48 protein-coding genes (1 of these 48 running past the window's edge) are annotated in these 57,671 nt (G+C 64.5%); 21 read left to right on the forward strand and 27 right to left on the reverse strand.

Annotated elements, in window-relative coordinates:
- The 3 genes from E4Q08_RS24025 to E4Q08_RS25620 form a co-directional block, all read left to right on the forward strand.
- Positions 1-226, forward strand: a 226-nt coding sequence (locus E4Q08_RS24025; protein ID WP_211203311.1) for a hypothetical protein, incomplete at its 5' end; no start/stop codon positions are given.
- Positions 227-275: 49 nt separating this feature from the next.
- Entirely contained in the window at positions 276-3,254 is a 2,979-nt protein-coding gene (locus E4Q08_RS25615; RefSeq protein WP_211203312.1) for a pilus assembly protein, read from the forward strand.
- Positions 3,255-3,361: 107 nt separating this feature from the next.
- On the forward strand, positions 3,362-4,099 hold the full coding sequence (locus E4Q08_RS25620) for an energy transducer TonB (protein WP_169069522.1): 738 nt from the start codon (positions 3,362-3,364) through the stop codon (positions 4,097-4,099).
- A gap of 24 nt (positions 4,100-4,123) precedes the next feature.
- On the opposite strand, the gene E4Q08_RS04605 is transcribed toward E4Q08_RS25620, so the two are convergent.
- From E4Q08_RS04605 to E4Q08_RS04610, 3 genes are all read right to left on the reverse strand, one after another.
- Complete coding sequence (locus E4Q08_RS04605) at positions 4,124-4,537, reverse strand: FxLYD domain-containing protein (protein ID WP_034910952.1); 414 nt, start codon at positions 4,535-4,537, stop codon at positions 4,124-4,126.
- Between the two features lie 148 nt (positions 4,538-4,685).
- Positions 4,686-4,991 carry a cation transporting ATPase C-terminal domain-containing protein gene (locus E4Q08_RS25625; RefSeq protein WP_308240065.1) on the reverse strand — a complete coding sequence of 102 codons (306 nt, stop codon included), beginning with the start codon at positions 4,989-4,991 and terminating at the stop codon, positions 4,686-4,688.
- On the reverse strand, positions 4,895-6,790 hold the full coding sequence (locus tag E4Q08_RS04610) for a cation-translocating P-type ATPase (protein WP_308240059.1): 1,896 nt from the start codon (positions 6,788-6,790) through the stop codon (positions 4,895-4,897). Before E4Q08_RS04610 ends, E4Q08_RS25625 begins: the two co-directional genes overlap by 97 nt.
- A gap of 590 nt (positions 6,791-7,380) precedes the next feature.
- Here E4Q08_RS04610 and E4Q08_RS04615 point away from each other — a divergent pair.
- Together E4Q08_RS04615 and E4Q08_RS04620 are read left to right on the forward strand one after the other, a co-directional pair.
- A complete protein-coding gene (locus E4Q08_RS04615) occupies positions 7,381-8,019 on the forward strand; it encodes a class I SAM-dependent methyltransferase (RefSeq protein ID WP_169069523.1) in 639 nt (212 codons plus the stop codon).
- Positions 8,016-8,777, forward strand: coding sequence for a class I SAM-dependent methyltransferase (locus E4Q08_RS04620; RefSeq protein WP_169069524.1), 762 nt, complete (start codon positions 8,016-8,018; stop codon positions 8,775-8,777). The genes E4Q08_RS04615 and E4Q08_RS04620 overlap by 4 nt, the downstream gene beginning before the upstream one ends.
- A gap of 254 nt (positions 8,778-9,031) precedes the next feature.
- Here the strand turns inward: E4Q08_RS04620 and E4Q08_RS04625 are convergent, their stop codons facing one another.
- Positions 9,032-9,949, reverse strand: coding sequence for a DMT family transporter (locus E4Q08_RS04625; RefSeq protein WP_169069525.1), 918 nt, complete (start codon positions 9,947-9,949; stop codon positions 9,032-9,034).
- A gap of 125 nt (positions 9,950-10,074) precedes the next feature.
- Here E4Q08_RS04625 and E4Q08_RS04630 point away from each other — a divergent pair, with 125 nt between their 5' ends.
- The 4 genes from E4Q08_RS04630 to E4Q08_RS04645 all read left to right on the forward strand — a co-directional run bounded on the left by E4Q08_RS04630 (position 10,075) and on the right by E4Q08_RS04645 (position 15,189).
- Positions 10,075-11,088 carry a Rieske 2Fe-2S domain-containing protein gene (locus E4Q08_RS04630; RefSeq protein ID WP_169069526.1) on the forward strand — a complete coding sequence of 338 codons (1,014 nt, stop codon included), beginning with the start codon at positions 10,075-10,077 and terminating at the stop codon, positions 11,086-11,088.
- Positions 11,085-11,702: an acyltransferase gene (locus E4Q08_RS04635; RefSeq protein WP_169069527.1), complete on the forward strand. Its 618-nt coding sequence runs from the start codon at positions 11,085-11,087 to the stop codon at positions 11,700-11,702. Before E4Q08_RS04630 ends, E4Q08_RS04635 begins: the two co-directional genes overlap by 4 nt.
- Complete coding sequence (locus tag E4Q08_RS04640; RefSeq protein ID WP_169069528.1) at positions 11,699-13,213, forward strand: GH3 family acyl-acid amido synthetase; 1,515 nt, start codon at positions 11,699-11,701, stop codon at positions 13,211-13,213. Before E4Q08_RS04635 ends, E4Q08_RS04640 begins: the two co-directional genes overlap by 4 nt.
- A 125-nt stretch (positions 13,214-13,338) precedes the next feature.
- Positions 13,339-15,189 (forward strand): hypothetical protein, encoded by a 1,851-nt coding sequence (locus E4Q08_RS04645; protein ID WP_169069529.1) that lies wholly within the window; start codon positions 13,339-13,341, stop codon positions 15,187-15,189.
- Positions 15,190-15,374: 185 nt separating this feature from the next.
- On the opposite strand, the gene E4Q08_RS04650 is transcribed toward E4Q08_RS04645, so the two are convergent.
- Positions 15,375-15,584: a hypothetical protein gene (locus E4Q08_RS04650; RefSeq protein ID WP_169069530.1), complete on the reverse strand. Its 210-nt coding sequence runs from the start codon at positions 15,582-15,584 to the stop codon at positions 15,375-15,377.
- 290 nt (positions 15,585-15,874) lie between these two features.
- Here E4Q08_RS04650 and E4Q08_RS04655 point away from each other — a divergent pair, with 290 nt between their 5' ends.
- From E4Q08_RS04655 to E4Q08_RS04710, 12 genes are all read left to right on the forward strand, one after another.
- Positions 15,875-17,503, forward strand: coding sequence for a DUF2138 family protein (locus E4Q08_RS04655; protein ID WP_169069531.1), 1,629 nt, complete (start codon positions 15,875-15,877; stop codon positions 17,501-17,503).
- Positions 17,503-18,222, forward strand: coding sequence for a DUF1175 family protein (locus E4Q08_RS04660; protein WP_169069598.1), 720 nt, complete (start codon positions 17,503-17,505; stop codon positions 18,220-18,222). Before E4Q08_RS04655 ends, E4Q08_RS04660 begins: the two co-directional genes overlap by 1 nt.
- Entirely contained in the window at positions 18,156-22,808 is a 4,653-nt protein-coding gene (locus E4Q08_RS04665) for an alpha-2-macroglobulin family protein (RefSeq protein WP_308240060.1), read from the forward strand. Before E4Q08_RS04660 ends, E4Q08_RS04665 begins: the two co-directional genes overlap by 67 nt.
- Positions 22,808-24,499: a DUF2300 domain-containing protein gene (locus E4Q08_RS04670; RefSeq protein WP_248594704.1), complete on the forward strand. Its 1,692-nt coding sequence runs from the start codon at positions 22,808-22,810 to the stop codon at positions 24,497-24,499. Before E4Q08_RS04665 ends, E4Q08_RS04670 begins: the two co-directional genes overlap by 1 nt.
- On the forward strand, positions 24,496-25,314 hold the full coding sequence (locus E4Q08_RS04675) for a YfaP family protein (RefSeq protein ID WP_169069533.1): 819 nt from the start codon (positions 24,496-24,498) through the stop codon (positions 25,312-25,314). Before E4Q08_RS04670 ends, E4Q08_RS04675 begins: the two co-directional genes overlap by 4 nt.
- Positions 25,311-26,129, forward strand: a complete 819-nt coding sequence (locus tag E4Q08_RS04680; protein WP_169069534.1) for a YfaP family protein — start codon at positions 25,311-25,313, stop codon at positions 26,127-26,129. The genes E4Q08_RS04675 and E4Q08_RS04680 overlap by 4 nt, the downstream gene beginning before the upstream one ends.
- Positions 26,126-27,331, forward strand: a complete 1,206-nt coding sequence (locus E4Q08_RS04685) for a DUF3142 domain-containing protein (protein ID WP_169069535.1) — start codon at positions 26,126-26,128, stop codon at positions 27,329-27,331. Before E4Q08_RS04680 ends, E4Q08_RS04685 begins: the two co-directional genes overlap by 4 nt.
- A gap of 256 nt (positions 27,332-27,587) precedes the next feature.
- Positions 27,588-28,928 carry an SWIM zinc finger family protein gene (locus E4Q08_RS04690; protein ID WP_248594697.1) on the forward strand — a complete coding sequence of 447 codons (1,341 nt, stop codon included), beginning with the start codon at positions 27,588-27,590 and terminating at the stop codon, positions 28,926-28,928.
- Positions 28,925-30,451 (forward strand): DUF5691 domain-containing protein, encoded by a 1,527-nt coding sequence (locus E4Q08_RS04695; protein WP_034914898.1) that lies wholly within the window; start codon positions 28,925-28,927, stop codon positions 30,449-30,451. Before E4Q08_RS04690 ends, E4Q08_RS04695 begins: the two co-directional genes overlap by 4 nt.
- Before the next feature lie 25 nt (positions 30,452-30,476).
- Positions 30,477-31,565: an ATP-binding protein gene (locus tag E4Q08_RS04700; RefSeq protein WP_034914910.1), complete on the forward strand. Its 1,089-nt coding sequence runs from the start codon at positions 30,477-30,479 to the stop codon at positions 31,563-31,565.
- 11 nt (positions 31,566-31,576) lie between these two features.
- Positions 31,577-33,898 carry a DUF5682 family protein gene (locus E4Q08_RS04705; protein WP_169069536.1) on the forward strand — a complete coding sequence of 774 codons (2,322 nt, stop codon included), beginning with the start codon at positions 31,577-31,579 and terminating at the stop codon, positions 33,896-33,898.
- Positions 33,895-35,094: a VWA domain-containing protein gene (locus E4Q08_RS04710; RefSeq protein WP_169069537.1), complete on the forward strand. Its 1,200-nt coding sequence runs from the start codon at positions 33,895-33,897 to the stop codon at positions 35,092-35,094. The genes E4Q08_RS04705 and E4Q08_RS04710 overlap by 4 nt, the downstream gene beginning before the upstream one ends.
- Before the next feature lie 84 nt (positions 35,095-35,178).
- Here the strand turns inward: E4Q08_RS04710 and E4Q08_RS04715 are convergent, their stop codons facing one another.
- The 22 genes from E4Q08_RS04715 to E4Q08_RS04810 all read right to left on the reverse strand — a co-directional run.
- Complete coding sequence (locus E4Q08_RS04715) at positions 35,179-36,204, reverse strand: RNA-dependent RNA polymerase family protein (RefSeq protein ID WP_169069538.1); 1,026 nt, start codon at positions 36,202-36,204, stop codon at positions 35,179-35,181.
- Positions 36,205-36,233: 29 nt separating this feature from the next.
- Entirely contained in the window at positions 36,234-38,897 is a 2,664-nt protein-coding gene (locus tag E4Q08_RS04720) for a calcium-translocating P-type ATPase, PMCA-type (protein ID WP_169069539.1), read from the reverse strand.
- Between the two features lie 11 nt (positions 38,898-38,908).
- Positions 38,909-39,832, reverse strand: coding sequence for a sodium:calcium antiporter (locus E4Q08_RS04725; RefSeq protein WP_169069540.1), 924 nt, complete (start codon positions 39,830-39,832; stop codon positions 38,909-38,911).
- On the reverse strand, positions 39,829-40,092 hold the full coding sequence (locus E4Q08_RS24030; RefSeq protein WP_211203313.1) for a hypothetical protein: 264 nt from the start codon (positions 40,090-40,092) through the stop codon (positions 39,829-39,831). Before E4Q08_RS24030 ends, E4Q08_RS04725 begins: the two co-directional genes overlap by 4 nt.
- Before the next feature lie 206 nt (positions 40,093-40,298).
- A complete protein-coding gene (locus E4Q08_RS24435) occupies positions 40,299-40,661 on the reverse strand; it encodes a hypothetical protein (RefSeq protein ID WP_248594698.1) in 363 nt (120 codons plus the stop codon).
- Entirely contained in the window at positions 40,631-40,774 is a 144-nt protein-coding gene (locus E4Q08_RS24035) for a hypothetical protein (RefSeq protein ID WP_211203314.1), read from the reverse strand. Before E4Q08_RS24035 ends, E4Q08_RS24435 begins: the two co-directional genes overlap by 31 nt.
- 327 nt (positions 40,775-41,101) lie before the next feature.
- The gene (locus E4Q08_RS04740) at positions 41,102-45,139 is read right to left on the reverse strand and encodes a hypothetical protein (protein WP_169069541.1); all 4,038 of its coding nucleotides are present in this window, start codon (positions 45,137-45,139) and stop codon (positions 41,102-41,104) included.
- A 20-nt stretch (positions 45,140-45,159) separates the two neighbouring features.
- The gene (locus tag E4Q08_RS04745) at positions 45,160-45,816 is read right to left on the reverse strand and encodes a phage tail protein (protein ID WP_169069542.1); all 657 of its coding nucleotides are present in this window, start codon (positions 45,814-45,816) and stop codon (positions 45,160-45,162) included.
- A gap of 11 nt (positions 45,817-45,827) precedes the next feature.
- A complete protein-coding gene (locus E4Q08_RS04750; RefSeq protein ID WP_169069543.1) occupies positions 45,828-46,721 on the reverse strand; it encodes a baseplate J/gp47 family protein in 894 nt (297 codons plus the stop codon).
- Positions 46,722-46,726: 5 nt separating this feature from the next.
- On the reverse strand, positions 46,727-49,780 hold the full coding sequence (locus E4Q08_RS04755; RefSeq protein WP_169069544.1) for a putative baseplate assembly protein: 3,054 nt from the start codon (positions 49,778-49,780) through the stop codon (positions 46,727-46,729).
- Positions 49,780-50,175, reverse strand: a complete 396-nt coding sequence (locus E4Q08_RS04760; protein ID WP_169069545.1) for a GPW/gp25 family protein — start codon at positions 50,173-50,175, stop codon at positions 49,780-49,782. The genes E4Q08_RS04755 and E4Q08_RS04760 overlap by 1 nt, the downstream gene beginning before the upstream one ends.
- A gap of 8 nt (positions 50,176-50,183) precedes the next feature.
- Complete coding sequence (locus E4Q08_RS04765) at positions 50,184-50,579, reverse strand: PAAR domain-containing protein (protein WP_034914372.1); 396 nt, start codon at positions 50,577-50,579, stop codon at positions 50,184-50,186.
- 3 nt (positions 50,580-50,582) lie between these two features.
- Positions 50,583-51,218 carry a phage baseplate assembly protein V gene (locus E4Q08_RS04770; protein ID WP_169069546.1) on the reverse strand — a complete coding sequence of 212 codons (636 nt, stop codon included), beginning with the start codon at positions 51,216-51,218 and terminating at the stop codon, positions 50,583-50,585.
- A complete protein-coding gene (locus E4Q08_RS04775; protein WP_169069547.1) occupies positions 51,215-52,288 on the reverse strand; it encodes a phage late control D family protein in 1,074 nt (357 codons plus the stop codon). The genes E4Q08_RS04770 and E4Q08_RS04775 overlap by 4 nt, the downstream gene beginning before the upstream one ends.
- 12 nt (positions 52,289-52,300) lie before the next feature.
- Positions 52,301-52,990 (reverse strand): CIS tube protein, encoded by a 690-nt coding sequence (locus E4Q08_RS04780; RefSeq protein WP_034915962.1) that lies wholly within the window; start codon positions 52,988-52,990, stop codon positions 52,301-52,303.
- Positions 52,981-54,027, reverse strand: coding sequence for a hypothetical protein (locus E4Q08_RS04785; RefSeq protein ID WP_169069548.1), 1,047 nt, complete (start codon positions 54,025-54,027; stop codon positions 52,981-52,983). The genes E4Q08_RS04780 and E4Q08_RS04785 overlap by 10 nt, the downstream gene beginning before the upstream one ends.
- Before the next feature lie 617 nt (positions 54,028-54,644).
- Positions 54,645-55,268, reverse strand: a complete 624-nt coding sequence (locus E4Q08_RS04790) for a hypothetical protein (protein ID WP_169069549.1) — start codon at positions 55,266-55,268, stop codon at positions 54,645-54,647.
- Positions 55,268-55,822, reverse strand: coding sequence for a phage tail protein (locus E4Q08_RS04795; protein WP_034915954.1), 555 nt, complete (start codon positions 55,820-55,822; stop codon positions 55,268-55,270). The genes E4Q08_RS04790 and E4Q08_RS04795 overlap by 1 nt, the downstream gene beginning before the upstream one ends.
- 15 nt (positions 55,823-55,837) lie before the next feature.
- A complete protein-coding gene (locus E4Q08_RS25630; RefSeq protein ID WP_308240066.1) occupies positions 55,838-55,963 on the reverse strand; it encodes a DUF6760 family protein in 126 nt (41 codons plus the stop codon).
- Between the two features lie 26 nt (positions 55,964-55,989).
- Positions 55,990-56,367: a hypothetical protein gene (locus E4Q08_RS04800; protein ID WP_034915952.1), complete on the reverse strand. Its 378-nt coding sequence runs from the start codon at positions 56,365-56,367 to the stop codon at positions 55,990-55,992.
- Between the two features lie 58 nt (positions 56,368-56,425).
- A complete protein-coding gene (locus tag E4Q08_RS04805; RefSeq protein WP_034915949.1) occupies positions 56,426-56,860 on the reverse strand; it encodes a phage tail protein in 435 nt (144 codons plus the stop codon).
- A gap of 174 nt (positions 56,861-57,034) precedes the next feature.
- On the reverse strand, positions 57,035-57,671 hold the 3' portion of the coding sequence (locus tag E4Q08_RS04810; RefSeq protein WP_169069550.1) for a phage tail sheath family protein. 503 nt of this gene lie beyond the right edge of the window; the window shows 637 of its 1,140 coding nt (coding positions 504-1,140); the start codon falls outside the window, past its right edge; it ends in the stop codon at positions 57,035-57,037.

Below are 57,671 nucleotides of genomic sequence, written 5' to 3' on the forward strand. Positions count from 1 at the left end.
CCGGGCCAAGCCCTGTCGCTTCGTGTACGCCTGCGGCGGCTGCCGCCGGCAACAGCTATACGGCAACGACCTGCAACACCGTGGCTACCGGACCAAGCCCTGTGGCCACTTGTACGCCGGCTGCGGCGGCTGCCGGCAACAACTATACGGCAACGACCTGCAATACCGTGACCACCGGGCCAAGCGGGGTAGCCACCTGTACACCGATCTCGCCCTCCGCAGGTAATGGGTATACCACCACCACCTGTACTACCTCGACCACCGGGCCAAGCGCCGTGTCCACCTGTACGCCGGTGACCGCCAGTGCCGGCAACAGTTATATGACGACGACCTGCTCGACCGCGACCACCGGACCAACCCCGGTGGCCTCGTGTACGCCTGCGACGGCAAGTCTGGACAACAACTGGGTGGAGCAAACCTGTTCGCTGATCGAAACCGGTCCGACCGAAGTGGCGTCCTGTACCCCGGCCTTGCCCATTGCACCGGCTTACGAAACCATCAATTGCGCATATCTACCTGGCCACAAGCTGCAAAAGCGCATTCAGACGGAGGTGACCACGACCCTCTTTAACGGAGGAGTCACCGGCTTCGAAATCGGCCGATCGACGACCAGCGATGATCCGGCTTACGTCGATGTCGACGGCGTCTGCCACCCCGATGCCTCGACACTGACGGCCCCCCTCGGTCCCGTGCCGGACTCCGGACGTTCGAGCATCAGCGACGCCCCACCGCCGAGTCCCTGCAGCGAATGGCCATGCGTCGTCGATTCGAGCATTACCGGAGGCAGCAGCAATTCGCTGGCTGACGTCGCGCAGTACTACTACGTCACCGACCTGCGACCGGAGCTGACCAACGATGTACGCGTCAAGGAAAGTACCGGAGCCGAGGGGGATCGTGCCACTCACCAGCACATGACGACCTTCACTCTGGCACTCGGCGTCTCCGGCACCCTGAATTACAGCCCGACCTACAAGAGTGATCCGGTGGGGGACTTCGCACGCATCCGCTGCAATCCCTTGAGCGGAGGTTGCAACAACACCTGTACGGCGACCGATCCGAGCTTCCCGAACTGCACACCGAAGTCCTGGCCGGTGTGGCCCGATCCGACCCTTGATTACTCCGATGCCACCCGTTACAGCGACCCGAGGTCGATCGACGATTTCTGGCATACCGCGGTCAACGGCCGCGGGCTGTATTTCAGCGCCGACGACCCGAACTCGGTGGTCAGCGGCCTCCAACAGGCGTTGGCAGGCATCCAGTCGATGCTTGGCGCCGGCTCGGCGGCAGCCACCTCGACCATGTCGCCGGTGGCCGGCGACAACGCCGCTTACCGCGCCAGCTACATCTCGCAGGAGTGGGTGGGCGATCTGGCAGCCTATCAGATCAACCCGGCTACCGGGGTCATGAGCACGAGCACTGAGTGGCGATCGCAGCCCTTGCTGGATGCCAAGGTCGGCTCGGCTTGCGACAGGCGGGCCATCTATCTGTTCCGCTCCGGAGCGAGCAACAATCTTGCCAACTTCACCTGGAATACGCAGACCTGTGATGCCTCCAGCCAGCCGACCGGCGATCCCATGACCGGACTGCTTGCCGAAGAGCAGGCCTACTTCGGATCGGCAAACGTGGCGCAATTGAGCCAGTATCCGAGCATGTCGGACGGCAGCGGCGCCACGGTCGACCAGCGGACAGCCGCTGCCGGCGCGAATCTGGTGAATTATCTGCGTGGTCAGCACACCCTCGAGGGGACTGCACTATTCACGACCAATGATCTGACGAAACTCTACCGCGCCCGCACCCATGTTCTGGGTGACTTCGTGAACTCCCAGCCGGCTTTCGTCAAGGGGCCATTCGCCTCCTACGCGGATAGCGGCTATGCAACATTCAAGAGCGACCATGCCGGGCGTACGCCGATGCTCTATGTCGGCGCCAACGATGGCATGCTGCATGCCTTCATCGCGGCGACCGGAGAGGAGGCCTGGGCATTCATTCCGAGACTGGTTCTGCCCAATCTCTTCAAGCTGGCGGACAACAACTACGCCAATACTCACCAGTTCTACGTCGATGGTTCGCCAACGGTGGGGGACATCTATGCAAGTTCCGCCTGGAAAACGATTCTGGTCGGCGGACTCAACAAGGGCGGCAAGGGTTATTACGCCCTGGACGTGACCGATCCGGCAGTTCCGAAAGCCTTGTGGGAGTTCGGCTGGAGCGATGCCTGCTGGGATGGCGTGACTGCCGGGGTAGGGTCCGACTGCCATCTCGGCTACACCTTCGGCCGCCCGATCATCTCGAAGCTCCAGAATGGCACCTGGGTGGTCTTCGTGACCTCCGGCCTGAACAATGTCAACAGCCCCGCCAAGGCCGGCGATGGCGACGGTTATCTGTACGTGCTCAATGCCGCCACCGGCAAGTTGATCTCCAAGATCGCCACCGGTGTCGGCGATGCCACGACGCCAAGCGGACTCAACCAGATCAATAATTTTGTGGATAACACGCTGCTCAACAACACTTCGCTGCGGGTGTACGGGGTGGATATGCTGGGCAATGTCTGGCGTTTCGACGTCAATGACAATCTCGATCCCGATGGTCTGGAGGCTACGCTGCTGGGGACCGCGAAGGACTCGGGGGGGAATCCGCAGCCGATCACGACGCGTCCCGAACTGGCTGAACTCGAAGGAAAGCCGTGGGTCTTCATCGGTACCGGGCGTTTGCTGGGACTCGGCGACCTGCCTGACCTTCATACCCAGTCGGCGTATGGCTTCAAGGACCCGCTGGCAGGAACCCCGGCCTATGCCGACTTGCGCGCTGCCTTGAATCCGCTGCAAATGACGCAATCCGGCCTGTACCGGACCATGGCCTGCAGTGTCGCAAGTTGCACGGGCACCAATGGCTGGGTGTTCGATTTGCCCGACTCCGGCGAGCGGGTCAATATCGATCCGAAGCTGCAACTGGGTACCCTCACCTTCGCCAGCAACGTACCGAGCAATTCCGCGTGCAGCATCGGCGGCTACAGTTGGCTGAACTTCGTGGATTTCCGTACCGGTCTGGCGGTGGCCACCTCACCGGATGCGGCGGTCTCCAGACGTTTGAACGAAACCCTGGCCGTGGGTCTCAACTTCGTGCGTCTGACGGATGGGCGGATCGTGGTGAATGTGATCGGATCCGGTGACAAACCGCCGCAGGTCGTGGAGCTTCCGGTGCTGGTGCCGCCTCCGGCAGGCAAACGGGTGAGTTGGCGTGAGGTGATGAATTAGGGCACTTGGGCACTCGGTTGATTGGCAGGCGTTCTATGGATTCATTATGGAGCGGGTGCTGGCGTTCGGGAAACCGGGCGCCAGAGAACCGTCATCTGAGGGTGGCGGTGGCTTGTTCGTTCGTTCTGCACGCCATGCTGATGCTGTTTACCGGCGGCGGCGCCGAGCACTCGAACGGGGCTGGCCCGCTCCTCTCCTCTGCCGCTCGTTCGGCACCGGCTTTTCTGATGGTGAGTTTGGCGGAGAACCGTCGAGCAAGCGTTTCCGCGCCAGCGGGTCGGGGTGAAGCCGATCGTTTTGAATCTGCACCGCAGATTCAGGAATCGCCTGCCGGTGTGGCGACGAGTCGACCGCAGGATGCGCAAAAGGAGACGCATGCTCCTGATCGCCAGGTTGCAGCGAGATCATCCGGTTCACCGGAATCTCCCGCACCGGGGGAAGCGGTTTCGCCTGCGGCGCTTCCGGCTGCAACTGCCGGGCCTACGTCCTCCGCCGAGGAAAGCGCTCGTCTCGCCCGGCATGCAAGCTATGCGCTGGCCGGCCTGCTCGATGTACCACCGATGCCCTTGTCGGACATTCAGCCCGACTATCCGGAGTCCGCCGGGAATCAACAGGGAACGGTCGTATTGCGGCTGTTCATCAGCGCCAGCGGCGAAGTGGATGAACTTTTCGTCGTGCGTGCGCTGCCGAGCGGATTTTTTGAAGAAGCGGCTCTGACGGCATTCGCGCCGGCCCGCTTTTCGCCGGGCATGCACCATGGCCGCGCGGTCAAGAGCCAGATGGTGGTGGAGGTGCAGTTCGTTCCCTTCAACCGGGGCGCAGGCGTTTCCGGCAGAGGGTATTAGAGGATTGTGCGCCTTGTTCAGAGGCTAACTGCCGGTAAATCCGACCAGCGTCGCGCTGACCGCGTCCTTCTGCTCGATCGCGGTTTCAAAGTTCCAGGAAAAACCTGCCTGCAGCGTATCGACTGCCGGAGTGACCGAGCCGATTGCGACGCCGTTCTTGTCGAAGAGCTTGAATTCGGCTTCGGCGTGGCCAATGGTCTTGCTCGACGTATTATTGACCTGGCCCTGGATTACCAGTTTTCCCTCGCTGTTCCGGGTAATTTTTGCCTCGACGAGCGAAAGCCCGGCGACAGCGGCCTTCCTGCCATCGGGCGCGGCTGCCTGTGGCGGCTGCGCCGAAGTCGCTTGTTCAGGCGCGGTCTTGTTGCAGGCGGCGGTCAGGGTGACGATGACGGCAGTGATCAGTAATCGGTAGTGCGAAGTCGTTGCCAGTTTCATTTGCTTCCTCATTGATTCGGAATGCTTCGGCGAACATGCCCTGGACGCGGCAGATTCACAATCTGCAATTCTACTTGTTCTGAGTGCAATCTTGAGCGGGAGACACACACTTTGCCTGGTCAGCGCTTCAGAATGTGGCGGAGGCGGGTCATCTCGTCTTTTCCGGTCCGGCCCGAGCCAGCCGGCGGCGGGCGCAGTATTTCCGCATTTCCTCGAGCAGGATCATGCCCGCCGCCCAGGGCAGCAGGAAGAGCCACACTTCCAGCGGAATCGGAGCGGTGCCGAGCAGTTCGTTGCCGAGCGGCGTGTAGTCGATCAACAGGATGAGCGCCACCTCGAGTGCCACGCCCCACAGGATCAGGCGGTTGCCGGTAATGCCGGTAGCGCAGACCGAGCGCAGCGCGCTGCGGCACAGGAATACATTGACGATCTGCAGCAGGACGATCGCCGACAGGCAGGCGGTGGTCGCCTGCCGGTACAGGAGATCGTTGGCGGCCAGATCAAGACCATCAGCTCGGCGACGTTGTGCACCAGCACATAGGTGAGGAATTTGCGGATGTTCTGGAACACCGCGCGGCCCTCCTCGATGGCGCTGACGATGCTGGCGAAATGGTCGTCGAGCAGCACCATGTCGGCAGCTTCCTTGGCCACATCGGTGCCGGTGATTCCCATGGCGATGCCGATGTGCGCGGTGCGCAGGGCAGGGGCATCGTTCACCCCGTCGCCGGTTACCGCAACGATATGGCCCTTGGCCTTGAGGGCGTCGACGATGCGCATTTTCTGGTCGGCGGCGACCCGGGCAAAGAGGATTTCCGATGCATCGAGCGCGAGCTGGAGCTGAGCGGGGGCGAGCTTGCGCAACTGGTCGCCGGTGATTACCTGCACTTCCTTGCCGCGCACGAGTCCGATCTGCCGGGCGATGGCGATCGCCGTACCGGGGTGGTCGCCGGTGACCATGATGACCTGGATGCCTGCGCCGTGGCAGGTGGCGATCGCGGCTTCCACGTCGGCGCGGGGTGGGTCTTCAATGCCGGCCAGGCCACAGAAGGACAGTGCCTGTTCCTCTGCGTCGCGCGGGCAGTCGGGCGGCAGGTGGCGGCTGGCCAGGGCGATGACCCGCAGTCCTCCGGCGGCCATTTCTTCCTGGGCACGCAGGATGGTGCTGCGCGTCTCGGCGTCGAGCGGCTGCACGCCGCCCGCCAGTACGATGGATTCGCACAACGGCAGAACGCTTATGCGGTTCTCGGTGAGGGTGCCGGTCTTGTCGGTACAAATCACCGTTACCGAGCCAAGGGTTTCCACCGACGGCAGGTGGCGGATCAGTACGTTGCGGTGGGCCATGCGCTGGGCGGCGAGGACCAGCGAAAGAGTGAGGGTCGGCAACAGGCCTTCGGGCACCAGGGCGACAATGATGCCGAGGGTCAGGATCAGGTCGCGCCAGAAAGGCACCCCGACCACGCTGCCGAGAACGAAGAAGAAGGTGCCGATGCCCAGAGCCAGATAGGCGATGCGCCGGCTCAGGTGGGCGATTTCCCGGCGCAGCGGCGAGTCCTCGCTGCCGCCAGACTGGGTGAGGTGGGCAATGCGCCCGAATTCGGTATGCGCGCCGGTGGCAAAGACCACCGCTCGTCCCTGTCCCGCCACCACCGAGGTCCCGGCGAGGAGGATATTGCGTGCGTCGAAAGCCTGCTCTTCGCTGCAGGGAGCCGCGTCGCAGCTACGCGGAAGGGATTCACCGGTCACCGTGGCGCGGTTGATGCGCAGCCCGAAGGCTTCGATCAACCGGCAATCCGCCGGCACATTGTCACCCTGGGCGAGGAGGATCACGTCGCCTGGCACCAGTGCTTCGGCGGCTACCGTCAGCACGGCTCCGTCGCGGAGCAGTTCGATCTGGCTGGGCAACAGGCCCTGCAAGGCGGCGAGGGTACGCTCGACGCGCGCTTCCTGCCAGAACGAGAACAGGCCGGAGAGCAGGATCACGACGATCACCGCCACCCCGACCCGGGCCATTCCCTGGCCCGGGTCGTACCAGTCGGCCAGAAAGGCAAGCGCCGCGGCTACCCACAGGATCACCGAAAAGAGGTGGGTGAACTCCTTCAGCAGGCGTAGCGCCCAGTGTTCCCGTGCCAGCGGCTCGACCCGGTTGGTGCCGTATTCCAGCAGCCGCGCCGCCGCGTCGGCCGACGCCAGTCCCTGCGGCGTACTGCGCACACTGGCGAGGGCTTCATTGATCGGGAGTTGATGAATTTTCATGGCTGGCCGGAAGTCGACCGCCCACTCCGGGCAGCAAGGGTCCGGAGCAAGGAAAGGAACAGGAGAGGCAATTCGACGCTACCGGCGGGAGTATAGGTTTCCCATCAGGCGTGATCAAACGTGAATTTTGGCCTGAAGCATAAGGAGGATGTGGACGATGTCCGTTGGCTGGCGCACTTGTTGCGTTTGGGCATCCTGCCGGTAGGGTACATTTGTTCGAAGGAAGCGCGTGGTGTGCGAGATCTGATGCGCAAGCGCAGCCAGTTGGTGGGGTAAAGATCACGGCAAATTTTGAGCATCGAGAACCTGCTGAGCCACGACATAGATGGTCGCCCCGGTATGCCAAGCAGTCGGTCGATGATGGGAAAAAGGAAGAGATTGCAGCCATAGTTTGCCCGTCGCGAATAGGCCCATTTGAGGGGAGAGCGGCGGAAATCCTCCGGCTCTGCCGGTGGATCATTAATATAAACAAGATGTTAGGTTTTTTTAACGCGCTTTAAGGCTTCCTTAAGGCACCATTGCTATCATGATATGTTTACTCGGTTCTCTGCCGGGGCGGTGACAAGGCATTACACGCCGGAGGCAGCCAGATGAGCCAAGTGGATCCAGAGCAACAGCCGGAACGTTATCGGCTACTCGATAATGCCGAGAAATACAACGCCAAAATCATTAAGCCCAAAGGCGTCCGCCGCTTTTCCCATTGGCTGGAGGCCTGTGCCGTCGAGCATGCATTGAACCATGCCAGCGGCAATCGTGTGCTCGACTGTCCGTGCGGAACTGGTCGTATCGACGGACTGTTGCGCGCCAAGTTCAGCCAGGTGGTCGGACTGGACAGTTCAGAAGCGATGCTGGCGGTCTATCGCCAAGGACATCCGGAGCGTATCGGCCATCAAGGAGATGCCTTTGATCTACCGTTTGCCGATGGCGAGTTTGATTGGGTCGTGTGCCATCGACTATTGCACCATTTTTCTGTGGACGAGGATCGCGTTCGTCTGCTGAAGAGCTTGGCGCGAGTCGCCAGAATCGGTGTGCTTGTGTATGCCTGGCTGGACACGCCGTTCAACCGCCGCCGCAGTTCGCGCCGGCAAACGCTGCCGCGTGATCATCTCTTGCCCCTGCTGGATGCCGCCGGCCTGATGCTGGATAAAGTCTATTTTGCGTTCTGGCCGTTCCAGCCGAAAGCGGAGCTGGTTTGCCGCAAGAAATCGGTCAAGGAGGAGACGCCGTGACGCCCGTTGAACACGGACCCCTTTCCGGATCCAGCAGCCCGGCGGCGAAACCCGCCATCAAGGAATGCGAACCCGGCGAACACGTCCAGGAACAGGCGTATTACCTGGATACCTGCGCGCGCTTCGACCGCGCCGAGGTGGCCAGCGAGTACCGGGCGCGCAAGAACGTCTCCACTGCCCGCAACCGGCGCGAGTGGCAGTGCATCGAAAAGGCCCTGGCCACCATCCCCTCCGGCGCCGCGGTGCTGGACCTTCCCTGCGGCAGCGGGCGGCTGGAACCCCTGCTGGAAAAGCGCGGCTACCGGGTGACCGCTGCGGACTACTCCAGTCACATGGTGGACACTGCCAGGGCCGCCTACCTGGAGGCCAGCAATCAGCCGGATCTGCTGGAGCACATGCGTTTCATGCAGCAAGACGTGATGCAGATGAACTTCGCCGACGGCGAGTTCGATGCGGTGATCTGCAACCGCCTGCTCCACCATTACCCGACCCCCGGCCTGCGCCAGCAGGCGCTGCGTGAGTGCAAGCGGGTCTCACGCGGCATCGTCGTGATCTCCTACTTCTCCAACCTTGCGCTCTCGGCCCTGCGTTTCCACCTGAAGAACCGGTTCAAGTCCCGCACCCCTACCGATCGTGTGCCGATCTGGTTCCGGGTGTTGGAACAGGACCTGGACGCCGTGGGGCTGCGCTGCACTGGCACCTACCCGGTGCGCTACGGGCTTTCCCCCCAGACCTACCTGCGCCTGGAAGGATGTTGAGCTGATTGTGGCCGGAAGAACGGCTTCCGTCGACTGAGCCGCCGGCCTGACCGTGTTCACGCCGGGCTGCGGGCGGATCGGATCGGAGGGACCGCGCAGCGAAATTTGCGGCATGCTGCTTGCTGTCGGGCCAGCAGATTGAGGTAGTGAACTCCTGTCACTCTGCCGACGAAATCCCTGGTGGATAAATGACTTCCGATAGCGCTGAATGGCAACAATGCGGCAGTACTGCCCGCGTTGCGGCCAGATCGTGCTCATGCCGAATCTTTCTTGCGTGCTGCCTGCCGCCGGGCCGGCAGATTGACCAGCACGATGCCGGCGCTGACACAAGCCGCTGCGGCGGCGAAGCTCGTCGTCAGGCGGTCGCCGAGCAGGAGAACGCCGAAAGAGACGCCAAACAGCGGGGTCAGGAAGGAGAACACCGACAGTCTTGTGGTGAGGTAGCGGGTCAGCAGCCAGAACCAGACGAGATAACTGGCGAAAGCGACGATCACGCCCTGGTAGGCCAGAGCCAGGAGAACCGGCGCGCTCAGGTGGGTGATACCGGTCTCGCCGATCAACAGGGAGAGCGGCAGCAAACAGGCGGCCGACACCGCGAGCTGATAGAAAAGCACCTTGGTGGCGCTGATCCTCGCCAGTCCGCTGGCGCGAATCAGTACCGTCGTCGTCGCCCAGCCAAGCGCCGCCAGCAGACCCAGGAGATCGCCGATCCAGGCGTCCGGCCTGGAGCCGCTCGCATCGGCGAAGCCAAGAACGATGCCGGCGAAAGCAAGGACGACACCCAGGAGGTGTCGCCGACGCATCTCTTCTCCCGGAACGAAGCAATGCAGGCCGAGCACCGTGAAGCAGGGTGCGGTGTAGAGAGCGACGATCATCCGCGACGCAGTGGTATACGAGAGCCCGAGGTAGATGAAGGCGAATTCGAGGGCAAACAGGGAACCGGCGAGCAAGCCGGCGCGCAGGGTGCCGTCGGCCTGGGAGAGCGCCAGGCCGCGCCAGCGTGCCCAGAGGATCAGCAGCAGCAAGGCGATCGCCGAGCGCAGGCCGGACTGCAGAAGCGGGCTGACGCCCTGGCCGGCAATCTTGATGGTCACCTGCTGAAAACCCCAGGTGGCGCAGAGCAGGATCATCAGAGCGAAAGCGGTGGCTCCCGGTGGCGTACGTTGGTTCATGGAATGGCTGTCTTGCCGTCGATTTTCAGTCCACCAAGCGTACTGGCGAAATGGCTATTCCCGCAAGCTTACCGGTATCGGTCTTGCCGCGCATCGTATTGCGATCTCTCTGGTAGACTGTTGCGATGCCCTTTGACGACTACTGGTACATCGTAGCGGAGTCGCGTGAATTGACTCCGGTTCGAGCGCTTGCACGGCGCGTGCTCGACGAGTGGCTGGTGTGTTTCCGTGGGATGGACGGCGCACCGACGGTGCTGCGCGACCGCTGTCTGCATCGCCATGCGCCGCTGTCGGCGGGGGTGCTGCACAATGGTTTGCTGTCTTGCCCGTACCACGGCTGGCGCTACGATGGCGCGGGGAGGGTGGTGGACATTCCTTCGCTGGCCGGCAGCGATCGGCCGGCGCACTGTTCGCCGCCTTATCCGGTGATCGAGCAGGACGGTTTCGTTTACGTGCGAGTCAAGCGCGACGCCGCCGCCGGGATCGTCCCGTTCCCGATACCGCACTACGGTGAGGCCGGCTGGCTGACCCTGCGCTTGCAGAACCGGTTTGCCAATAGTGTCGCCAACTGCGTCGAGAACTTCATCGATGTGCCGCACACGGCTTTCGTGCATCAGGGCATCTTCCGCTCGACGCGCGGCCAACGGCTGGCAGCGACGGTCAGACGATCGAACGCTGCGGTGCATGTCGACTATCGCAACGAAAGCGACAACCTGGGCAGTTATCGCTGGTTCCTGAATCCGCGCGGGCACGCGATTCGCCACACCGACAGTTTCCATGCGCCGAACGTGACCAGCGTGGTCTATGAAATCGGCGCCCGCGTCTTCATCATCACCTCGCAGGCGGTGCCGGTCGATGATCGCGAGACGCTGGTGTACACCGACCTGACCTATCGTTTTGGCGCCTGGAACAGGCTGGTAGCGCCGTTCGTGCGTCGCCACGGCCAGCGTATCATTGACCAGGACATCGAGATTCTCGCCCGGCAGGGGGAGAACATCGGTCGCTACGGCGCCCAGTTTCGCGATACTCCGGCAGACCTGATCCATCGGCTCGTGGATTCGCTGCGCGACGCCATCGCTCGCGGCGACGACCCGCGCGCTCTGCCTGCCGTGGAACACGAGATTGAATTCTGCATATGACGCTGCGGGCCCGCCTCTTTGCCTGCTTTCCCTTGCTCTGGCTCGCCGGGTCGGGCGCGTGTGTGCTCTACCTGGCGAGCACGCCGGGTCTGTGCAGCGTGCTCCTGCTGCTCGGCGTACTGTACCTGCTGCCGGTTGCCGCTTATCGACTGCACGAGGCCCTGTGGCCACTGGTCGAGGGACCCTCGCGCATCGACACGCCGGACTACGCACCGTGGTGGGGTGGGCATCAGTGTCAGGTGATGTACAGCGCCTTGCCGGCGCTTGAAGCCGCACTGCGTCTGGTTCCGGGTCTCTACAGCGCGTGGTTGCGGCTGTGGGGCAGCCGCGTCGGCTGCGGTGTCTACTGGACTCCGCTCGTCGAGATCAGCGACCGCGGCCTGCTGGAGGTCGGGAATGGCGTCGTCTTCGGGCACCATGTCGCCTGCTACGCGCACCTGATCAAGCGCCGAGAGGCGGGGCTCGTGCTTTATGTGCGGCGAATCCGTATCGGCGACGGCGTGTTCCTGGGCGCCGGTGCGCGGCTCGGGCCGGGAGTGTTCATCGAAAGCGGCGTGGTGCTGCCGATCCGGACCGACGTGGGCGTCGGCCGTCGTATCCGGAAAACCGCGTGAGCCGGTTCGGCACGCTCGTGACGCCGCTACTGCGGGCGTATTGTGCGCCGCGCGCCTGGCGTTTTGCGCGGGCGCTCGACGATGTGGCGACGACGCAGCGGCGCACGCTGGCGCGGATTCTGCGTGCCGTCGTGAGCACCGGTTACGCAAGTTCGCTGAGCCTGCGCGCCGACGAGACCCCCGACACTTTCCGGACAAAAGCGCCGATCATCGACTACGCCGCCATCGAGCCGTGGATCGCTGCGCAGCGCAGCGGCCAGATCGCTGCCCTGGCAGCGGGGCGGATCCGTTGTTACGAGCCGACTTCGGGCAGTTCCGGCGAGATCAAGCGCATTCCCTACAACGATGCGCTGCTCGGCGCCTTTCGCAGCACTTTCGCGATTTGGACGCACGATTTGCTGAGGCACGTGCTGCGGCTCAGATCCGGACGAACGTTCCTGAGCGTTTCGCCGCCGCTGGTCGGCGAAACGGGCTTGCAGGATGACCGCGAATATCTCGGAGGTGTATTGCAATCGCTGCTCGGGCGTTTCCTCGTGACGCCACCGCGCTTGCGCGATCCCGCAGCATTCCGTGATGCCCTGGCGTGCGCACTGGTCGCCGCGCATGATCTGGAGATCGTGTCGGTCTGGAATCCGAGCTACCTGCTGATTCTGCTGGAACACTTCGAGGTCCATCGCGAACGGCTGTTGCCCACGCTGCCGGCCGAGCGGCGTGCACTGCTGTCGGCAGACCGGCTGTCGTGGCAAGAGGTGTGGCCGTCCTTACAACTCGTTTCTTGCTGGACCGCCGAGGCTGCCGCCGCGCCGGCACGCCAACTGGCGCGCTGCCTGCCGCAGGCCCTGCTGCAGGGGAAAGGCCTGCTCGCCACCGAGGCGCCGATCACCGTACCGCTCATCGAGGCGGGCGGCGCGCTGCCGCTGATCGACGAGGTGTTTCTCGAACTGGAAGATGGCCAAGGTGGCCTGCACCTGCTCGCAGAAGCCGAAGATGGCGCCGAGTACGCCCTGCTCGTCACGCAGGCGGGTGGCCTGCTGCGCTACCGGCTGGGCGATCGCCTGCGCGTGTGCGGGCGCCATCGCGACACCCCGCTCCTCGAATTCATTGGCCGTGCCGATGCCGTCTCCGACCTCGTCGGCGAAAAGATCGGCGAGGCGTTCGTTGCTCGCATACTCGCCGAGAACGCCCGCGCCGACGCCTTTTGCACCGTCCTGCCGCGGCTGCCAGAGGTGGGACGGCCACGCTATTGTCTGCTCACCGACGACCCGAATCCCGAACTCGCGCGGCGACTGGAAGAGGGCTTGTCGCAGGCTTTTCGCTATCGCGAAGCGCGTCTGCTCGCGCAACTCGATGCCGTCGAGGTGAGGGTGCGTCCCGACATGCGCCGCTGTGTGCATGACGCGCTCATCGCCTCTGGCAGGAAGGCCGGCGACATCAAGGACCGCGCGCTGATCCCCTCGCTGGAGATCGCCCGGCAAGTCCATCTCCGCAGCGATCGGCGGCTGTTGGTATAGAATTGCTGCTCTGTCTTGACACTCCTTGATGGAGCTTCATGTACATGGTACCTTTGAATTTCCATCCTTTTTACACCCACCAGTGCACCGACAGGCACCCACCGAGCGGCCCGAGGGGAGAGAAGATGATGAAATCATTGCGCGCGTTGTACCACCTTGCACTGGTTCTGACGGGGCTCTCTCCGACACCGGCCTGCGCACAAGCGGTCGGTTACAACCCAGTTACCGGGCTGGTGACGATCCCGTCGGTGCGGGCCGGCAATGAGGTCTTCGTCGACGTGCAACTGCGGCGGCGGTTCCAGGCCGCGACGCTGCAGTTTGACCTCGTGGCGGCAACCCCTGGCTTCGGCGGCGACCCGGCGGTGGCGGACTACGACACGGCCAGCGGGCGGCTAAGCTTGCCGTTGGTGCGCGTGGCCGGCGACCGGCCCTACGCGGCAACGCTACAGCATGTCGGCAACTCCGTCTTCGAGCTACGCTCGGCCACGCCCGTGGCGCCTCCGCCGGCCTGGGACGCGCTGCGCTCAGGTCACCCGTTCACCGGCCTGAACGTGCCGTGGCAGAACTATGGCCGCGACTTCGGCGCCAACCTCTGGGGTTATGTCGGGTTGGCCAGCGAAGGCGTTGCCGGCTGGCACCACGAAACCCGCGGCAGCGACGGCGCCGCGCTGCGGCTGCGCGCGGCGAGACAGACGACCGGTACCGCCTGCCTGGGCGTCGACGTCGCGCTGGTAGGCAACCCGGCCAACAGCGCCATCGTCTTGTTTCCGGTCGAGGACGCGGCCACGCAGCCGCCCGGAGCGACACTGGACCTACGCGGGCAGACGCTAAAAGCGCAAGTGTTCGTCCCCGCTGGAGCGCGCGGGCCGTCGTTCGCGCCGACGGGCCTGATGCTGTTCGCGCAGGATCGCCACTTCCGCTGGAGCCAAACGCCGTGGCGCAACCTCAGCGGACCCGACGGCTGGGTCACGCTGTCCGTCACGACCGACGAGTTGGCCGCCGCAACGCCACAGTTCGATACCGCACACGTGCGCGCCTTCGGCTTCAAGCTCGGCGTCAACACCGGCGCCACAGATTTTGCGTACCGCGGCAGCCTGTGCCTGGACAACGTGGGCGTCTCGGGTGTGCCGCCGATCGGCTTCGACTTCGAGAGCGGGCTGACGCGCACCGAGACCGAGTTCCGCGACATCGCGAGCAAGGCCATGGTCGCCCGGTACTGGCTGTTCGCCGACCTGCGCGCCGGCGTGCGCTTTGCCACCGACGGTTCGGTCTCGGGTCTGGACGATCGCTTCCTACGCGACCTCGACGAACTCGTGCGCGTCGCGCGTACCAGCGGCGTGTACCTGATCCTGACGCTGTTCGACTTCCTGCTTGGTGCCGAGCCGGTCGTCGTCGATGGCGTGCGCACCTTCGGCCGCGCCGCGCTGATCACCGACACGACGCTGCGGCGGTCGCTGCTCGACAACGCATTGCGTCCTCTATTCCAGCGTTATGCCGACGAACCCGTGATCCTGGCCTACGACGTGATCAACGAGCCCGAATGGCTGCTCACGGATATCACGATACCTGCCGGCAAGCGCCCGGCGGAGATCCGCACCGGCGGGGTAGTCAGCCGCGCGACTATGCGCTCGTTCATCGGCAAAGTCGCCGAGGTTCTGCACGCCGCCGGTGGCCGGCAGCTGCTGACGGTGGGCTCGGCGAGCCCGCGGTGGGTGGGGCTGTGGCGGGATCTCGTCGACATCGACCAGTTTCACTGGTGGGCTGGGCCGGGGCAGATCGACGAGGGATCCACACTGCCGGCACCGGCGGCCGGCCGCGTCGGCTTCATCGGCGAGTTCGCAGCGCCACCGGCGGCACTGTGCACCTTCATCGCCACCGCGCGGACAATGGGTCATGTCGCCGCGATGCCTTGGTCGTACCGCGCGAAGGACGGCGTCTCCGCTGCGTTGATCGGCAACGACGGTCACTGTCCCTGAGATTACGGCGTCACCCAGTCCGCCGGCGGGCAGGTGCAGGGTCACCACGCTGCTGCCGGCCCTCGCGGCCCTGTTGCCACAGCACCACCGTGCCGCGGCGCAGTTCGACGAAGCGCGGTGCAACGTCGTCGAGCAGTTCGCCGAGGTCGGTGAAAGGGGTTGCCGTGAAAGTTGCCGGGGTGGACCTACGCAGCCGCCTTCAAATTCAGCGGCATGACATTGCCGGCCTGATCATAGTCAGCCAACTTGCCGATTCCGAGGCGCTTCATGGCCTGCCGGATTTGCGTCAAGTAATGCTTGTCCACCTTGCCCCCAGCTTCCGGCGTATGCCAGTATTGGCTGCCTCGGTCGGAGAAAAGCTCGAACTTGGGAGCAACATATACCGGACAGATCATACTACACGCCGCCAATAAGCAGCATATCGACCGGCCTGAACAGCATACAATACGCGCTTCGGCCGGGCCGACGGATATTCTGGCGCTGGCGATCCCGACGATGCAGAAGGTTGCGGATCGCAGGCAGAACGGTTTGCAGGGAGTAGGGGAGGACTTGACATGACGAGTACTTTGCCGTGCCCAGTGCGGGAAGGATTACGACAGCGGACGTTACGTCGTCCTGCCCGTCAACCCATCCACCGCTCCCGACGCCAGCCCGCGTGCCCGGACTATCCTGGTGGTGGTCGCCCATGCTGACTGAGTCACAGCCGTCTGCCCTGCGGGGGCGCCGTCGCGGGCTCTATGTCTTCCTTGGGCTGTTGGCCATCGTTCTCGCCTTCGGGGCTTACCGCTACTGGCACAAGGTGCCTCGATACAAGGGGGTATCGCGCCTGCAGGTGGACCTGCGACAGCCGGAAATGCTGCTCGCCACCCGCAATCTGGCCGAATTGCCGAAGGATATCGCGGCTGCCCCGATTCTCGCCGGCCTGGTGGATGAGCAACTGGTCTTTCACTACGAAGAGGACGAGGCGCGGCTGTCGATCGAGGGAAGCCTGCGCCGCCTCGCCTATGAGCACAAGATCGGTATCGAGGACCGTTTTCTATCGACGCTGCTGGCTGGACCTGCGGAAATCGGGCTATGGCGCTCGGGCAAGGGACGCCCCGAGCATTTCGTTGCCCGGCTGGAACGTGGCGTGCTGGCGAAGTTGAGTGAAGCATTTGCGCGCATCGCTCTCGACGATCGGCAGTTGAAACAGGCCGGCAGGTTTTCCGTGGGCGGTGACCAGATCACCCTGTACGCGCTCGATTACGGCGCTGGTCGCACACTCGCTTTTGCCGGGCGCGGTGAGCACTGGGTATTCCTGTCCGACCCGGCACTCGCGCTCGACGCTGAAGGCATGCTGACCGGCGATGCCGAGGCGGTTCTCGGCGACCTGCTGCGCGGCGGCCACCCGTGGCAGGCGAAGCTTCCCTGGTCGACCGCCGCACAGCACTCCTTCGTGATCGCTCAGCAGGCGCTGACGCTGGGCTACGCGCATTTCCTGCCGGCGCTGGCCGGCTTGCGTCTCGATCATCAGGATGGCAACTGGCAGGCCAGCCTCCGCCTCAAGCAGACCAACCATGCTTCCACGCACGACACGACCAGCATCTGGCGCGCCGCACCGCTCGGCGCCGCCTTGTGTACCGCGCTGCCGGTCGACTGGCCGGCTACCGCGGAGCCTTTGGCAGCGCTGCTCGGCAAGGACGCAGCCATACCGCCCACACTCGCTGCCCTGGATCCGATCGCCGCAGTGTGCTGGTATGCCGGTTCCCGGCTCTCGGCGCCGCTCTTCATCGCGCGCGCTGCTGGCGTACTGCCGCCCGATACGGGCCCATTGATTGCCCGCCTGGCAGAAAAATCCTGGTCCGTCGCCGGGGTCAACACTTCGGCCAAGGAAGCTGCAAGCCAGATCCACGCCGCGACCGTCCCTTCGCGACACGGCATCCGCCAGCCCGACGGCGGCGCCCGCGCTTTCGAGCCCGCGCTCGCCTGGCACGCCGGGACGATCTTCTTTTCTCCCGACCGTCGCCAGGTGGAAGCGGCACTCGCTGTCGCTGCCAAGCAAGCTGCGGCACTGGGCGACGAGCCGGGTTTGCGCGCTTCCGGCTGGCTGGTTTTCGACCCGCCGCAGGTGGCCCGACTCGTGCGTGCGGAAGTGCAGGAAGTGCTGCCGGCCGATGAGGAATCGTTTTTTCGTGAAGTGGCCCGGAATCGCCTCTGGCCGCGCCTGGAGGCCTGGGGGAAACAACAGCAGGCGAGCGTCGCAGTTCCCGCCGCCGCCGGCCAGGACGGTTTCGTCGCCCTGGAGATCAGGCCGCTGCAGGAGAATGCCCGGTGATGAAGCGCCGGGGCTTCCTCGGCGCTCTCGGATGCCTGTCCCTGAGTGCCGTCTGGCGACCGGCGACGGCCCTCGACGCCGGCCATCCGACGCCGTTCGCCGGGGCCTTGCTCGACGGCGTGCAATCCGACCGTTGCCGCGCCTGGATGTCGTTCATCGCCGCCGACCAGATTCGCCGCGGCCCGTCGCCGCGCTGGTTCCATCGCGACTGTGCCGGCCTGGCGCGCTTTGCGGTGGCGGAAGCGCTGCGCCCGCATGATCTGCGTTGGCGCCGGGCGAATGGTTTCAGCGGCCGCCTGCCGCCGGAAGTCGAACTGCGACCGGAACAGGCGTCGCTGCTCAATGGCTGGACGACCTTGACTGGAGAGCAGCAGGCTTTCGTCACGGCGCTGGCGCTGATCCAGAAGAACAGCCGCTGGCTCGGCCGCGAGAGCGCCATGGCCAGACCCGGCGACCTGCTCTTTTTCGATCAGGGCGACGATCAGCATCTGATGATCTGGATGGGTAGCTGGATCGCCTATCACACCGGCCAGCCGCCGGCGGCAACGCCGGAGCAGGGCAGCGGCAGGCGGCGGCCGGCTGCCGAGACGGTCTACGACCACGGTCTGCGTGCGGTCACGCCGGCCCAACTGCTGCAATGGAAGGATACACGGTGGCGACCACGCGACGACAACCCCAACTTCGCCGGCTATTACCGCCTGGCCTTCTTGTCACGCTGATCCTTGCGCTGCTGGGCATTCTCGGTCGGGCAACGGCCGCCGAGATGGCCGCAGCGAACTCCAACTATCGCCCGCTTGCCGGTGAGGAGTTCTTCCTGCTGGCCGAGACCAGCTACGCGTCTGACGAACAAGCCTCGGTGCGTCTGGAAATCCAGCGCGACTCGGCAGAGCTGGACGAATACGGCGGGGTAGACATCGCCGTCTACCGGGTGCCCGATCCGCTCGGCTTCCTGCGTGCCCAGAGCAATCTGCACCGCGTCAAGGTACCGGCCAAGCCGCAGCCCGAAGGCATGGCCAACATGCTCAAGCTCTCCTGGGACAAGATCTGGGCCAACACCCGCTTTGCCTGGAAACGTCTGTTCTCGCCGGCGGCACGCCGGGCGACGACCGCCGCCGCGCCCGAGTTGAAGACTGAAAAGGAAATCCTGACGCCGACGCGCCTGCGCCACCCGCCCGCCTATGCGCCACTGCCTGGTCTGACGCTCAGCGACCGCTTCCGCTACCCGGTGCATCGCGCCAAACCCATCGTGCCGCCGGCCGACGTCAAGCTCGCCGGCAGCAGCAGCGAGTTCCTGCCGAACAATGAAGGCAACGTTCGCGTCCCCCTCGGGCAGCGCACGCCCGGTCTGTACCTGGTCGAAGCCTCGGTCGGCAAGCACCGGGCCGTGACCCTGGTATTCGTCTCGGACAGCGTGGCGGTGACCAAGAATGCCGCCACGGAAATGCTGGTGTGGACCGCTCGCCGCAAGGACGGCGTTGCCGTCGGTGGTGCCGACGTCGTCTGGAGTGACGGCATCGGCGTCCTCAAGACCGGCAGCACCGGCGCCGATGGCGTCGCTCGTCTGGCCGCCACGAGTCCGGAAACCAGCTACATCTACGGTCAGGATCCGGCCGGCGGCGTTTTCATTTCGGAAAACTTCTACCATGACAGCGAGATCTACAACGCCAAGATCTACGCGGTCACCGATCGCCCGCTCTACCGTCCCGGCGACCTCGTCCAGGTCAAGTTCCTTGGCCGGGAATTCAGGAGCGCCCGCCGCTCCGAACCGGTCGCCTCGGGCGAAATTGGCGTCACGGTCATCGACCCGGCGGGGACCGAGGTTCTCACCCGCCGGCTGCGCTACGATTCGGCCAAGGGCGGCGAGACCGATTTTCGCCTGCCGACGGCGGCGCAGGCTGGCGGCTGGGAACTCGTCTTCGTCCGGGGCGAAGACAGTTACGGGGCCGCTTTCCGCGTTGCCGACTATGTCAAGCCGCATTTCGAGGCCGACATCGTCGTCGACAAGAGCGAGTTCAAGACCAGGGAGGCAGTCGGCGGACGCATTCGCCTCAGCTATCCCGATGGCAAGCCGGTGACCGGCGCGCTGGTCCGTATCACGGCGCGGGCGCAGCCACTGACGATGGTCGAAGGCGAACTGCGTTATGGCGGACAGTTTCCCATTGCCATCCAGGCTGCTGAACTGAAAACCGGCAGCGACGGCGTCGCTGTCTTCAGCCTGCCGCCGGCCGAGGAGCCTGCTCGCTACATCCTCAGCGTGCTGGCGCAGGACGGCGCCGCGTATCGCGTACGGGCGACCAAGGAAATCCTCATCGAACGTGGCGCCACCCTCTGGCAGATCAGCGCGCCCGCCTATTTCTCCCGCCCCGGCGAGGCAGTCGATTTCCGCTACACGCCGCAGGGCAAGGCCGGCCCCGGCAGTCAGCCGACGCGCTGGGAGATTCTCCGTCTCGAGGACCGGCAGCGGCGCGATGGCGCTCTCGCCGAGGCTTCGCTTGCCGATGGCGGTTCCGCGCGACTCGCCTTTCCCGAGCCGGGTTCCTACACCGTCAGCCTGCGTGACGCCAGGGGCAACCTGCTCGCGGCGACCAGCCACTGGGTTTCCGGCGAGGGAATGAAAGCGATTCCGGGCAGCGTCGAGATCGTTTTCGACAAGGAACACTACCAGGCTGGCGAGACGGCGCACGCGCTGATCACTTTCCCGCAGGCGGTCGGCGATGCACTGCTGACGCTCGAACGCGATCAGGTCGAGGCTTACGCACTGCTCAGCGGCAAGGCTGGCTGGCTGAGCGTCAGCCAGGTGGCGCCGGCACAGTGGCGGGCCGACATCCCGGTCCGGGAAGAATATGGCCCCAATGTCACTTTCTCCGTCCTCTACCTCGCCAATGGCGACTATGTCTTCCAGAACAAGGGCCTGCGCGTTGCCGTTCCGGGTGTCGAAGTCGCCATTCGCACGCCGCGTGAGCGCTATGCTCCGGGCGAGACCGTCACCCTCGAACTGGAAACGCGGGTCGCCGGACGGCCGACGCCGGCTCTCGTCAACCTCGGCGTCGTCGACGAGATGATCTACGTACTGCAACCGGAAATCGCGCCCAGCATCGGCAGCTTCTTCTATCACCCGCGCCGCAACAACGTGCGCACGACGGTCAGCCTGTCGTTCATCGGTTACGACCTGGCCCGTCTGCCGGCCAAGGGCAGCGCGCCGGTCCGCCGTTCGCTGTCGGAACGTGGCGTCAAGGTTCTCGAGCGTCCGCGGCGCGACGATACCGACACCGCCGGCTGGTGGCCGACGCTGATGACCGGCGAGAACGGCAAGGTCAGCGTCAGCTTCCGCATGCCCGATGCGCTGACCCGCTGGCGGGTCACCGCGCGCGCGATCACTGCCGGCGGCGTGGTCGGCCAGCAGACGCGGCACGTCGAGTCGCACAAGGACTTCTACGCCAAATGGACGGGTCCGACGACGTTCCGCCTGGGCGACCGCCCCGCTGCCACTCTCGTCGCCTTCAACCAGACCGGCGCCACGGCCAAGGTGCAACTGAGCGCCAGTGGCGGCGGCCTGGCCGTACGCCGCGAAGTCGAGCTGCAACCGGGAGCCAACAACCTCCCGCTGGCCCTCGACAAACCCGTCGGCGGCGACGTGGCGATCGTGCTCGCGCAGGGCGGCAAGGAAGTCGACAGCCTGCGCCAGGCGATCGGCGTCCTGCCCGCCGCCTGGCTCTCCGAACGCAGCCAGTCGCTGGAACTGCGCGATGCCGAGACGCGCCTGACGCTGCCGGCGGACGCGCGCGACCTCCGGATCAGTCTGGCGCAGGGCAGCGCCGGGCAGTTTGCGCGCATCGCCGAAGACCTCCTGGATTTTCCGTGGGGCTGTGTCGAGCAGACCGCCAGCCGCCTGCTGCCGCTCAGCTTCGTCTATCGCGGCCTGCCCGCCGATGCGCCGCGCGTGCGCGAAATCTCGCAATCGATCGCCACGCAGCGACTGCGCCTGGTCCAGATGGCCGGGCCGGAAGCGGTCTTCGGCTGGTGGGGGCCGGGCACCACCGACAGCGCCTGGCTCACCGCCTACGCCTATTACGCCGACTGGCACGCCGCGCGCGCGCTCGGCCTCAAACTGCCGGCGACGCACTGGCGGCAGAGCCTGGAAGCCTACAGCAAGCATGCCGCCAAGGAGCCGCTGCAGTTGCGTGTACTGGCCGTGTGGTTCCTGCAGGAAATGGAACTGCCGGTGCGCAACCTCCTGGAAGGTCTCATCCAGGAAGCCGCAACGCTGCCCGCGGCAAAGCCCGGCAGCCCGGGTCGCAACAGTCTCTGGCTGGGTGGCACGAACGCATCGGCCAATTCGCTGAGCCTGCTGCTGATCAGCCAGATGGCCCGCCAGCAGCAGCTCCCCATCGCCCCGGAACTCGCCCAGGCGATCGATGCCGCGCGCGAGTCGCTGCGCGCCCAGCCGGAAGCCCTCGGCCAGGCGCTGCTGGCGATGGAGGGCAAGGGGGCGGTGACGGAGGACGCTGCGCGCTGGCTGGCGACGCTCGGCCCTGGCGCACCCACCTTCGACCGTGCCCTGGCGCTCACCTGGTGGAACAAGGCCCTTGGCGGCAGTGCCCTGCCGGAAAGCGCGCCGCCAGGCCTCAAGGGGAGCTGGCAGCGGCACGGCGGCCCGTTTGGCGCAGCCACCTGGCGCTGGACCGACAGGGAAATGCCGGTCGCCATCAGCCTTGCCACTCCGCCACTTGCGCCGCTCAGCGCTTTCGTTCGTTACCGTTCGGCCGAACCCGAGCAGGGCAAGCTGCCGGTCAAGCTCGAACGACGCCTCTACCGTCTGGTGGTCGCCGAGACCGCCAAACCGGCCGGAAAGCCGCCCGACAAGCCACCTGCCGAAGGCGCCGCACTGGCCGGCGAGGCCGTCGAATTCAGGGCCGAAGCGGCGGCGGACGGCGACCTGCGCTCGAACGAACTGTACCTCGAGGAAATCAGGCTCAGCGCCAGCGCCGGGCAGTCGCTGCGCTACGGTCTGCTCGAGGTGCCGCTGCCGCCGGGTGCCGATGTCGAGCGCGGAACCTGGGGAATTCGCCTGCGCGGTCTGGACGGCGATACCGTCGTGCCGATGGAGAAGGCGCGTCATCAACCCGGCGAGCTGTCCTATGCGGTACCCGTCGACCAGCTTTCCGAAGGCCGTGTCTTCCGTCATCTGCTGCGCTTTGGCAGTCGCGGCAGCTTCGTTCTGCCGCCGGCGCGCTTTCAGCGCATGTACCAGCCGGATGAGAAGGCTTTCGAGGCGGTGACGGAGAGGCGCGTGCAGGTCAAGTGATGACAGGACTCCCGCCGCCACCACGCCCTGGCCTGCCAGTGCGCTGCCGGCTGTACTGCCTGGCCACCGGGCTGCTGCTGGCGGCTGCGCGGATCTCGGCGGCACCGGCTGTCGAACTGGTCTTCGGCGACCCGGAAGCGCCCACCGCGCTGCGTGTTTCCGCCGCCGGCAGCGAGGCCATGCCGGTACCCGGAACGACGCCGCTCGGCAGCCTGTGGAAGGTCTTTGTGCATGCCTACCTGAGCGCCGGCACGCGCCAGCCGGCCGATTACCACTGCAGCGGCCGCGACCCCGGCGAGGAATCGTATTGCTGTGCCCCCGGCGAGAGCATCGGCCGCGATGCGGCACTGGCCAAATCCTGCGGCCTCTATTTTTCTCCACGTCGGCTCGCCTTGTCGGCGGCCGACTGGCGGGCTTTCTGGCTGCGTCAGGCTCCGCAGGCACCGGCGTGGTTGTTCGAACTCGACAAGATGCAGCCGGCCAGCGAAGTCACGGTTCGCTCGCTGCTGGCCGCGCTGGCAGCCATCGACGCCGACACGCGCCGGCAGACGATGGCCGCGCTGCAGCGCGTCAGCCTCGAAGCGCGCGCCCGCCCGCTGCTCTCGCATCTGGGCAACTCGCTGCGCGTCAAGACCTGGAGCTGGAATGACGGCAAGGGCAGACGGATTGGCGGCTTCGCCGGCTGGCTCGCCGATGGAACGCCGCTGTGGCTGCGCGGCAGCGGCAGCAGCGCCCAGGTCATCGAGCAGGCGGCGCCGTGGCTGGCCGGCCAGTTGCCGCAGCCGACACCGCCTGACGAGGCTTGCGTACGCGTCCGTTTTTTCAGCCGCTACCCGCTCTCGGAAGTGCTGGTCGACGGCCGTCCGGCAGCCGAGGGCCCGCTACGCGGTCGTGTCGAAGCGCGTTTCAGCAACGCCCGCCGCCTGTTCTTCGCGAGCAGCGGCGAGCTCAGCCTCGGCCGTTCCGCCAGCCGCCCGGAAATCAGCGGCCGCTTCGCTCTCAACGAGTATGTCGCCCGCGTGCTGCAGCGCGAGGCTGGCGCGCAGCCGGCGGCGGCAGCGCGTGCGCTGGCGGTCGCTGCACGTACCTATCTCGTGCGCCACGCCGGACATGGCCGCGGCTGCTACGAGTTCGACGATGACAGCCGCACCCAGCGCGTCTCGCCGGCGCCACCGGAGCGGGCCGCCCTGCGCGCCGCCGAGTGGAGCGATGGCCTGGTCCTGAGTGGCGTCTCCGGTCGCTACCACCAGACCCGCAGCGCAGCGCAACAGCTCTCGTGGCAGGCCGCCGTGGCCGGCGCCAACGCCGGCGCGCGCTGGGACGAAATCCTCGAGAGCGCCTACGGTGGCGCCGGCTTCGGTATCGCCGGTGAAGCCGATGCCGGCGAATGTCAGCCGCTGAGCCGTGCCGAGAACTGGCTGGCTGGCCGGCAGGGCACCTGGAAGCGGCGGCTCGCCGGCGTCCCGGGTTTCGAGACGCCGGCGCCACTGCCGCGCGTGTGCCGCCTCGATCATGGCAACCCCTATGCTGACCTCGAGCGCGGCCGCATTTACGCGACGGGGATCGGCAGTGCCAATGAGCGGCTGACGATCGCTCACGAGTATCTGCATTTCGCTCTTGCCAACCATCCGCGTGGCCGCGACGAGGACTTCATCGAACGGACGGCGCGTACCCTGCTGGACATGCCATGATTCCCCGGACCTGCAAGCGTCGAATCCCCGTAGCGCTGCTGCTCGTTGCCACCGCGGCCACCGCTGCCGACACCGGCATCGTCCTCGACTCTCCGCGCGGCGGCTGGCGTAACGGCAGTCTCGCCGAAGACAAGGAATCGGCGATCGTCGCGGCTTACCCGAAACCGCCGGTCGATCGTGGTGGACAGAAAAATCGCACCCTGATCGAAGGACAATTGCGGCAGGCGGGCAAGAATCGTCCGCCCGGCCGACTGATCGTCAACGGCATCGACATGCCGCTGTACACCGATGCGCAGGGGCGCTTCGTCAAACCCTGGGCCTTCGGGCCAGGCAGCAACAGCGTCGAGATCGTCGCCCCAGGCGGCACTCGTCGCCGTCTGCAGTTTTACGAAAACCATGCCGAGAAGACGCACAGCAAGTTGCGCGTGGTCCTCGGCTGGGACGATCCGCGTGCCGAAGTCGATCTGCACATCCTGACGCCCGACGGCGAGCATGCCTTCTGGGCGCAGCCACTGCTCAAGCGTGGCGGCGGCCTGGACGTTGACAGCGTCGATGGTGGCGGCCCCGAGATATTTTCCACGGCAACGCCCTTGTCGGGCAACTATCTCGTCTATGTCAATTACTGGGGCAATTTCAACGCCGCCGGCTACAACTTCGATCCCGATGCCCACGACAAACCGCTGATCACCACCCGCATCACCATCGTCAGCAACGAAAACACTCCCGACGAGCGCCAGGAGACCGTGGTTGTCCCCTTGCGCCGCGTCGGCGACCTGACCTTTGTCCGCTCGCTGCGTTACGGAGAAAAGAAATGAGTCACCTGTCGAGCCGCCAATCGCTGGCCTTGTGCGCGCTACTTGCGGTGGTGGCGGCGGCCGACGCCCAGATTTCGCTGGACGCGCCGCGCGGTGGCTGGAAGCACTCCGGTGGCGAGTCGGCGCAGCACCTGCAGGACGTCCACTACCCGGCCAGTCGGGTCAATGCCGGGGGGGCGCGCAGCAGTGATGATGGTGGCGAACTCGGCGCAGCGATCCGCGGCAGAATCGCCGGCGCCGCGACGGCCAAGGCCAGACCGCCGCAGCTGCTGGTGGTCAATGGCGTTGCCATGCCGCTCAGCGTCACCCCGGATGGTTTCTTTGCCCGTCCCTACGCTTTTCCGCCCGGTGCCAACAGTGTCGAAGTACGGAGCGCTGACCGCCGGCAGGTGCGCAGGGTCAATTTCTACGACGCCAACCCGACTCGCCAGCGGGTCGGTCTGCGCGTCGTTCTCAGTTGGGACAGCGACATGACCGACATCGATCTGCATGTCGTTTCTCCGGATGGTCAGCATGTCTTTTTCGGCGAGCGGATTGCCAAGAACGGCGGCGCACTCGACGTCGATGTCACCGGTGGTTACGGCCCGGAAATCTACGCCATCCCGTCGCCCCCGCACGGCAACTGGCAGATCTACGTCAATTACTTCGGTGCCGGGATGGGCGCATACGGTGAAGCGGAGAGACAGGAAATCACCATCGCGCAGGTCGCGATCATCACCCGCGAAGGCACGCCCGACGAAAAGCTGCAGGTCTTCCGCGTTCCCCTGCGTCGCCCCGGCGAGCTGACTCTGGTCAAGTCCTTCGTCTACCCGTGATCGCTCGCCGGCTGCCAGTCGCGCTGCTGGCGGTCATGCTGCTCGCCGCCTGTGCAGAGAAAGCAGGCCCCCAGGCTCTCGAACACGAGGCCTATGTCTGGCAGCGACGCTGGTCGCCAGCACTGGCTGCGGCACTGCGGGATTCGGCCGACCTCGTGCGCGCCTGGCGGGTGCTGGCCGGCGAGGTCGATGCCGGCGGCAACTTTCGGCGGCTTGCCGTCGACCCGGCGGCACTGGCTGTCAGTGGTCGCCCGGCGATTCCTGTCGTACGCATCGAAGCGCCGCTGGCGACGCTCGACCGCGCGCAGCTGATTGCCGGCATCGTCGCCTTGCAGCGCGACTGGCCGGCATCGACGACGATCGAAATCGATCACGATTGCGGTACACGCCAACTCGCCGACTACGCGCGTTTTCTCGCCGCCCTGCGCCAGGAGCTTCCCTCCGGACGACGGCTGTCGCTGACCGTGCTGCCCGACTGGTTGGCTGCCTCAGAGCTGGACGGACTGTTGGCGACGGCCGACGAGATCGTCCTGCAGCTCCATGCGGTGCACGGATCGGCGCGCAGCCTGTTCGATCCCGCCGGCGCACGTGCCTGGACGAGCCAGCTCGCTCGCCGGATCGACAAGCCTTTCCGGGTGGCGCTGCCGACCTACGGCTCGCGCGTTGTGGTCGATGAGCGCGGGCGGATCAGGGCCATCGAGAGCGAAGTGCCGGTCGATCCCTATCGGGTCGCTGGCGTGCCGGACCAGGGACGCGAACTGTTCGCGCCTCCGGCCACGGTATCGGCCTTTCTGCGCTGGCTCGAAAAGTCGCCGCCGCCGCGGCTGTCCGGTGTCGTCTGGTTCCGCCTGCCGCTTGCCGGCGACCAGCGGGCCTGGACGCCCGCCACCTGGCGTGCCGTCATTCGCGATACTGAAACGGCGATCCGGCTGTCCGCCGAACTGCGGCCGGGCAATCAGCCGGGTCAGCAGCGCATCGTGCTGCGCAACGCAGGCATCATGGACACGACGCTCCCCGCCACCCTTATCGTCCAGGCCCCATGCCGTGGCCTGACGGGGAGTCAGAGCTACCTTCTCGAACGACAAGGCGAAGACAGCCTCTTCCTGCGTTCGCAACAAGCGCTGTTGCGCGCCGGCAGCGAAGTCAGCGTCGGCCTCGCGGACTGCCCGTCGGGGCCTGGCGGCCTGTGGATTGACGAGTAAGGGGTGGAGAGCGAGGGGCGACCGTTCCAGCGGTGATTCGAAGCGATCCGGGCCGGATGACGAGCATGTCGTCCAGTACATCTGCGGCCAGCGACAACTCGGGAGAACTGATACCATTCATCCCTATGGCGGCAAAGACCCATTCGCATAGGAAGTTCATGATCACTGGCTGGTGGCTGCGCGAAATACTCGATGGCCTACCGCGATTTCCCTCCTGCGTGGGTATTCGCGAAGAGGTGATCTGGGAGCCTGCGCTTTGACCGTCATCGGTGCAGAAGCAGTGCTGGCGCTGGCGCCGGATGCGTCGTCGGCGAATGCGGCGCGCGCGCTGGTGATGCCTGCCCGGTGGCCGGTCCTGGGTGCGAACGATGTCGCCGTATGGGGTGCATGTCAAGGCAGCGGATCAAAACCGTACCAGACACAAGTCGGGATCACCGGCGCCACCCCGGTATTTCGTTGCAGCTGTCCCAGCCGCAAGTTTCCCTGCAAGCATGCCTTGGCGCTGCTGCTGCTGCGTGCCAAACAGGAGGAACTATTCACCCAGACCGACGCCCCGGCCTGGGTCAGCGAATGGTTGAGCACACGCGCCGAGAAAGAACGGAAGAAGGAGGAAAAGCAGCGCCAGGAGACAGCCACTCCTGTCGATCCCGAAGTCGCCGAGCAGCGCGATCTGAAACGCCAGGCACAGCGCTGGAGCCGCATCGAAGGTGCGGCGACCGAGTTGCAGGCATGGCTGTACGATCAGATCGGCCGCGGGCTGGGCGCCATCGGCGATGAGCAGCTCGCTGGATGGCATACCATGGCCGCGCGCATGGTGGATGCACAGGCTGCCGGACTGGCATTGAGAGTGCGGGAGGCAGCGCAAGGCATCCGCCGGGGCACAGACTGGCCTGAGCGGCTGTTGCATCGCCTCGGCCTGTTGTATTTGCTGTGCACCGCAATTCGCCGCCGTGCAGAGTTGTCTCCGGAGATGCAGGCCGAACTTCGCACCATTGCGGGTTGGCCGTATGAAAAATCCGAGGTGCTGAGCACAGGAAAACGTCTGGCCGACCAGTGGACCGTCTTGGGACAAATCAGGGAAGAGAACGAAGACCACCTGACGGAACGGCGGGTGTGGTTACATGGGCAAAACAGTGGCCGACGTGCCTTGCTGCTGGAGCATGCCTTCGCCGGCAAGGGATTCGAGCAGTCCTGGCTGAACGGCTCCACTGTCGAAGCAACCCTGGCCTTTTTTCCGGGCACCAGCATGCTACGGGCACTGGTCGCCGAGGTGACGGCAAGCGCACAGACCCGATGGCCGGATTCGACCTTGAGCGCCGAGTGGCGGACGGTTGCCGAACGTGTCGCAAGCAGCCCCTGGGTACGTTTGCACCCGATGGTTTTGTCCGCGGCTGTACCCCTGCGGGCCGGTGACCATACTTTTTTGCTTGTCGAAGGCCAAACCGTAGCGCTGCATCTGGGCGATGACGACACCTGGAGATTGCTCGCCTACAGCGGTGGTCACCCGCTCGCGATGATGGGCGAATGGGATGGCCTGGCACTGCGGCCGCTCAGCGCATGGGGGGTCGATGGGCTGTGGCAAAGGAGTCCGGAGTGAGTACCTGGGCCGCATTGCTGCCGGTAGCCATGGTCGGTACCGAACGGCAGGCTGCCGTGGTGCCCGAGCTTGCTGGAGCGATCGGTGATCTGCTGGCCGAGCTTGCTGTGCTTGGCGACCACACCGCTCAACGTGTACTGCAAATGGCCGCCGTCTTGGCTACCTGCGCTCAGGCCGGCGTGCAGGGCACGGCCTGGCCGGGGCCCGTGCCGGCTGCAGCGGCCAGAGAAGTGCTGCCCACCGTGGATGACGCTTCTGCCGTGGTCTTGTTGGCCTGGGCTCTGCGCGAAGGGCCGCAACGCCTGCAGCAGCTTGTTTTTCAGTCGCTTGCCAAAAAGGGCTGTCGCTTGCCGATCGATCTGCTGCCATTGGCACTGGAGCAAGGCCGCCGCTCGCTGGCTTTGCGCGAATCATTGCAGCCAGTTCTGGGTGAGCGCGGTGTCTGGCTGGCAGGGCAGAATACCGCCTGGAACTATGCTTTTGGCGTAGAGGCTGCGGCGGCTGAGGAAGTGCGCTGGACGGAAGGCAGTCTGGCGCAACGGCGCGCGCTGTTGCGCGAGGAGCGCCGGCGCAATCCTTCTGCGGCGCGTGAACGGCTGACCGGAATCCTCGGCGAATTGCCTGGGCGCGAACGTGCCGAGCTGCTAGGCGAGCTGGCAACCGGCTTGTCGATGGACGATGAAGCGCTTCTCGACAGCTTGCGCAGAGACCGTAGCCGCGAGGTGAAACAGGTGACGCTTGGTCTGTTGCAGCGACTGCCCGACTGTGCCCATGTACAGCGGGCACAGCAGCGCATGCAGGCGCTGTTACGGCAGGAAAGAGTGTTGTTGCGCAAACACTGGCGGCTCGACGCGCCATCCGCCGTGGCGGACGAATGGAAAGCCGATGGCATTGAAGCGACACGGCCCACCCACGACGCGCTTGGCGAACGGGCCTGGTGGCTGTTTCAACTGGCCCGGCAGGTACCACTGGCCTGGTGGGTCCGATATACCGGCATGAACCCTGGCGATCTGGTCGAGTGGGCGATTTCCAGTGACTGGGCGGAGGCTCTGCTGCGGGCATGGCGCCACGCGCTGGCTGTCGAACCGGAGGTAGCCTGGTGCGAAGCCCTGTTGGACCACTCGCCGGAGACACCGTCTGCCGACAATTACATGAGCATTCTCGCCTTGTTGCCCCTGGCGAGACGCGAGCGCTATTGGGAAAAGCAGTTGAAGGATGGCAAATCCCGGTTGCGAACATTGCTCCATCAACTGCTGCAGGCCTGCCCACCCGGTGAATGCCTGTCAGCCAGTCTGTCGCTGGCCATCGCCAGTGCTGTCGCCGAAGCGGTCGGACAGCATGCCGACTTCAGCAACGATTACGCGCTACGTTCCGCCCTGCCGGAGCTTTGCTGTGTATTGCAGGGTGCGGCGCTGGAGCAGGTGCTAGAGCTATCCGGCGAAGCTGCCGGCAAGCCGGCGTTGCCAGAACTATGGCATACCGTCAGGCAGATCATCGCAACGCGGCAAGCCCTGAATTGTTAACGTATTGCTCGAACCCGAGGACACCATGACCGCATCCACTGCCATCCGCGAACATGCCGAGACACAATTTGCCGAAGAACTGTCGGAACTGAAAAGGCACGACACGCGTGCCCGCCCGCAAAACTGGGATCTGTCGCCATGGGCCGTCATCACCTACCTGATGGGTGGCAAGCTCGACAGCGGTTTCGCGATCAGCGCCAAATACATTGGCAATCAGCGCCTGATGGAAATTGCCGTGGCAACGCTGGCAACCGACCGGGCATTGTTGCTGTACGGTGTGCCCGGCACCGCCAAATCGTGGGTATCGGAACACCTGGCTGCGGCCATCAGCGGCGATTCGACGCTGCTCATCCAGGGCACGGCAGGCACCAGTGAAGAACAATTGCGTTACGGCTGGAATTACGCGCAGTTGCTGGCGCATGGGCCTTCTGAACAAGCCCTGGTTTCGAGTCCTCTGATGCATGCCATGCGGACCGGCAAGATCGCCCGTGTCGAAGAACTCACCCGCATCCCCGCGGATGTGCAGGATACGCTGATCACCATCCTGTCGGAGAAATCCCTGCCCATCCCCGAACTCAACAGTGAGGTCCAGGCAAGGCGTGGCTTCAACGTCATCGCCACCGCCAACAACCGCGACAAGGGGGTCAACGAGCTGTCTTCGGCGCTCAAGCGTCGTTTCAATACGGTGGTGCTGCCGGTGCCCGCCAGTGAAGACGAAGAAGTCTCGATCGTCGTCAAACGGGTAGCCGAAATGGGCCGTGCCCTGCAATTGCCGGCAGAGCCGCCGGCGCTCAAGGAGGTCCGGCGCCTGGTGCAGATATTTCGAGAACTGCGCAGTGGCCGGACCGCCGATGAAAGAACGCAAGTCAAGTCGCCCACCTCTACGCTATCGACCGCCGAGGCAATCTCTGTCATCAACAGCGGTATGGCGCTGGCTGGCCATTTCGGCGATGGCGTAATGCGCCCGCATGACCTCGCCTCCGGCCTGATCGGTGCAGTGGTGAAGGATCCGATCCAGGACAATATCGTATGGAACGAGTATCTGGAAACGGTGGTGAAAGAACGCGCCGACTGGAAGGATCTGTACCGTGCCTGCCGCGAGCAGCAAACCTGATCGCCACCGCAATGGCTGCACCGCATCTCTTTGGCATACGTCACCACGGCCCCGGTTGTGCTCGCAGCCTGGTGCGCGCGTTTGACGCCCTGCTACCCGATTGCATTCTGATTGAGGGTCCGCCGGAAAGCGAGGGCTTGCTGCAGGCCGTGCTGGCCGAGGGCATGCAGCCACCGGTGGCCTTGCTGAGTTATTGCCCCGACGAGCCACAACTGGCGGTGTATCACCCCTTCGCCGAGTTTTCGCCGGAGTGGCAGGCGATACGCTGGGCAGTATTGCATGCCGTGCCGGTACGCTTCATGGACCTGCCGATGGCAAATGACCTGGCATTGCAAAAGGCACATCGGCAAGCGGACGAAGCGTGTCCGGAACCCGCGCACGCAGAAGCTCCCGCTGCACAGGACCACCGGGATGATGCCAGCGCAGAAGCAGGCGCTCCGGCGAACCCGGCAGCCAGCGAGGACGACCGTGCGGGCGACCCGCTGAACTGGCTGGCGCACGCCGCCGGTTATGCCGATGGCGAAAGTTGGTGGAACCACATGGTGGAGGAACGCGGCGACGGCGAACAGCTGTTTGCCGCGGTCGCCGAAGCCATGACCGCCTTGCGGGCAGACTGGGGTGAGCAGCGCGATGACCCACAGGAGTCGCAGCGCGAGGTACTGCGCGAAGCGCACATGCGCCAGTGCCTGCGCGAGGCACAAAAAACAGGCGCGGAGCGCATTGCGGTGGTCTGTGGCGCCTGGCACTTGCGTGCCCTGCAGACGTCCGTCACCATCAAAGCCGATCAGGCCTTGCTCAAGGGTCTGCCCAGGGTCAAGGTGCAGTCCACCTGGGTGCCGTGGACCTACCGGCACCTCACGCGCAGCAGCGGCTATGGCGCCGGCATTGTTTCGCCTGGCTGGTATGAGCATTTGTGGCGCAGCCAGCATCTCCCGCAGCTGCGCACGGTCGGCTGGCTGGCACGCGTGGCGCGGCTGATGCGCGAACGGGATCTGGACTGCTCGTCGGCCCACCTGATCGAAGCCACGCGCCTGGCCGATGCGCTTGCAGCCATGCGCGAGCGTCCCGCTGCCGGACTGGAAGAATTGCAGGAGGCCACACGCTCGGTCTTTGCCATGGGGGACGATTCGCTGCTGCATTTCATCGCCGACGAACTGGTGGTGGGTGACCGACTGGGCAGCGTGCCTGCCGACGTACCCACCGTACCCCTGCAGCGTGATCTGGAACAGGCGCAGAAAACCTTGCGGCTCAAGCCGGAGGCCGTCCAGCGCACGCTCGATCTGGATTTGCGCAACAGCAACGACCTGGCCCGCAGCCATTTGCTGCACCGCTTGCGGCTGCTCGATGTGCCCTGGGGTGAGTTGGCCAAAGTGGGCCGCTCGCATGGCACTTTCCACGAAGTGTGGATACTGCAGTGGCAGCCCGAGTTTCTGTTGCAACTGATTGAGGCCAGCCAGTGGGGGCAGACACTGGTTCAGGCTGCCACCGCTCTGGTGATCGACAAGGTCGGGCGCGTCAGTGATCTGGCCGAACTTGCCGCCCTGGTGGATCGAGTCCTGCTGGCCGACCTGGACGCTGCAGTGCAAGCCGTCACGCAGGCGCTGCAAAGCCGAGCAGCGCTCACCGGCGATGTGCTGCAGTTATTGGCCACGCTGCCGCCTTTGGCAAATGTGTTCCGCTACGGCAACGTGCGTCAGACCGATGCGGCGATGGTTGCGCAGGTCCTGGACGGCCTGATCGTACGCGCCGCAATCGCCATGCCATTGGCTTGCCGTAACGTGGACGATGCGGCCGCTCAGAGCCTGCGCGAGAAATTGCTGGCCGCTCACACTGCGGTAGCGTTGCGCCAGGGCCAGGAGGAGACCCAGGCATGGCGGCAGGCACTGCAGCAGATCGCAAGCAGCACCAACACCAGGCAACTGCTGCAAGGCGTGGCGGTTCGATTGCTGCTCGACGATGCGGTCTGGTCGGTTGAACAGGTCGCGCAGGCGATGTCCTTCGAACTATCCATGGGGGCCGAGCCGAGCAAGGCCGCAGCCTGGCTGGAGGGGTTCCTGAACCGCAATGCGCTGGTGCTTCTCCATGATATGCGCGTATGGCAGCTGATGGACGAGTGGCTTGTGGGCTTGCGCGAAGAACACTTCGTCCGCGTGCTGCCTCTGGTACGACGCACCTTCTCGACCTTCAGCGCCAGCGAGCGCAGTGCTCTGGCACAACGTGCCGGACAGGGCAGGGTGGTCGCAGCCATGCCGAAACCGCTTGCCGGCTGGAACGAAGAGCGTGCTGCCCTGCCGCTGCCGCTACTGCGCCAGTTGCTGGGAGTGCAGCAATGAATCCAAGGATTTCCATCCCGCCGGGCGCACCAAGCGGCGTGCAACGCTGGCGGCTGGTGCTCGGCCGTGAGGCGGAATCGACTTGCGGAACCCCGCTTGGCGCAGCGGCCGAAATGGACAAGGCGCTGTCGGCGCTTTATGACCCCGAGGGTCCTGACGGCATGCACTCCAAAGAGCGGCGTGGCGGACGTGGCGGCTCGGCGCCGAGCGTGGCGCGCTGGCTGGGGGACATCCGCAAATATTTCCCGGCCTCGGTGGTGCAAGTCATGCAGCACGATGCGTTTGAGCGCTTGAACCTGCGCGAGATGTTGTTGCAGCCAGAGATGTTGCGCAATGTTCAGGCCGATGTGCATCTGGTTGCCAGCCTCATGGCCTTGTCACGGGTGATTCCCGCCGGCACGAAAGAAACGGCGCGAATGGTGGTGCGCAAGGTGGTGGATGAACTGATGAAGCGCCTGGATGAGCCCTTGCGCGCAGCGATCAGCGGCGCGCTCGACCGCAGCCAGCGCAATCGCCGACCGCGCCACAGCGAGATCGACTGGAATCGAACCATACGGAGCAACCTGAAACACTGGCAGGCCGAGTTCCATACCATCGTGCCGGAAACGCTGCTCGGCTATGGCCGCAAGGCACATCGGCCACAACGCGAGGTCGTGCTGTGCATTGACCAGAGCGGCTCGATGGCAGCCTCGGTGGTGTATTCCAGCATCTTCGGTGCAGTGATGGCCTCGCTACCGGCAGTCGCGACCAAACTGGTGGTATTCGACACGGCGGTGGTTGACATGAGCGAGCAGCTCGACGACCCAGTGGAACTGTTATTTGGTGTACAACTGGGTGGCGGCACCGACATCAACGCTGCGGTGGCTTATTGCCAATCCATCATCCGTGAGCCACGCAACACGATTCTGGTCCTCATCTCCGACCTGTACGAAGGCGGCGTCGAGGCGATGCTGCTGCGCCGTGCCGCAGAACTCGTGGACAGCGGCGTGCAGTTCATCACCTTGCTGGCCTTGAGCGACGAGGGTGCACCTGCCTATGATCGAGACCTCGCCGGCAAACTCGCCGCCCTGGGTGTGCCCTCGTTTGCCTGTACCCCGGATGCCTTTCCTGGCCTGATGGCCGCTGCGATTCGACGTGACGATGTCGCTAGCTGGGCAGCAGGTCAGGGCTTGGTGACGAGCCGGGCAGCTCGATAAAGGATAGAAAATCGATCGGGATGCGGTGTTCGCGCAGCAGTTGGCTGAGCTGGCCGGCGAACCTGACGGGGCAGGGTGATTGCGTCAGTCGAGCAGCCGCCCCGCTTCGTGGAGCAAGCTCCTGCAGCGAATGAGTTCTGCACGGGGAAAGCTGCAGGCGAGCAGGTTGACCACCGGAGCACTCCTCACCACCACTTTCGGCAGTACGATCTCGACCGCGGCCTCGCCAGTTCCTTCGGGTACCAGGACGTTCATCTGGTCGAGCCGCAACTTCGTCATGCCGATCCGAATGTAGTCGGGTCCGTGCGTGAGCACGTGCTGCACACGTCCGATGACGTGTTCGAGCGTCTCACCAGCGCTCGCTGCCAATGCCGCGAGGGAGCGCTCGTTCTCGGAGAGTTTTCGCTCCACGTCTTCGATTTTCTGTCGCGCACCAATGCCCTTTTCCAGCATCGCTTCGAGCCCGACACGCTGGCCCTTCAAGATCATCAGCCGCGTCTGCAACATCGAGCGCTGCTCCCTGAGATCCTTGCGCTGCATATCCAGCGATGTGATCTGTTGCAGCGCTTCCGTGAGCAGAAATTTGAAGGCACGGCGCCGGATTTCGATGCGCGCATCGTGCTCGCAGCCGCTTGGCAAGACCGGCTTCTTCTCGGTAAAAGAAACGCAGGTCCGCAGCACGTCGTTCTGTACCACACCACCGTCAGCCGCCACGCCGAAGCCTGTCGCCTCACGGCAGACGAAGCGCAATGTGGCCCACACGTGCTCCGCATCGGGCGTGTTCTCGAAGAAATCCTGAATCGCCTGGCTGCGGCTGAAGACCCTCGGGATGTCACGCGCGCTGGCGAAAAGGGCGCGCAAGCTCGGGTCCTCCGACCAGACCTTGGCGCTTGCTTCGATGGCGGGTGGAATCCCTGCCTCGATCTCGCGGCAGTAGAGCACCGCCTGCTCCACCGCCGGCCGGAGCTTGCCGCGGTAGCCGGCGACGAATTTCAGGCGCGGATCGATGATGCGAATGAGCTGCTCGATGCGCTGCTCGATGACCGCGGGGTCGACCGTGGAACCGGTCGCCTCGTCGTTGCCGCTGAAGAGCCAGTCGAGAATCCCCATCGATACTCCTTGTAGTGTCAGACAGGTTCCTATCCGGTGAGGATACGTTTGCACAGCCGCAAGAGCAGCTTGCGCGCCTCTTCGAGGAATAGCGTGGACGAGGCGACGGCCACCGCCACCGCCCACTCGGTCAGCGTCAGATCGACGGTGTCGAAGATGGCCTGCGCCGGGCGCCAATGCACGGCGACGATCTGCAGGACGACGACGGCGAAGAGGGCCAGCCACAGCTTGCCGTTGTTGAAAAACTGCGCGTTGAAAGCGCTCCCGTGTTCGGCGCGGGCGTTGAAGATGTTGAAAAACTGGAACAGCACAAAAGTGGTGAAGGCCAAAGTCATCGCCTTGGCAACATCGCCGGACTGCGTCGCCCAGGCGTAAGCACCCAGGGTGCCCACCGCCATCGTTGCGCCATAGAGCCCGATGCGCCACAGGCGCGGCGTCGAGAGGATTACCGCCTCCTTGCTGCGCGGGCGCTCGCGCATGATTCCGGGACGGGCGGGTTCAACGCCCAGCGTCATCGCCGGCGGACCGTCCATGATGATGTTCACCCAGAGGATCTGGATCGCCGTGAACGGCGTGGCGAAGCCGAACAAGGGCGCGCCGAGGACAGTGAGGATGGCGCCGATGTTGGTGGAGAGCTGAAAACGCACGAACTTGACGATGTTGTCGTAGATCGTGCGTCCTTCTTCCACCGCGCGCACGATGGAGGCGAAATTGTCATCGGTGAGCACCAGCGTCGCCGCTTCCTTGGTGACCTCGGTGCCGGTGATGCCCATTGCCACACCGATGTCGGCGGTCTTGAGCGCTGGCGCATCGTTCACGCCATCACCGGTCATCGCCACGACATGCCCCTTGGCCTGCAATGCCTCGACGATGCGCATCTTGTGCTCGGGCGCGACGCGCGCGAACACGGCGCTCTTCTCGACCAGCGCGGCGATTTCGTCCTGACTCAGGCCATCGAGTTCGCGCCCCTCGTGCGCCTCGCCGGAGAGGCCGAGTTCGCGCGCGATGGCCGCAGCGGTGACGCGATGATCGCCGGTAATCATCTTGACCTCGATGCCGGCGTCGCGGCAGGTGGCGATCGCCACACGTGCCTCGGCACGCGGCGGGTCGATGATGCCGACCAGGGCGTGCAGCGTCAGCTCGCGCACCCAGGGCAGCAGGTCGCCAGCGGGATCGAACTGCTCGGCCGGAATCACCCGCCCAGCCAGCGCCAGCACGCGCAGCGCCTGCTCGGCCAGTGCCTCGTTCTCGGCGATGAAGCGGTCGCGAATTGTGTCATCCAGTGGCATCACCACGTCGTGATGCAAATAGCCGATGGATAATGCCAGCAGGACATCCGGGGCACCTTTGACGCACAACCGTACCTGGTCGCCTTCATGGTGGAAGGTGGCCATGAACTTGCTGGCTGAATCGAAGGGAATCTCGGCGATGCGCGGCAGGTGTTCGACCGCCTCCTCGGCGTCGAGCCCGGTCTTGGCGGCGAGCGCCAGCAGTGCGCCTTCGGTCGGGTCGCCGATCAGTTGCTCATCCTTGATCCGGGCATCGACGCACAGCGCCGCCGGCAACAGGATGTGACGAACATCGCCCGCATCCGCGATACAGCCGTTGCTGCCATAGCCCTCGCCAGTGACGGCATGGCGTTGACCGTTGAAATAGACCGCCCGCGCCGTCATCTGGTTGAGCGTCAAGGTACCGGTCTTGTCGGAACAGATCACCGTGGTGCAGCCCAGCGTCTCGACGGCAGCGAGTTTCTTGACGATGGCGTTGCGCTTGGCCATGCGGTGCATGCCGAGCGCGAGGGTGACGGTCACTACTGCCGGCAGGCCTTCGGGAATCGCCGCGACGGCCAGTGCGATGGCGGTCATCGCCGTCTGTAGCAGCGGGTCGCCGCGCAGCAGGCCGAAGACAAACATCAGCGCCACGACGGCGCTGGCGATCAGTGCGAGGCGTTTGCCCAGGCTGTCAAGCTGCTGCTGCAGCGGCGTCTCGCCCTCGGCGGTGGCGGCGAGCAGCCCGGCAAGACGGCCCATTTCGGTGCCCATGCCGGTGGCGGTGACGACGGCTTCGAGGCGGCCGCGCGTCACCACGGTGTTCATGAACACCATGTTGTGTCGTTCCGCCAGCACCGACCTTTGATCAACAGCGTCGGGCAACTTGGCGACCGCCTGCGATTCGCCGGTCAAGGCCGCCTCCGCCACCTCAGCGCTGTGCGCCGACAGCACGCGCGCGTCGGCAGGAATGCGGTCGCCGGCCTCAAGCAGCAGAATGTCGCCCGGCACCAGATCAGCCGCCTCGATCAGGCGAACCTCGCCGTCGCGTCGCACGCGCGCCGTCGGCGCGAGCATGTTCTTCAGCGCCGCCAGCGCCGCTTCGGCACGATGCTCCTGAAAGAAGCCCAGCGTCGCGTTGAGCACCACCACCACGGCGATCACGATCGCGTCCTTGAGGTCGCCGATGGCGCCGGCCAGGACTGCGGCACCGAGCAGGATCAGGATCAGCAGGCTCCTGAACTGGTCAAGGAACTTGCGCCAGGCAGGCCGGGCCGGTTTTTCAGCGAGCCGGTTGGGACCATGCCTGGCAAGGCGTTGTTGCGCAACTTCTGCGGTCAGACCACGAGAGGGGTCTGACCCGATCTGGTGAAGGACTTCGGCAGTGGAGCGCGCATGCCAGGCAGTATCAGGATCAAGAGACATATTGAGTGAGATCAGGAAGTGAGCGTTGCCCAGACAAAGCCGACGTAGAGCATCAGCAACAGGAAACCGCGACCGCGCACGATCAGGCCGCTGCGGTTGGGCAGCAGCAGAAGCAGCGCGACGATGCCGCAGGCGAGCGTCAGCGCCACCTCGCTCATTGGCGCGACGATCGGATGTATCGTGCCGGCTACGCCAACGATGGCCAGACCGTTGAACAGGTTGCTGCCGATCAACGTGCCGACGCCGACATCGTCGTGGCCGCGCAGGCGAGACAGGATCACCGTCACCAGTTCTGGCAGAGATGTGCCGATTGCCACCAGGATCGCCCCGATCACGTAAGTGTCGACCGCAAACGCGGTGGCGATGCCCGTCGCGCCGCTGACAAACAGGCGACCGGCAGCGATCAGCGCGCCGAGGCCGAGTACACCGAGCAGCAGGCTCATGCCGGCAGACACTTCGGTGGCCTCAACGTCTGCCGCCACTTCTCGCTTGCGCAGGGCACTGCGCACGCTCCACACCAGCCAGGCGAAGAATACCGCCAACAGCAGCAATGCCTCGGCACCTTCGATCCGTCCGTCGAAAATCAGGAAGAAGCTCAGCGCCGGGACTGCGAGGGCAAGATAGAAATCGCGGCCGAAATCCTGCCGCGAGGTCTGCACGCCACCATACAGCAAGGCGAGACCGAAGATCAGCGCGATATTGACGATGTTGCTGCCCAGCGCATCGCCCAACCCGATCTCCGGCTGGCCAGCGAGTGCGGCGACGGTAGACACGGTAAGTTCCGGGCTGGAGGTGGCGAACGCCGCCAGTGTGGTGGCCACCACCACCTTCGGTACGCGCAGATGGAGTGCCGCGCCGAGGATGGACTTGAGGAATGCCTCGCCGCCCGCCGCCGCCAACAGCACGGCAGCCAGGATGAATGCCAGATCGGTCATGGCGATTGGTCAGACGCCTCGCGCGGGTGGCAAATGACCAACACATCGCACTGCGATTCCGCCAGCACATGCTTGGTCACGCTACCGAGCAGCAATTCTTCGACGACGGCCTCCACCCGACCCTTGCCCATCGCCAGGATGATGAGGAAGCCAATGACGATGTGGGCGATCAGCACCGGCTGGCGAAGCCACAACGACACGGTGCCCGCGGCGGCGGACATCCGTAACAGAAGAGCAAATTCACCAAAGACTCCGTGCATGATTCAGTGGCTCCGATTCGACACTTGCGCTCCTGGCTCAGGCTGGCATCAGGCTGGCATCAGGCTGGCGATAAGCCAGGAAGCCGATCAACACCACCGTTGCCCAGCCCAGGCGACCGACGTAGCGATGCAGTGCGGCCTCCCAATATTCCTGATCTGTTGCAACAACTACGGTGCCTCAGCGGACGGTTTTCCTGATTCTTGCGTTACGCTGCCAGCAATTCGTGCAGCCGGGTGGCCGTTTGCTCTTGCACCTCCACAGCCTCGAAAAGAGAAGCCGGGTAAAGAAAGTCCTCGCCGGAATCGTCAATGATCCGCAGCATGCTGTGGCTGTCCGCCGGGGCAAGCACTTCATAGAGCCGCCCGAGCGTCAGATCATCCGTCGAGAACTCGCCAAATCCTTCGCGAGACAGGCAAACCACAAACCTCATAGCCATTCCTTTATCTTCAGTTTCACCTTGCCGACAATACAGAATTCCATTGATCAATGCTACTCCAATTCCCGGACTTGCCGATGCCTTGACAAACACATCGGCATTCAGCCACGAAGAAAGGAAGTTTGTCGCCATTTTTCATAATCCCGACCATCTCCGGTATCGCAGATCACCGCAGCGATCCGCTCCAGAGCCGCATCGATTTCGCCACGCACCGATGCCGCCGCTTCCTTCGCCTCTTCCTGCATCCGCGCCGTAGGTTGGGCTGAGCCTGCGAAGCCCAACACCCTAAACAAGAAGCCAGGAAGCGCCGTTGGGCCGAGCGTGCGAAGCCCAAGCTCCTGAACCGGGCGGGAGAGGTGTGCAAGCAGAAAGATGCGAGGAAGATGCGCTGGTTGTTGGGCTTCGCAGGCTCAGCCCAACCTACACGGCTGGCGCGCAAGCTCAAGCGTGGCGAATAGCGAATGCGTGCTGCTGCTCGACAAGACCGGATGACGAGCTTTCCCAGCCGGCACCGCCTGCAGCGGGAGCGCGCGATCCAGTGTCACCAAGCGGCGCGAGTCGCTTTGGCAAGGCTACTTTTTCTTGCGATCAGCGATGCTCTTCTTCCGGCGGGGTGACGCGCTCTCGGGGGCGGCGCTCGGGGTCTCCGGAGCCTCGTCATCCGTCTCGATGGGGCCGCCGTGCTCTTGCGGGGTCTGATCGGGTTGCCGATGTGCTGCTGCCAGGGCTTCTTCGAGCTGTTTCCGGCGTTGTTCCTCTTCCTGCTGGAAGAATTCCATCCGCTGTCGCTGCTCTTCTCGGGTTCTGGCCCAGGCCTCTTCCATTCGCTGGTGCTCTTCTTCCAGCGCAGGGGAGGGGGCCGTGGGGGCCGGGGACGATGAAAAAACCGGCGGCGCCGTGGGGGTTGGGGGAGCGGGAGAATCCGCAAAGCTTGGGGGTGCCATGTCCATCTTCGCTGTCGTCTGGCGGGCGCTTACGCCGTCCGGTGCCGCTTTCGGGGATTTGCCATAGGCCTCGGGGTTGAGCAACTGGCCTTTCTCAAAATAGCCTGCCCCTTTTTTCTCTTCGACCGGGCGTCTGAGCTGATGGATGACCGGATCGTCGCGATCCGCCAGAACGAGGTAGCTGACCTCCCGGCCCGGTTCGCCGTAAACGGTGAACGCGGTGAAGTTGCGATTCCACTCGTAACCGGTCAGGAACGGCTTGCTGCCGATCGCGGTCAGGCTGACCGTGGCGTCTTCCTCCCTGGTCAGCGCGGCGAAGTAGGAGGGCATCTTGACGGTTCCCTTGCCCGCGGCGTCGAGTTGCACCTTGCCGCGGTACAGGCAGAGGTCTTCGGGCGATTCGACGAAGCTGTGGCGCAGCGTCTTGTTTTCGGGATCGAGCGGGTGGTCGATCAGGAAGGTACCGCTGCCTTTCGAGAGGACACCATTGACATGGACATTGCCGACGAAGTAACCAGCCCACTTTGTGCCGCCGCCGGGGGCGGGGCTAACGTAACTGTAAATGCCGTGCTTGGTTCCACTGCCTGATCCAACCGCATAGACCCTCAGGCCATAAACCTCGCCACTTCCGCCGCTATCGGCAATGACATAGACCCCTTCGGTGGTGTCCGTTGAGCCCGCTGGAGTTTCAGCAGCGAAGTATGCCGCCCGCTTCGGGCCGGCACCCGTTGCAGAACAACTGAGCGCCTCTTTGAATCCGCTTCCTTCGCCGGTTGCGAACGCTCGAATGCCGGAAACGGACCCGGAACCTTGGCTCTGGGCCAAGGCTTCGAGTGCGAGTGTCATGTCGGGTGAATCCTTTCTGCCATCCGCACGAAACGCGCCGGCCAGCTTGTGACCGCCGCCGTAGGCGTGGGCCGATACGGCGCATTTCCTTCCCGCTCCGGCGCCGCCGGAACTGGCGACGATCGCGATCGGCTCCCCGCTCCCGTCGTTCACCACCTCGGCCCAGACGCCATAGGTACCGTCGGCGGAACCGCCGCCTATTGCGCGGAACACGCCAGCGGTCTTTCGACCGGCACCCTCGGCGTGGGCAAAGAGGCCATATTTGGGTCCTGTTCCGGACCCGCCGGCGGTTGTTGTGAACGCGAACGTGTCGCCGGTCCCCTCGCTAACGGCAACCGCCCGAAGTCCTTCCGTGACGTCGGCCGTACCGGCATTGCGGTTATAGGAATAGAACTGCCCGCCATACTTGTTCCCTGAGCCATCGGCAGTACATACGATGCCCTGCTTTTGCCCCGGCCCTGAACCGAAGGCATTGACCGAGAACCCCAGCACGTTGCCGGTCCCTTGGCTACTGGCAGTGACCACGACTCCATCCGCGAAGTCGCTCGACTCGGCCGGGCTTTCGGCATTGAAGTACGCAGCCCGCTTGGGGCCAGACCCGAGTGCCACGCAACTGATCCCCTCTTTGAGACCTTTTCCATCCCCAGACGCTTCCATCCGCAAGCCCGAAACGTCTCCAGTTCCTGCGCTATTGGCTCGGACGTACAGCGCATTTGTCCACTCCGCTGTACCGGCCCCGCTGTACGCGCCAAACTGCCCAGCGTTTTTTTGCCCACCTCCCTCCACGATACTGGTAATGCCTTGTTTCGGTCCGCTTCCTGAACCCCTTGCGTTCACCTGGAGGCCCTTGGTAGCACCGTTTCCTTCGTTGTTGGCACGAACCTCAACGGCACTGGTGTAATCCGTCGAGCCCACTCGACTATCAGCCGCAAACAGGGCCGCACGTTTCTCACCAGCCCCGCTTGCCCAACATTGAATACCCTCTTTGAGGCCGGTTCCGGCGCCTTCTGCATTCACCCACAGAGCCATCACCTGACCAGTCCCATCGCTGCCTGCACCAGCCCGCAGCGCATTGGTGAAGCCCGGCGAGCTGGCCGCACTCGATGCATAGAACTGCCCGGCGAACTTGTCGCCAGCTCCACTCACCTCGCTGAGAACGCCCTGCTTGCGCCCGCTTCCCTCGCCAACTGCGTAGGCCTGGCAAGCGACTGTCTCACCCGTTCCGGCGTTCTGGGCGTAACCGAGCAGAGCCCTCGTGAAGTCCGCTGAACCGGCATCGCTGTAGGCGTGAAATCTCCCCGCGTCCTTCTGGCCGGCGCCGCTGACCTGGCAGGAAATTCCGTCCTTGCGCCCCGCTCCTGAACCCGACGCATCAACCAGGAGACCTTTCGTATCGCCCGTTCCTTCGGTCGTGGCGAGCACCTTGACGCCAACGGTAAGGTCCGCGGTGCCGCCGTCGCTCTCGGCGTAGAACTCGCCGGCCTGCTTGTGGCCGGTGCCTCTGGCAATGCTGACGATGCCTTGTTTCGGTCCGGTTCCTCCTGGGCCCCCGGCCTCCACCGACAGGCCCCGGGCAAGGCCGCTTCCTTGGTTTACGGCGCTGATGCTAACTCCCTCGGTAGGCTCGGTCGAACCGGCAGCGCTCTCGGCAAGGAATGAGGCGGCCTGCTTCTGTCCGCCACCGCGCACCTCGCTGACGACCCCGATCTTCAACCCGGTTCCCGAGCCGGTCAGGCCCGTCCATAGACCCATCACCGGGCCAGAACCTTCACTGCTGGCATCGGCGTGCAGCGCCTGGGTGAAGTCCGAGCCAGCTCCGCTCGTCGCGCTGAAGTAGCCGGCGTGCTTTTCTCCCCCGCCGCTGACTCTGGCGGTGAGGCCACGCTTCTCTCCGCTGCCGCTGCCAGTGGCATCGATGTCAATGCCGAAGACTGTGCCGCTGCCGTCGCTCGACGTGGTCGCGACGCGTCCGACGGCGACGCCAGCGGCGCCGTCGTCCGAGCTCACCACCAGCCGGCTGAGCGGCTCGGGCGTTGCGCCCAGACCGACATTGCCAGCATGCAGCTGCAAGTTGCCGACTATCGTTCCACCCGTGCTCGGCAGTGCACCCACATCCGCCGCCGTCGTCCCGTGCGGATTGCTGCCACCATCGAGACTCAGCGAACTGTGCCGGATCTGCGCGCCATCGCCGCCGGAGTGGTCGTGAGCATCGCCGTGGGTGACCAGCTTGCCGCGAACGCCGGCACTGAGCTTGCTTTCGTCGACGGCGCCATCGGCGAGCTGGTCGGTCGCCACCGCAGCCGGCGCCAGTGCCGCGCCTGCGAGTTGTCGCCCGTCAGCGAACACATCACCCGGATTGCCGGGAAGGTTGCCGCCAGCGGTCAGCGTGAATTGCGCCAAGCGGATCACGCTGCCGTCACCCGCCGGCGTCGTGGTGGACGCCAGTACCTGCGGCCTTTCCATGGTGCGGGTGTCGCCCGTGACGCCGGTGGCGGTACTGGGATCGCTTCCCTCTTCGTGGTAGGCGATCGTGACATGGACCGTCGCCCCGGCAGGGAAAGCCGCCGTGTCGCTCAGGCTGACGATGCGGCTGTCGAGCAATACCAGCTCGCGTCCGCCGCGATCGATGGCCATTCCGGGCTGGATGGTGATCTCCCGGTCGCCGCTCCGGCTGACCGCCAGTCCGTCGGCGACGCCGTAGTCGTGCAGCGCCGCGTTGTGCCGGCGGCGCATCACCAGATGGTATTGCTGTTCGTCGGTGAAATCCGACTCGACCAGGAACTGGTGATTGAAATAGTGCAAACGCTTGATATCAGCCATGGTGGTCCTTGCCTCTCGGGTTAATGGGCGAGATCGCCGAGCAGCGTGTCGACGCCGATCTGGGAGTGCACGCCGATCTGCATCGTGGTGTGCGCGGGATGGTAGTCATAGGCGGTGTGGGCCGGCTTCTCGAGGTCGATCAGGGCCCGGATGATCTGGTTCTGGCGCTGCAGGGTGGCCGGATCGGGATTGGGGATCGTCACGTTCACCCGGAAGTAATGCGGCGCGCTGCCGTTGATCTGGGTATCGACGCCGACGGTCGAATGCTCGCCGATCTGGAAGATGGTGTTCTCGCCTTCCGAGATTTCCGGATCCAGGCCCGTATAGATCTTCAACAGCTCGATCAGATTCTGCTTCGTGCCACGGCGGCGATAGAGCGGGACGATGTTGGCGAGGAATTCCCTCTGCTGGTTTTCCCGCCAGTCGGCGCGCAGCCCGAGCGCCACCCAGCCGGCCAGCCAGTCGAGGAATTCGCGTGGCGTCGCCAGTGGATCGAAAAGCTGGGGTATGGCGGCGATGATCTCTTCCAGCCCGCGCCTGGGCTCGCTATCGGCGCCATGCAGACCCGTCAGGACCTGCTCGAAGGCGAGCAGAAAACGACCCAGCAACGGGTCTTCGGAGAAGATGGCCGGCAGATGCTCTAGGTAGCTGCTACTTTGTTCTTCGCCAATCGCCATCGCATCTTCTCCTAGATCGCTTCAACTTTCACTGCCAGCGTCCGTGCGCTGACCAGTTCGTGCGGCTTGACCGTCAGTCCGATCTGCTTGCCTTGCGCGTTGTGGATCAGGCGCGCGGAATCGTTGCTGGCCAGCGTGACCTCGGTCACATAATCGACTCCCGGCAATTGATCGAGCAGCTGGTAGATTTCGGAGATGAAGACATTGCGCCCGAAAGGCCAGCCGGTCTGTTGCTCCCCGCCGCACAACGGATCGAGAAAAGCACGCAGGGTGGTGATCACTCGCGGCAGCAGTTCGCTCGGGTCGACATCGGGTAGCGCCACCACTGTGGCCTCGATATCCACCTCCACCCGCTGCGGGCCGACGACATGCACAAAAGTCGTCAGCAGCCGGCGCGGCTCCAGGTAGGCTTCGACGGCCTCGAGCACCGGGGTCAGGTCGCCGTCGTGACGGGGCACGACGATCACGCTGACATGGCCCGGCTGCTCGGCTTCGAAGTCGATCAGCGCGTTGCGCCGCGGCAGGCAGCGAACGCGGGCGACGCGTGCATCGGCCTCGAGCGCCAGCGCTTCGAAGTCATCGCAGGAGACCGCGCGTTCCTGGCGCCTGAGCGCCTGGACGCTGGTGCGGATATCGGTCGCCAGGGCTGCCGGGGTCATTCCCGAAGGCTTCCAGTCCTTGCCGTTGAGCAGCTTCAGAAAAGTACGGAGGTTGTCGTCGCTCACCCGGTTCAGCCGGTAAATCAGCATCTCGGACAACCAGGCGAACAGCTCGATCAGGGTGATGCCGGGGTCGGACGGATTGTGGTTGGTCCATTCCGGCGCGTAGCCGGGGATCAGCGTGCGCGCTTCCTCGACCAGGTCGGCATAGCGGCGATCGTCGAGATCGGGGAGGGTCAGCGGCATGGCGATCAGGTTTCCGCGAAGGTCAAACGAATGTCATGGATGCCGGAGTAAACCAGGAAACGGCCGCTCGCCAGCGCACCCGGACGTTCCTCGCTTTCGCTGACTTGCAGGCTGCGCAGATGGTCGACCCCCGGTACTGCTTCGAGCAACGCGTAGAGGTCTGAAGGATGCGGCTTGCGGCCGAAATCCCAGCCGTTGCGATCGAGCCCGCCGGTCAAGGGGTGCAGGAAGCGGGCCAGCGTCTGCGCCACCTCGCTTTCCACCGCGCTGGCGCCCTCCATGGAAAGCAGCGCCACCTCGACGGAGACGTCGACGCGCAGGTACTCGGGTCCGACGACGACCAGATCGGCTGTTGGAATGCGACGTTGATCGAGATAGCGCCTGACCTCGTCAAGGAGTGTCAGGCTCGGCAGGGGCTTGGCATCGCGCGTGCGCGGCACGACGATCAGGCTGACGGTACCCGGCCAGGAGCGCAGGGCAGCGGGGTCGCGGGCCAGATCGTGGAGCGGGACGCAGCGGGCGCGCGCCACTGCCGGCGAGGCCAGCACCGCCAGATCCTGGTAATCCTCGATGCTGACCGCGCGCTGCCGATGACGCAGGGCGCGCGGTGCGCGCTGCCGCAGCGATTCCAGCGTTTCCGCTTCGGCACCGCCCAGCGCCGGTTCCAGGTTGCTCACCTGGTCCACATACGGGACGGTGGTCTTCAACTGCACAACGGCATTCGCCGGCCGGTTGCCGACGACACCGCCGCCGGTCCGGTAGTGGGCCAGGCGGACATTGCCGGTACCGGCCGGCGGGATCAGGCCGTTACGGCCATTGCCGAAGCGAATCTCGCCGCTCAGTGCGTCAAGGACGTAGTGCCGGTCGCGCGGACCCGACCCGTAAAAGTCGGCCACCGGCAGCCAGCGTACCCAGATCTCGGGCGGCCGGCCGCCCGCTCCTTCGGTGAACGTGATCGCAGCGTCGCCGCTGGCTTGCTGGATCAGCGTCTGTTCGGCGGTGGCCGGCAGTTCGCGTTCACGCACTTCGAGGCGTTCGCCAGCCAGCAGGGGCGTGCGGATCGTACGAAAACGCTGGTTTTCGCTGCCATCGCTCGAACCGAGGATTTCGTTGCGCACGGTGACGGCCTGCAAGGCCATCGTCGTGTTGAAGAGCACGCGGCTCAGATGCGGTGCGAGCGGGTAGTCGCCGCTTTCCCAGCGGGCGCGTAACCAGTACGCCTGCCGGGCAAACTCGGCACGACTGGAAAAATCGCTCGGCGCCAGCCATTCGAGCAGACCCGAGCGGGTGAAGTTTTCCGAGCCATCCTGGACCTTCAGATCGCTCCACTGCATCCCGTTCCAGTACGCCCAGGCCAGCCGCAAGGGATCGGCCGAGTGCGCTGCCGGGGGAGAGGCGCTGGCCTCGCCGTACTTCAGCCCGGCACTGGCGAGGTACAGGCTGAGCTTGCGATTGGGAAAGACGCGCCGCGCCGCGGGCAGGGTGAAACCCAGATAGACCGTTGGCCGCGGTTCGGACGTCGCCTGAAACGGCTGGAACGGGGTGCCGGGGACGGCCGTGTAGACAAAATCGTTGTACGTCAGCAGCGCTGCGAGCGGCGTCGTTCGGGTCAGCAGGTAGTCGATGCTGAGTCGCCGGATCGAAGGCGCGGCAAAGGTGGCCGGGATGAAGCGATATCCATGTTCGGGATGTTCCGGATCGACCGGCTCGTAACGCGCTTCCTGGCCATAGTCGCCGGCATTGAGGCGTACGCGCAGCCAGTATTCCTCGAGGCCATTGACGGTTTTCGGTTGCGGCGGCTTGCCCAGTTTGCAGGTGATCGTCCCGGACTGGGTCAGGTTCGCGGTGTCATCGACCATATCGTCGGGCGTTACCCACGCCTGGCCGTTCCAGTAGTCCCAGGCAAGCTCGAGATTTTCTGATGCGCGCGTCGCTGGAATGGGTGGCTTCTTGGCGTCGCTGGGATTGGTCAGCTCGATGCGCAGGGTGATCGTACTGCCCGCTTCGGCAAACGCCCGGCCACGCGCCAGGTACAGCGTATCGCCGAAGCGCGGCTTGTCGCCGAAAGGAAGGAAATCCTTGCCCAGGTCGACCGGAAGCTGGTTGGCGAAGGCTACGTCGGCGGCCAGGCCGGTCGCTCCGATGGTGACTTGTGCGCTGAGAGACGCGATCTCAGGCAAGTGGCTGGCGCGCACCCTCCCGGCCTGAAGGGCGTCAGCAGGTGTGATCGGCGTCAGCAGACGGCATCGCAGCCAGCGGCTGGTCTGGTCGGCGAGACGCTGCTCGGCGATCGGAAAGGCGCGCAGGCCGGCAGTCAGCACGACATCGCCGTTGCGCGTCAGCGCTTCGGTCTGATCGACGGGTGCGAGCGGGCAGCCCTCCTTGCCGTCCCAGATTTCCCATTGCACGGTACGGGGATCGGGAGCCGGGTTCTCGCTCGTCAGTTCGAAGGTCAGGCGCAATTCCTGCAGATCGGATCGTCCGAACAGCGCGTCGTCACCGAGATAGAGGACATGCTCGAGCGCCCGGTTGCCCGCGAAGACCGGAATGGCGATTGCCGCTGGTGTGCTCAGCCATGGGCTGTAGTCGGCATAGCGATCGGCTTCCGGTTCGCGGACGAACAGGCAGGAAAGCTGCGCTGCGCCAACCACCAGTTCACCTGCGGTCTCGAACAAGACCGGTTCGTTCTCGCCTTCGGCCGGCGGCGAGGCGACCTGGGTCCCGCTCGGCACAATCGCATCGGCGATGCTGCCCGGCGCCAGCGAGAAGGTGAGCGGAACCCGGGCGGGTTGCGGTGGCAAGCGTGCCTCGCCGAGCAGGTCGAGAAAGGCGAGGAGGTTCTTGTCCGGAACTTGGTTGAGTCGGTGCAGGATGATTTCGGCAAAGCGGCTGAAGATGCCGATCAGCGCCGTCCCCAGCGGGTCGCTGCGGATCTGACCGGTCGCAGGATCGGTATATTGCTCGTGCCAGTCAGGTGCATAAATGGCCAGCAACTCGCGCAGTTGTCCGGAAACGGCGGCAGCTGTACGCGGATCGATCGGCGGAGCGGTCTTGCTCATCAGCTCGTGCTCCTGTCCAGATAGAAGGGATAGACCAGGTTGAAGGCGTTGTTGGTGGCGCGTACCTCGTAGTCGATGCTGATCAGCAGCAGCTCGCCGCCTGCGGCCGCCTGCACCTGGATGTCGAGCACATCGATACGCGGCTCGAACAGCAGCAGGGCCTGGCGGATGGCCTGCGTTACCCTGCCGGCGGTGGAGGCGCTATTGATCTCGAAAACCAGGTCGTAAATGCCGCAGCCGAAATCCGGACGCATCACGCGTTCACCCTTGGCCGTGCCCAGGATGATCCAGATCGACTGACGCACGCTCTCCTCGTACTCGGCGTGGTTGAAGAAGCCAAGTTCATCGAGTGTGAGGGGGAATCCCCAACCAACGCCGAGAAATGGTTTCGACATAAGCCTTCCTAACCGATGAACACCGTACCCACGGCGATTACCTGGCCAGCCGGCAAGTCCGCGGGATCGTTGCAGGTGGTCGCGGGGTCACCGTTGCGCGCGGCCATCTTGCCGTTGATTTTCACTGTCGGGCTGCCGATCCGGATGCTTGCCTGGTTGCCCGGAGGTTTCTGAAAAGCGGTTCCGGGTGGTGTCGGCAGATGGGGAGGCGTGTTGTCGGCCGTGCTGTCGACGGTCGCCGCCGGCTTCCCCTGGATGTTGACGTCGCTGCTCAGATTGCCGTTGATGATGCCGGTAAAAGGGTGCGGCAAAGGCGTCGGCAGCGGTGGCGTACCCGGGACGATGACGATATGCGTGTCGGTGGCGACGATCCGGTCGCCCTGTTTGGCGGCAGGTTGGCCCATGATTCAGTTGATATTGACGGTTGCACCCTGGATGTTCAGCGTTGCGCTGGCTGTTACGTCGATTCCCGCCCCAGCTTCGAGGCTGGCGTCGGCGGAGGACTTGATTTCCACCTTCCGGGCCTCGAGCTTGATCGTTCCCTGTGGCGCCAACAAGCTGATGTCCTGCTCGCTGGTGATGGTGATCGTGTTGGTCGCGGTGTCGAAGACGATGCTGTTCTTTTCGCTCTTGTCGATGATTTCGATCTTTTCCTTGCCGTCCTCGTCGTTGAGACGAACCAGATGGCCGCTGCGCGATCGGATCAGGCGCAAGGCATTCTTGCCGTCGGCGTTGTCGGCCGGCGGTTTGTCCTTGCCGTTCCACAGGCCGCCGAGGACATAGGGAAAACGCAGGTCGCCCTGTTCGAAGGCGACCAGCACCTCATCGTCCACTTCCGGCAGGAAGTACCAGCCGCGACCGCTGCCGGCCATCGGCGTGGCGATCCTCGCCCAGGCGCTCTCGTCGGCGTCGCTCAGCCAGGGGAACCTGAGCTTGACCCGTCCGAGCCCGTCGGGGTCCTGATTGTTGGTTACCACGCCAAACACCACGCCGGCGATGCGGGTGGCGTCGCCATGCTCGACAAGCAGGTTGAAGAAGCTCACGTCGCGTTCCTCCTGACGGTGAAACGGGTCAGATAACCCTGGTGGGGCGTATAGCCATGGTTCGCCGAGACGACATAGTACGGGCCGCTGAAACGTTGACCGAGCCCGTCGATCCTGATGACTGCGCCGGCCCGCAAGTCGGTGCGTCCCCGGCACGCTCCTTCACCCTCGATCAGTTCCAGTACGCCGCGATTGAAGCGGGCCTTGGCCAGTTGATCGGCTTCGGCCTGGGTGGCCAGCGGCTGCCGGCTGATCAATCCGACGGCCGCGCCGAAGGCGCTGTTCGCGAGAGCCGCGCCAGTCTGCCGGCCGCCCATCTTCGAGACTTCTGCCCCGGCCCTGGCCTGACCGATGATCTCCTGCTTGTCCTTGACGTTCCAGCCGCGTACCTCGACTTCGCTGACCTGGCCCACCGCAGAAAGCCGTGGGTAGAACTCCAGCAGGTCGTCGTTCAGCGTCAGGGTCATGATTTCGCTCGCCGCGTTGGCTACCGGCCGGAAAGACAGCGTCTTGTCATCGACGCTGACTTCGTATTCGATCCGGCGAGCGCGCTCCTGAAGAAACGCCAGATCGCTCTGGCCGGCCTGGAGCACGTAGTCATGGACGACACGGCTGTCCTCGGTCTGCGCAGTCAGCCCCGCTTCGCCGGCGATTTGCGCGGCGATATCGCTGTCTTTCTGCTGCAAGAAGGTACGCACCTTGCGACCCCGTTGCAGGCGGTGGCGGCGGTCATAACCGCGCACCGTCAGATGAGGCAGGCGGTCGGCCGCGAATTCGAGTTCCAGGGCGGTAATCTCGCCCTTGATCAGACTGGCCAGATCGTCCACATAGCCCAGCCTGACGTCGGCCACCTGGCCGACGGCAAACAGATTCCGGTCGTCGATCCAGGCCAGGAGCTGATCGTCGTGTTCCGATCCGGCCAGTTCAATGGCGAACATGCTCGGCAGCTCGACGCTGTCGTCGACCTCGACAGCGATGACGTGCGTTGCGACAGCCTTGGACAGGGGAGATCCGTTGACGGCGATCGCGAAATCGGCGATCAGCGGGCTGCGCGGATTGGCGACGGGCATCGTTGCTCTTCCTCAGCCGCGCCTGGGAATCGTCAGTGTTCGACCGACGTCCAGATGGCGCGGATCGTTCAGGTTGTTCGCCTCGGCGATCAGTCGCCACTGCGCCGGGTCACGATAGATTTCGGCAGCGATGGCACTCAGGGTGTCGCCGCGCTTGAGCTGTCGAGTGGTGAACTCCGGGTCGGTCTGGCGCTGGTCGAGTGCCGGGTCGAGGAACTCGGTGACCGTGATCGTCAGGGTGGCCCGCAAGGGTTTGCCGTCGCTGCTGAAAAACGTGAAGCGCTGGGCGAGGTTGCTGAGCACGCCGGTGAAAGGAAAATCGGAGTGGGCCGGCGGCGCGGCACCCCAGGTGATTTCGACCGCCGGTGGGCGCTGCAGCTCCTTCTGGATGCGTGTCAGTTCGACCACCTTGTTGGTCTCCTTGCGCACGTCGCCGCTGACGACGTCGTTGACCGGTTCGGTCACGTCGTAGAACAGCTCCAGATTCAACAACCGGCTGCCACCGCCAGCAAAGAACAGGGTCGGCGCATTCACCATGCGATTGGTCCGGGCGCTCGTCGGGCCGGTTGCACTGAGGGAATTCCAGGTGACTGACTTGCTGATCGAGTAGGTGTTCGGGTTGAAAAGCACCGCGAACCTCTTGTTCGTTATGGATTGGCCGCTTTTGTCGAGGGGAGTGATCGTCAGCTTGCTCAGTTCCATCCCTTGACTCCTCGACGTTCGCGTTCAATGGTCAGTTGGCGGTGGATACGACGGCTGAGCTGGGCGATCAGTGGCTCCCAGTCCCGTGTTTCCCCCGGCAAAGGGACATCGCTCGTGGGCGTGGAAAGGCTGGGCTGGCTGTCCGCAGGTGCCGAAGATGCGCCGCCGTTCGACGGACGGGCGGCGACAGTCGGCGTTTTCGTCGTTTCGAGGATTCCCGCGCTGCCGGCTCCCGGAGAGGGCGATGCGGCGATGCGTTGGCGCCAGACCATTCCCGAAACCGGGTCAGTGGCTGCCGCAGTGGCTTTTTCATGGATCACCGGCAGTGCCGACGTGACTGCCGTGTCAGGTGTCGCTTCATTGACTTCAGCCGCGTGCCGAGCCGCGGTCGGGTAGGCAAAGGGCAGACTGCCGCGACCCTTGGCGGCGCTGCTTGCCGCCAAGGCATGGCCTGCAAGCGGTGGATCGACCGATCGATGGTCGTCGATCGGCGCCGGGTTACGGACTGCGCCGGGCGTCGCGGATGGGGTTGCAACCGGGGTCCGGGTGTTTCCCGTTTGCCGGATCGAGGCGCCCGCTGCCCGCCGGAATGAAGTGTGGACTGGTTCGCTTCTGCCCGTAGCGGAGCGGTCGATTGCCGGGCGCGCGCTGGCCGCCGCTGGCGGGCCAATCGGGGCAGCGAGCTTCGCGGGTAGTGCGGCCGCCTGGTCAAACCGATGGCCGTCGGTCGGCGCCGGGTTACGGACTGCGCCGGGCGTCGCGGGTGGGATCGCAACCGGGAGCCGGCTGTCGCCCGGTTGCCGGATCGAGGTGCCTGCGGCCCGCCTGAAGAGGGTGGCCTGGGCATCGTCGGCCCGGTCGTGCGGTGTCGCCGATACCGCCGCGTGCGCGATCGTTTGCCGTGCGGCGGCCAGCGGGAGTTTCGCCGCCACCCGGGCGTCGGGAATGGCCCGTCGATTCGCTGCTGCTGCCTCCGCGGGAAACGCTGGAGTTGGGTAATCGGGCAGCAAACGCTGGCGCAGGCCGGCGTTGGTCATGGCAGAGAAGTCGGCGGTGCTCGCTGAGAGGTTTGTGGCAATTCTGTCCGACGACTGTGGGTCAGTTGGGGTGCGCGTGCCGGGAACTGCCGGACCACCGATGGCAGCGAGCGTTGCCACTCGATCAGACGGTTGGTCGTCGGGTTGCCCGCCGTGCGCCATTGACTTCCCGCTGGGCGCTGCTCCTTGTCGAGTCGAAAACGCCGCCGTAGCGGGCAGCACTTTTCGCCTGACCCGAACGCTTCCGGCAGTTAGAGGAGATGGTTCTGCCGTGAAACCTGTCGACGGAGGGCGGTCGACCTGCAACGGAGAGCGGTCGACCTGTGACGGAGAGCGGTCGACCTGCCCTGCGATGCTCGATCGCTCCGCCATTTCGGGTGTTACGCCCGCTGCTTGGGTGACGGCAGAGCGCAGGCTGCCGATCTGTCCATGGTGTGCTGCTTCCCCCGCCGGCCTGCTGGCAAGCGAGTCGCCAGACGCGGCGCCCGCAGTCAGATCGTTGTGCACAGTGGCCGGCCTGGTGGCGGAGGAAGCGGCGAACACGCGGAAAAGGTCAGATCGAGTCTCGGCCCCCCGGCCAGAGTCATAGCGGGCGAGCAGGGGTTTCAACAGCGTTACTATGAAAGTCGCGAGCGACTCACGAATCTCCCCTCCCCACTCGCGGGGGGAGGGGTTGGGGGGAGAGGGAAACGGTCATGACTTTCATCATCGGGGGTGTCTTGCAAAGTCATGACCGTTTGTCCGAACTCGCCGGCGGTACGACTCGCCTGCTGCCGTGACTGCTGCACATGGATTACCCCAGCCGGTCGAGTCGTGCGCTGTGCCAGGCGGTCAGTCAGCGGGCCGGCGTTTACCGTGCTCGCTGCCGGGGAATAAGGGGCGAGGTCAATCTTGCCGCTGGAATCCGGGTTTGCCTGCCGGCGGATGTCAAACCGGGCTGCCGCGGTTCCCGGCAATTCGGCTCCGCTACTCGCCAGGGTCACCGGGAAAGCACGGGCCGTCCGGTAAACGAAACCGGTGTGGCCACCTCCCGGTGGTATCTCGCCAGCACCGGCACGGGCCAGCAGTCGCTGCAGCAACGGAAAGCGCTGTCCAGCCCACACGGCCGTGCGGGCGTAATGCTGCTGCGGCCAGCGCACGTCAATCATTCCGAGTTCCTCGCTGCTGCGGGCGGTCGTGGCGTTCAGCCAGCCATCCTGACGGCAGAGGAATGTTCGCATCGGCCGCGGGCGCGCATCCATCAGAATAGCCCTTCGGAAAACGTCAACGAACCGCCACTGATGCGCTCAGCAACGACGCCGGCCACGACGTTTGCCAGTCTCGGCCGGCTGAGCCCACGGTGGGCAAGTTCCACGCTTTCAATGGCGACCCCGCCCGAACTGGCCACCAGCGAGGGTCCGCTCCAGCGGAAGGGGAAGGCCTCCTTGAAGTCCCACCAGATGACCGGGATGCGCTGTTTGTTCAGCAGGTAGATGGTGCCGTTCCGGCGTCTGATCCTGCCCTGTACGACATCCTGATGCCAGCCCCAGAGTCCATCGATTTGCGTCAGTCCGTGTTTGAGCAGCAGTGGCGGATACTTCGTCGGTCCGGCAAAACGATGCATGTACTCATTGACGCCGCCTTCGCGATACTCGAAGGTTTCACTTTCCACTTGCAGGCCACTGCATTCCGAAAAGCCGCCGGCCAGGATCCCTTCGATCTCCACCAGGAAATTGAAGGCCTGGTAGGGGTCGACACGCACCCCCGACAAGTTGGTCGCCAGACTGAAGGCGGTGTTCAAACCCAGTTCAGGCATATCGCTTGCTCCTCGTTACCCGCTCTCGGACTGCTCGTTCAGGCGTCGATTGATCCTGGCGATCTCCGACACCCAACGGCGCCGTTCCAGGTGGTCGAGATCCATGATCTCGTGTTGCGGCCAGTGAAAATGAAATCCGATGTACGCTACCTCTTCATAGAGCCGCTCTACGGGGTAGCGCCAGACTCCCCCTGCTCGCTCAACTCCACTTCAAATTCCTTCTCACAGTACGGGCACTGGGTATGCACCCGGTTGCTGCCGCTGTCGTTCAGGCGACGATAGAGATTCTGCAAGTATCCCAGATCGGCGGCGAAAAAACCCTCGACGATCTTGGGATTGATCTGCTCGAGGGTTCCCAGGCGAATGATGACGCGCGCCAACAGGATGATCAGCAGGTACGCCGGGTTGTTATGCACCCGTGGATCCTTGAGCGGTGCGATTTCATCAAAAGCCGTGGCCAGACGCATCACACCTTCCTTGTGCAGGTTGCCTTCGCTGTCGATATAGCCCATCGGCAGGGTGAATGGGAACTCGGTCTGCAGCATCATCTTTCCTGTCTCGTAGAAAATCATGAATGATCACATCAGACCTCAGGTCTGGCTGCTAGGCTTTCTTCAACTCCTCGTGCGTGATTTCCAGAGCCTCGATGGCGACGGCATTGTTGGTCGAATTGAATGTCGGACCGGTCCATTTGGAAGGCCAGGCACCGACGAAATTCCAGCGCAGCTTTTCCGCGCCGGTCTCGTCCAGCAGAATGATCGAACCGTTCCGCCGCTCGGCCTTGCCATCGATTACCGTCTGACGCCATTTCCACAATTCGTCCGAATCGGTGATGCCACGCTTGAGCGTGACGGGGACGTATTTGTTCAAGCCGGTCAGCTTGCGGACATGATTGGGGTCGGTCCCTTCGCGATAGTCGACCGGATCGGTGCTGACATCCAGGCCGCCACACTCCTGAAAACCGGCCTGGGTGATGCCATCGATTTCGACCATGAAATTGAAGCCCCGATAGGGATCGGTACGTGTTCCGGTAGGCATGGAAGCTCCTTCGCTTGGGTTGGGTGAAAGGGAATACAGGTTCTCATTGGACCGGGCAAGTTAATGTGCAAGTCGCGTATGCGACTCACGAATCTCCCCTCCCCCCTCGCGGGGGGAGGGGTCGGGGGAGAGGGAAACGGTCATGATTTTCATGATCGGGGGTGCCTGGAAAAGTCATGACCGTTCGACGGAGTCCGTCGCACCCGCCCGGTGGATGATGCGCACCACGATGAACTCGGCCGGTGCGGTGGCGGCCAGACCGATTTCGGTTACCACCTGCCCAACCTCGCGGGTCTCCGGCGGATTGGTATCGGCATCGCACTTGACGTAAAACCCTTCGGCCGGCGTTTGCCCCTGCAAAGCCCCGGCTCGCCACAATCCGGTCAGGTACGGATGCAGCTCGCGCTGAATCCGTACCCATAAACGCGGATCGTTGGGCTCGAAAGCCGCCCAGGTCATGTTCCGGTCGACCCAGCGGCCAACAGTCAGGAACAGCCGTCGGACATTGATATGGCGCCAGGCGGCATCGCGATTCAGCGTGCGCGCGCCCCAGACGCGGATGCCACGCCCCGGAAACGCGCGCAGGCAGTTCACGCCTTCCGGGTTGAGTCGATCCTGCAACGAGTTGTCGATCGCCACTTCCAGATTCAGGGCATCGCGTACTTCCTCGTTGGCCGGCGCCTTGAATACGCCGACCCGGGCATCGGTACGCGCAAAGATCCCGGCCACATGCCCGCAAGGCGGGACCCATTGGTTCAGCGCAGTTTGCAGCCAGGGAAAATAGAGGGCTCCGTTCAGGGGTTCCGTCAAT

It is taken from the genome of Candidatus Accumulibacter contiguus, from assembly GCF_012940005.1.
In the GTDB taxonomy this organism is placed as follows: Bacteria; Pseudomonadota; Gammaproteobacteria; order Burkholderiales; family Rhodocyclaceae; genus Accumulibacter; species Accumulibacter contiguus.

Excerpts from the sequence above, each read along its gene's own strand:
- E4Q08_RS04725 (WP_169069540.1), bottom strand. The coding sequence starts at position 39,832 with ATGACCGATCTGGCATTCATCCTGGCTGCCGTGCTGTTGGCGGCGGCG.
- E4Q08_RS04680 (WP_169069534.1), top strand. The coding sequence starts at position 25,311 with ATGAGTCACCTGTCGAGCCGCCAATCGCTGGCCTTGTGCGCGCTACTT.
- E4Q08_RS24035 (WP_211203314.1), bottom strand. The coding sequence starts at position 40,774 with ATGCAGGAAGAGGCGAAGGAAGCGGCGGCATCGGTGCGTGGCGAAATC.
- E4Q08_RS04700 (WP_034914910.1), top strand. The coding sequence starts at position 30,477 with ATGACCGCATCCACTGCCATCCGCGAACATGCCGAGACACAATTTGCC.
- E4Q08_RS04635 (WP_169069527.1), top strand. The coding sequence starts at position 11,085 with ATGACGCTGCGGGCCCGCCTCTTTGCCTGCTTTCCCTTGCTCTGGCTC.
- E4Q08_RS04740 (WP_169069541.1), bottom strand. The coding sequence starts at position 45,139 with ATGGCTGATATCAAGCGTTTGCACTATTTCAATCACCAGTTCCTGGTC.
- E4Q08_RS04645 (WP_169069529.1), top strand. The coding sequence starts at position 13,339 with ATGATGAAATCATTGCGCGCGTTGTACCACCTTGCACTGGTTCTGACG.
- E4Q08_RS04785 (WP_169069548.1), bottom strand. The coding sequence starts at position 54,027 with ATGACCAACGCCGGCCTGCGCCAGCGTTTGCTGCCCGATTACCCAACT.
- E4Q08_RS04800 (WP_034915952.1), bottom strand. The coding sequence starts at position 56,367 with ATGCTGCAGACCGAGTTCCCATTCACCCTGCCGATGGGCTATATCGAC.
- E4Q08_RS24435 (WP_248594698.1), bottom strand. The coding sequence starts at position 40,661 with ATGGCGACAAACTTCCTTTCTTCGTGGCTGAATGCCGATGTGTTTGTC.
- E4Q08_RS04705 (WP_169069536.1), top strand. The coding sequence starts at position 31,577 with ATGGCTGCACCGCATCTCTTTGGCATACGTCACCACGGCCCCGGTTGT.
- E4Q08_RS04650 (WP_169069530.1), bottom strand. The coding sequence starts at position 15,584 with ATGATCTGTCCGGTATATGTTGCTCCCAAGTTCGAGCTTTTCTCCGAC.
- E4Q08_RS24030 (WP_211203313.1), bottom strand. The coding sequence starts at position 40,092 with ATGCACGGAGTCTTTGGTGAATTTGCTCTTCTGTTACGGATGTCCGCC.
- E4Q08_RS04610 (WP_308240059.1), bottom strand. The coding sequence starts at position 6,790 with ATGAAAATTCATCAACTCCCGATCAATGAAGCCCTCGCCAGTGTGCGC.
- E4Q08_RS04780 (WP_034915962.1), bottom strand. The coding sequence starts at position 52,990 with ATGGAACTGAGCAAGCTGACGATCACTCCCCTCGACAAAAGCGGCCAA.
- E4Q08_RS04790 (WP_169069549.1), bottom strand. The coding sequence starts at position 55,268 with ATGGATGCGCGCCCGCGGCCGATGCGAACATTCCTCTGCCGTCAGGAT.
- E4Q08_RS04715 (WP_169069538.1), bottom strand. The coding sequence starts at position 36,204 with ATGGGGATTCTCGACTGGCTCTTCAGCGGCAACGACGAGGCGACCGGT.
- E4Q08_RS04655 (WP_169069531.1), top strand. The coding sequence starts at position 15,875 with ATGCTGACTGAGTCACAGCCGTCTGCCCTGCGGGGGCGCCGTCGCGGG.
- E4Q08_RS04605 (WP_034910952.1), bottom strand. The coding sequence starts at position 4,537 with ATGAAACTGGCAACGACTTCGCACTACCGATTACTGATCACTGCCGTC.
- E4Q08_RS04710 (WP_169069537.1), top strand. The coding sequence starts at position 33,895 with ATGAATCCAAGGATTTCCATCCCGCCGGGCGCACCAAGCGGCGTGCAA.
- E4Q08_RS04745 (WP_169069542.1), bottom strand. The coding sequence starts at position 45,816 with ATGGCGATTGGCGAAGAACAAAGTAGCAGCTACCTAGAGCATCTGCCG.
- E4Q08_RS04675 (WP_169069533.1), top strand. The coding sequence starts at position 24,496 with ATGATTCCCCGGACCTGCAAGCGTCGAATCCCCGTAGCGCTGCTGCTC.
- E4Q08_RS04615 (WP_169069523.1), top strand. The coding sequence starts at position 7,381 with ATGAGCCAAGTGGATCCAGAGCAACAGCCGGAACGTTATCGGCTACTC.
- E4Q08_RS04750 (WP_169069543.1), bottom strand. The coding sequence starts at position 46,721 with ATGCCGCTGACCCTCCCCGATCTCGACGATCGCCGCTATGCCGACCTG.
- E4Q08_RS04805 (WP_034915949.1), bottom strand. The coding sequence starts at position 56,860 with ATGCCTACCGGAACACGTACCGATCCCTATCGGGGCTTCAATTTCATG.
- E4Q08_RS04670 (WP_248594704.1), top strand. The coding sequence starts at position 22,808 with ATGACAGGACTCCCGCCGCCACCACGCCCTGGCCTGCCAGTGCGCTGC.
- E4Q08_RS04775 (WP_169069547.1), bottom strand. The coding sequence starts at position 52,288 with ATGCCCGTCGCCAATCCGCGCAGCCCGCTGATCGCCGATTTCGCGATC.
- E4Q08_RS04755 (WP_169069544.1), bottom strand. The coding sequence starts at position 49,780 with ATGAGCAAGACCGCTCCGCCGATCGATCCGCGTACAGCTGCCGCCGTT.
- E4Q08_RS04720 (WP_169069539.1), bottom strand. The coding sequence starts at position 38,897 with ATGTCTCTTGATCCTGATACTGCCTGGCATGCGCGCTCCACTGCCGAA.
- E4Q08_RS04660 (WP_169069598.1), top strand. The coding sequence starts at position 17,503 with ATGAAGCGCCGGGGCTTCCTCGGCGCTCTCGGATGCCTGTCCCTGAGT.
- E4Q08_RS04625 (WP_169069525.1), bottom strand. The coding sequence starts at position 9,949 with ATGAACCAACGTACGCCACCGGGAGCCACCGCTTTCGCTCTGATGATC.
- E4Q08_RS04760 (WP_169069545.1), bottom strand. The coding sequence starts at position 50,175 with ATGTCGAAACCATTTCTCGGCGTTGGTTGGGGATTCCCCCTCACACTC.
- E4Q08_RS04630 (WP_169069526.1), top strand. The coding sequence starts at position 10,075 with ATGCCCTTTGACGACTACTGGTACATCGTAGCGGAGTCGCGTGAATTG.
- E4Q08_RS04795 (WP_034915954.1), bottom strand. The coding sequence starts at position 55,822 with ATGCCTGAACTGGGTTTGAACACCGCCTTCAGTCTGGCGACCAACTTG.
- E4Q08_RS04765 (WP_034914372.1), bottom strand. The coding sequence starts at position 50,579 with ATGGGCCAACCTGCCGCCAAACAGGGCGACCGGATCGTCGCCACCGAC.